We start from the raw sequence: 57671 nt of genomic DNA on the forward strand, positions 1-57671 counted from the left end.
GAGCGCCTGCGCGATGCGCTGCTCCGGATCGCGGAGAATCGCTTCGCTGGACTGCGCGGTGAGGAGATCCACCGCGTCGCCGCGGCGTTCAAGCACGCGCCGCACCAGTTCCTCACCGGCGTCGAGCTCGACACGCACGGCGTGACGCAGGAGCTCCGCGAGCGCGCGCTCCGCTATGGCGCTCTGGTTCCCGACTGGCTGCTCAGCCCTGACCGATACATGCTGTCGCCCGGGCTCCACTTCCTCTGCGAGCACGCGGCCGGTCAGGCTCCCTAAACCTGAGGAGACCGCGTGCGCCTGTTCGCCGGCGATCATTTCCCGCGCCTCGCCGTTCAGAGCGGTGATCTGCCTCGGCCGTGGGTGATGCCGCCCGGGCTCCCGCGCGCGCACCGTGACCGTCTCGCGGGGCTGCTCGCGCAGGCGCTGCGCCCGCTCGAGCCGGAATTGAGGCTGATTCAGCTCCGCTGGGCGGAGCGGCATGCCCTGCTCTCCGGCCGGATCAACCTTCCGAACCCGGTGCTCGTCTGGTGGCGCGTCGACGCAGTGCCCGTGGTTGACCCACAAGCGGTTGTCATCGACGGGAGCAAGATGACGCCGGGGCTCGCGCTGTACGATTTCGATCAGGAGATCAGCCTGCCCGCGGAGGCGTGGCTCGGGCCGCTGAAGATCGGGGTGCTCCATCGTATCCTGGATCGGTTGCTCGACGAGCGGCCGGTGAGGGCATACGAGGAGATCGCCGATGCGGTCCGGGAGATTTCGACAAAGCTGATCAGTCCGATCGACCTCATCGATGCGGAGGAGGCCATGGTCGAGGTCGAGGCGCAGGGCGAGGGGCTCGACGCGGCGAAGGCGGAGGCGATCGGACGCGTCGTCGCCGGGCGATTCGCGGTTGGGCCAGCGGAGACCGCCGTGCGCGCCCTCGTTGCGGTCGGCAGGGGCGAGCCGCTCGGCGCTGAGGGACACGAGGCGCTGCGCAAGGCGGGATTCGCGGACATGGGAGGGGTGCTGCCGATCCTCGACCTAATGCGCGACGAGGAGGTCCTCCGGCGGGCGCTGCTGCACGTCGCCGCGCTGCGGCGGATCGAGGGCTCGATTGCGGAGCTGGCCCCCGGGCTGTTTCCCGAAGCGGAGGGGCGGGCGGTGCCGACACAAGCTGGCAGGGAAATGGTGTCTACGCAGGTGTCGAGCCCCATCGAGGCGCGCCCGTCCAGCCTGCCCGAGCCCCGGAGCATGGCTGTCCGCACGGCGCTGAAGCTCATCGAGGATGGTGACGCCGAGTCGAGCGCTCGGCTCTTGCTCCGATCTCGCCAGCAACGTGACGACAGCGCCTGGTCGAACGATGATCTGCACATCGCGGGGCTGACCCTGTATGAGCTGGCGACGGTCGAGAACGAGCGGCGCGGGGAGAACAGGGATGCCGCGACCATCGAGCGGATCTCGGTGCTCTACGAAACGGCAGGCGATTGGCTGGAGCGCTCCGGCGCTGCGCCCGAGATGGTCGTAATGGCTTTCGTCAGCGCGGGGTTCGCGTGCGCGACGGTCGAACGGTGGGATGGCGCCGCGACGCTGTTCGAGCGCGGACGCAGGCTGGCGGCGGTTGCCGGAGATTGGGTGGGCCTCGCCGTCTGTATGAGCCGCTTGTCCCACCTGAAGCTCTGGACGGGGCGCGTGCAGGAGGCGATCGAGGACGCCGAAGAGTCCGTGCGGCTCTTTCACCGCCTCGGCCTGCGGAGCGAGGAAGGTTCCGCGTTGAGGGCGCTCGGAGATGCCAGAGTCAAGATCCATCAGCTCGATCAAGCACGGGCCGCATACGAGCGGGCGCTCGCCGCTGTCGACGACGCCGGGGACCCGATCGGGCGCGCTGTCACGCTCCTCTCCCGTGGGCGATTGTTGCAGCTCGAAGGCAACGTTAAGAATGCTCGCCAGGATTTCGAGGAAGCCCTGTCGCTCGCCAGAGAGCATAAGAGCCGGTTCTACGAGGCTGTTGCGCACGAAGCGCTCGGGGAGCTGTCGCTGCGCCGGAGCGAGCCGCGCCGGGCACGGGAAGCTTACGAAGAGGCCGCCCCGATCTATCACTACCTCGCCGACGGAGCCGGGGAGGCGAGGGCAATCGAGGGGCTCGGCGATGCGTGCGCATCGATGAATGACGTAGCGCGTGCGCGAGACGCTTACCAGGCGGCGCTGGAGCTTGCGCGTGAGCTGAGAAATCCTTCATGGGAAGCAGCCCTGCTCTTCAAATGCGCAGGGGTGCGCCGACAGGGCGGCGATCATGAGGGGGCTTTGCGAGAGTACGAAGAAGCCGCGCATCTTTACGAGCAAGTGGGGGATTACTCTGCCTCAGGGCGCGCGCTGATGGCGATCGGCAATATCAAGGTAGACTCTCGCGACTGGTCCAATGTTGCGGCCTGGTACGAGCTGGCCGTCACCCGCTTCCGGGAGGCGGGCGATCGCGCAGGTTTGAGCGACGCGCTCCATTCCCTCGGTTCGGTGTTGTTCTTCGGGAATCAGACGGAGAAATCACGGAAAGTGCTCCTTGAGACCGTCGACGTGGCGCAGGCCGACGGTAACGAGCAGCTCGTCGCTGAGGTGAAGCGTCTCCTCGACCACATGGCCAAGGACACCGGGGCACGACCCGATGGCGCTCGGAACTGACCCTGCAACAGCACGAGCTTGTTCGAGCGAGTTCGACCGGTGGCTCGGGCCGCGAGTAGGTCGTCAGGCAGCGGCGGCACCCGGCTAGGAGAGCCTCTCGACACCTCCCGTCCTCGATGCAGGCCCCGCGCGGCGCGGGCGCCTCAGATCGCGCAGCTTCTCCAGCTCGAAGAACCCCGCGAACGCCACGCCGAGCAGCGGGTACGGGAACAGGATCGCCATCGTGAGCAGCACGCCGAGGTGGAAGAGCCACGCGGCGCCGCAGAAGACGACAGCGACGCGCCGGCTGAACAGGGCGAGCGGCGCGCCGAGCTCCATGGCCAGGCTGGCGAGCGCGAGCGGCGGGAACAGGAATCCGTAGCGGACGAGCGCGCCGCCGAGCGGGGAGTGCGTGTCGCCGAGCGCGATCTTCCGGACGTTGTCGTAAGCGATGTAGTTGCGGAGGATATCGCTCGTCGCCCAGTCGAGGCCGCTGTTCCGGAGCTTCGTGACCCCGGCGATGAAATACGACATCACCGTGATCGCGCAGAATAGCCGGATCGGCCAGCCATAGCGGCCGTCCGGCGCCGGCGCGGGGGCACGCTCCGACGACGCGCGCGCCGCGCGCGCGTCGAGCGAGTATGCGTCCGCCGCGGCCCCCAGGCCGAGCGCGATGACGTGGAGCGCGAGGAGGTTCTCGGTGTGGAACACCATGCCCCAGGAGCTCCGGTAGCTCAGCACCCAGAGCAGGAGCGCGCCGAAGACGGGCCCGGCGACGCGGAACCGGTAGCCCGCCACGAACGCCGCGCCGGCGGCGATGGCCGCGCCAAGGAGGCTCTGTACCGCCCAGAGGGGGAGCGGCGCGGACAGCACCGCGACCACGCCGACGGGCCTGAAGCTCTCCGGGGGCAGGTGGCTCACGCGCTGGAAGTGCACAGCGCGGACGCAGAGGTACACGAGGGCGAAGCCGCCCACGAGCAGCCGCAACAGCGCGAGCCGCTCGGCGGGCGCCTCCGCGAAGAAGGCGCGGTCGAACCGCGCAAAAAGCCGCCTCATCGCGCGCCCACCTTGCACGTCGCGTGGAGCTTGGCGTCGATCGGGGCCTCCTGCCCCTCGAAGAACGCGACGGCATCGAAGGTGTCGGTCCGGATCTCGACCGCGACGACATCCGCGTAGCCGTCCTGCGCCGCGACGCGCGACGCGATGCCGCGGCAGAGCGCGCGGGCCGCGCGGGCGCCCTGGCGGATGCTCTGCGCCAGCGTGGCCTTGGCCTGCAGCACCTCCTCGCTGCCCACGAGGCGCGGCGGGATCGGCCGCCGCCCGCCCCGGGAGTCCACGCCGACGGCGCGCTCCACGGCGGTCCGCGCGTCGTGGCGGCCCCACGAGAACATCGGGTAGGTCGACAGCGGAAAGCTGTCGACCGGAGGGCGGCGGAACAGCGGGGCGAGCATGAGGAGCAGGAAGGCGGCGGTCACGCCGTACGCGTACGCCCGGCGCTCGCCGAAGCGAGCGGCCCCGCGCGGGCTCGATCCACCGCCGGCCCCGGCGCCCACGGCGCCGCCCTGCGGGCTCGGTCCACCACCGGCGCCAGCGCTGGCGACGGCCTCTCCCTCGCCGCCCGCGCTCACAGACGCCCCGCCGCCGGCGCGCTCCGCCCTGGCACGAGCCCGAGCATCCGGCCCCCGTGGCCGAGCGCGGCCCAGGCGTGCTGCACGTAATCGATGCGGATCCGGGGAGACGCCATGCTCTCGCTGAAGCCCCCCTCGATGATCACGTCGCGGCTGCACGCGAAGCAGGTCGCGGGCGACCACTGCTGCTGAACGAGGAACCCGAGCACCCGCCGCATCAACGCCTGATCGGACGCGAGGTCCTCCCCGCGCGCCTCCTTGACCGCCATCGCCGCGGCCAGCGCCTCGCCGAACCCCGCCGTCGCCGTGTTGTGCGGCGGCAGCACGTTGCCGAACCCGTACCCGCCCACGAGATCGGGCGCCACCTTGCTGTCCTCGTCGAGCACGAGCCGCGACTTGAACGCCACGTAGTCGAGGCAGAACCGCTCGTAGTCGTCGCGGCGGTGGTGCCCGAGCGCCGCGCGCGCCGCGAGGCAGTGCCAGTTCTCCTCCATGTACACGAAATCACTGGCGAAATGGTCCCAGTAGCGGTTCGCGTAGTAGTCCATGGCGCGATCGACGGCGGCGCGCACGGCGGTCGCGGGCGGGTACTCGGGGCTCGGCTCGCGGGCGGCGAGCGCCTCGAGCAGCGCCAGCGCGAGCACCGACTGGCCTCCTTCGTAGAGCTGCGTCGGGCCGAGGACGGGCGCGACGCGCGCGAGGTCGAGCTGCGGCGCGAAGCCGCCGTCGTCCCGCTGCGTGGCGAGCACCATGCGGGCGAGCCGCCCGATGAGCGCGTCGTGCGCTCCGTGCGCGTCGCGGCACGAGAGGAACGTGACAAGGCTCAGCGCCGTGGGGTTGAGGCCCGCGATCGTCCCGGGGCTGTCCTTGGGGTAGAAGAGCGCGCCGACGGAGTCGCCTTCGCCGGCCCTGCGCTCGAGCTTCGCGAGCAGGCCGAGCGAGCGCTGCACCACCTTCGCGAGCTCCGGCGACGCAGGCTCGCCCTCGGCGCCGACCCCGAGCTCGCACAGGGCGAGCGTCGTGCCGGCCTGCCGCGCGATCGAGAACCCGTCGAACGAGGCGCGCCCGGTGAACGGGTCCACGATGTAGCGGAACATGCCGTCCTTCCGCTGCGCCCCGAGGATGTAGCGCTGGGCCGCGGCCGCCGCCTGCTGCGCTGTCGCCTCGGTGAGCGGGACCGACGGCTCTCCGATCCGCGACAGGAGGTGGAGCGCGCCCTCGGCGTCGACGGCGTAGCTGAGCGTCTCGATCCGCACGAGGCCGTCCCGGAGCGCGGCGCCGCCGGCGGTGGGGCCGCCGGGCGGCTCGGGCTCGCCGAGGGCGCGGCGCAGGACCGCGAGATCCACGCCGAAGCGGAAGTCGGGGACGCCGGCCAGCGGCGCGTTCGTGTTGAACGCGTCGAGCGCGATGAGCTGCCACGGCATGAGGCACCGCTCCGCGAGGCAGAGGCCGTCGAGCCCGGGGCGCAGCGACAGCCCGTCGAGGCCCGGGCCGGGGGAGGCGAGCGGCTGCGTGGCCGAGACGACGTCGATCTTGAGCGGGCCACGCAGGGCCCCGGCGAGCGCGCCGCGCAGCGCCGCCGCGGCGTCCTCGCCGGGGGCGGGCTGGAGGCAGCGGGTCGCGACGGCGGCGCGCTCGGGGTCGCGGCCGCCGGTGAGGTGGGTGACGACGAGGGTGGGGCGGTCGGGCTCCGGGGGCGCGGCGCACGCGGCCGGCGCCGTGGTCATGAGCGAGGGCGCCTTGGCCGGCGGCGGCGGGAGCGCGTCGAAGGAAGAGAGGGCCTCGCGCAGCGCCGCCCCGGTGCGCGACGGCGCGCCGCCCGGCACGGGCACGACGTCGGCCTTGGCGACGCGGTGACGGAAGAGCAGCGAGAGGGCGGCCAGGACGACCAGCGCGGCGAGCGCGGCGAGCGTGCGCGAGGGCCGGCGCTTCGCGCGGAGCAGGCGGAGGCCGCCGGTCGAGGCGACGCCCCAGCACGCGAACGGCAGCGTGAGCAGCGCGACGACCGCCCAGACCGCGAGCAGCGCCGCCGCGATGCCTGTGCCGAGGCCGCGGTTCAGCGAGGCGACGTAGACGGCGGAGGAGAGGAGCCCGAAGCTCAGGAAGGCGAGGTAGCCGAGCGAGCAGAACGACGTCGCGCGGAAGGCGCGGGGCGCGAGCGGGTGCGGGAGGAGCGAGAGGACGGCGGTCGCGGCGTGGAGCAGCGCGAGCGCGGCGGTGACCACGGCGAAGAGCGTCCACGGCCGGAAGGGGAGGGAGAGCGCGGCCCAGGCGAAGACGGGGGCGTGCAGGGCGCTGAGCAGCCCGACGGCCCAGCGGCGCCCGTACGGGCGCGCGGAGGCGGCGCCGCGGCTGGCGAGCGTGGGGGATTCGGCCGGGGGGGCGCTGTCCTGGAGCGGCCCCGAGGGCGGGGGGGGATCGGTGTCGGGCGCCTGCATGGTGCGGCGACGCTTAACACGGCGCCTGGCGCGCACGATCGCCGCCGTCGCCTGACCGCGGTTCGGGGGGCGAGCGGCCTCAAGGCGCTCGACACCGGCGTCGTTGGTCTGGAGCGGCGGAGGCGCGACAAGACTCCGTCCGACTCAATTGTTGACGCAGCTGATCAGGTCGCCGGCGTCCGCGCAGATCGAGGACATCTCTGTTCCTCCGTTCCTGCAGGAGAGCCAGGCCACGTCGGCGAGGTGGTGGAGGCCGAACGCCCTGCCCGTGCCGGCGTCGATGATCGGCGACCCGCTCGAGCCCCCTTCGCTGTCGCACGAGTAGCCGATCTGCGATCCAGAGAGCGTGCCGGAGTAGGTCTGATCGATCGCGTCGATCTGGCAGCGGAGGGTATGCGCGTCATCCCTCCAGAAGCCGATCTCTTTCGGGCGCCCGCCCGGGTGCTGGATGAAGTTGATGAGGTCGCCGACGCTGGGCGCCTTCGTCGTCGGGGTGAGCACGCCCCAGGTCGTCTGAGGGTCGCCCGATAGCTGGATCAGCGTGTAATCGAGGCCACCTCTGGAACGGGTGCGGGTTCGGCTGTTCGTCTTGAGGAGGGTGCTGCCACCGAAGCGCTGATAGGTTGCCATGGTCGAGCGAAGGCAGTCCATATGCTGGTAACCGAAGCGGGCCTCGAGGCTGGTCGCCTCTGTCTGGGTGCTGATGCAATGGTTGTTGGTGATGAGCGTGTTGCGGTTTTTCCCGGCGATCAGCCAACCCGTGCACAGGTACATGCCCCCGTCTCTCACGAAGCTCAGCCGCGCCACGGGTCTCTGCTGGTCGTTGAGGTCGTGGCACGCGATGGCTTCGCGGCCCTCCGTGGCACACACGATATCCGGCGTGCCTCCGCCGGGCCTCCTCTCGAGGGAGATGCCGCCCGGCATCATTTCGCCCGATGTCACAGGAACCGGGGCGATCGCGAGCGTCCCGTGGCCGATGTCCGGGATCGAGAACCCGTGGCCACCGCCGGTGCTGCTGTGCAGCTCGACGATCGCCGTCTCACCGTCAATGGCGAACGCCCAGACGTCGCCGTCCCCGTTCGGGCCGCGGTCCTCGTACCGGAACGACTGCGCGCCGTCCGGGCTCGAGACGGTGACATAATCACCCTTCGCGAGAGAGAAGTCGTTGAAGTGCACGCGCACGAACGTGGCGCCCGGCGAGGTGATCGCCTGCTTCCAGCCACCGGCGTACGGGTGGGACGTCTCGGCCGCATACGCGATGACGTCACCCGCCCGGAGCGGCTCGGGCGCCGTCTCGAGCTCCTCTGGATCGTCGGTTCCGCCTGCGCCGGGAGCGTCCACGTTCCCGGCACACCCCGTGAGCGCGAGGAGCGACCCAGCGACCAGCATCTTTCTGTTCATTACAACCCCCCTTCGTCCCGGCTCGCCACATGGAAGCGGCGCAAGCGGACGAATCGCATAGGATAGGATAGGGTGACGAGCCTGGCAAACACGCCTTCTCGCCGAGCGCCGGGGGCGTCGAGGTGCGGCTCTGGTGCTAGGCCTCGAAGATGTCGCGCACGCGGCCGAGCTCCGCCGGCTCCACGAGCACGTCGAGCCTGTCGCCGGCCTCGAGGATCGTCTGGCCTCGGGGCACGACGGTCCCGCCCTCGCGGTGAGTCGCGTGAACAGGTCCGGCATGCGCAGGATGCCCACGGCCGCGAGCAGCATGAAGATGCGCGAGGCGGCGTCCCGCGCGCGTGGCTCGCGAACGAGGCCCGCGACGGCCGTGGCAACGCCATGACCTACGCGTATTGCCTCGCCGAGGCCGAGGACAGCCATACCGCCGAATACGCGGTGGACGAGATTTGCTACACGAGCTTCGAGGGCACACCGTCGCTCGAGCCTTTGCGGGCGGTGCGCTTCGTGTACGGGACCAAGGACGCGGCCGCGGTTCGCACGGGCGACTCGGGCGGCATGGCGCTCCCGGCTGGGCCGCGGATTTCTCGGCTTCTCTTCCTTCAGCTCTCCGCGTCGGACGTCATCGAGCGGACCGTCACCCTCCGGCGTCAGGAGGTCACGGTGATGCCTTCGAAGAAAGTTTCCGAGTCCCGCTAGCTGGCCACCCGCCGCGGGATGGTAGCCGGGGGGCCGATACGCCCCCCGGAGGCCCGGACAGACGAGCTCCGCGGAGGGTTACTCCTGCTCGATGAGGCCGCAGCCGATGCGACCGCCCGCGTTGGGGTCTGCCGCGGCGTGCACGACGATCGCGTACTTCGTCACGTCGGTGTCCGCGTCGTCGCCGACGGTCCAGACGTCGGTCCCGCGCTTGACCGTGTGCGTGGCCTTGCCGGTCGCATCGCACGTGAAGCTGCCGAGTCCTTCGCCGTTGGGCACCCAGTGGGCGCCCGCATCATTACCGTTGCTGCCGCAGCTCTTGTTCTCGTGGATGTGAGCGGAGTGCTCGCCTTCAGGGCAGCCTGACAGCGTGATGGTGAGCGTCACCTCCTCTCCGGTCTGCGCGAAAGCCGCGGTCCCGGTCAGGCCGCTCGAGTTCAGCGCCTGGATCTCCGCCTCGGCCCGCAGGGACGCGCCGCCGCCGTTTCCGCCGTCACCGCCGCCGTTTCCGCCGTCACCGCCGCCGTTTCCGCCGTCACCGCCGCCGTTTCCGCCGTCACCGCCGCCGTTTCCGCCGTCACCGCCGCCGCTCCCCGACGCGGATGTGCTCGTCGAGGCGTCGCCCCCGCCCGAGCCGGCCGTGGACGACGTGCTGCTGGTGCCAGCGGACGATTCCCCGTCATCCCCGCACGCGGCCAAGAGAGTGCTGGCCCCAAGGGCGAGCAACGAGAGCTTCAACCACCGTGACATAAGTCTCCTTTTCTCGGCGTGACCCGAACAGGCAGGCAGTTGCCCCCCGGACGCGATCAAGCCATCGAGGGCACGAGTATGTCCGAACACGGCGAGCGTCCAAGCAGTTCCGTCACAAAAATCATGCATCGGTCGCCTATCCGGCGACGAAATTCCGACGATCGTAGAAAGATGTGGCCCTGCTGCCCTGCTTCGGCGCTCCGGCGCGCGCGGTGGGGGCTATCCAGCCCTGAGCGCTCGCGTGGAGGAGGCTGTCCTGGCAGCGAGACGATCGTAGTCTCGACCGAGCCAAGCGAGAAAGTCCTGGTTCCGGGGAGGGCCGTCTGGCCAGCCTGCACGGATGCGATCGGCGAGCTCGAGATCCCAGCTCCCGAGGCCCTCGCGGATGAGCGAGAGGCGCGCGTCCCAGGGGCCCTTGCGGTTCCAGAGATTGAGCGTGAGGACACGGAGCCGGTTCATCAGGGATCGAGCTAGCACTACTGCGGGAGGTTGCCCCGGATCGGCAGAAAAACCGCCAAGACGCGGAGGCCGCCAAGAGGAGAGGGCAACGTCCGCCGCGACATCTTTCCCTCCTATTTCACCGGTTTCTTGGCGTCCTTGGCGTCTTGGCGGTTCGTTCCCCAGCCCGACTTCCCGCAGTAGTGCTAGGCCTCGAAGATCTCGCGGACGCGGCCGAGCTCCGCCGGCTCCACGAGCACGTCGAGCCTGTCGCCGGGCTCGAGGATCGTCTGGCCTCGAGGCACGACCGTCCCGCCCTCGCGGTGAACGGCGCGAATGAGCACGCCGGCAGGCAGCCCGAGCTCGGCGATGCGCTTGCCGACGACGGTGGCCCCGGGCGCGAGCTCGAACGTGCGGGTCCTCGGCTCCCTGCCGGCGAGGGTGTGGGTCGCCGGATCGTAATGCGCCGCGAGCTCGTTCACCACGGTCTCCGGCGAGAGGGGCGTGCTCGTCGTGTAACCGGCGCGAGCGAGCAAGTGCGTCGCCACGGGCATCGTCAGCGCCACGAACGCGATGATGACGATGGCCCGGGTGGTGACGGCCGGGTCGTAAAAATGGAGGGCGGAGGCCGAGATGATGCACGTCATCCCGAACACCGAGGCCTTCGATGTCACCTGGAGGCGCGTGAACAGGTCCGGCATGCGCAGGATGCCCACGGCCGCGAGCAGCATGAAGATGCATCCGACGATGAGGAGCGCGCCCTCGACGAGCTCGAGGATCACGACGTCTCCCCCTGCCGCTCGAGGTAGTAAGCGAACGCGATGGTGCCGAGGAAAAAGATGAGCGACAGCACCATGACCGCATCGAGGAGGACGCCGTGATCGGTCACCATCGCGTAGAGGGCGATGCCGCCGCTGCCGACCGTCGCCATGAGGTCCATGGCGACAACGCGGTCGGGGAGGCTCGGCCCGAGCAGGAGGCGGATGAACGCGACGACGAACGCCACCGTGACGACGGCGATCGCGACGAGCAAGAGCGGGGTCATCGGAAGAGCTCCTTCACGCGGCGCTCGAGGTCGCTCTTGATGGTCGCGCGCAGCGCGTCGGCGCTGTCCACGAACATCGCATGGACGAAGAGGACCGTGCGGTCGCCCGAGACGTCGAGGCCAAAGGTGCCTGGCGTCAGGGCGAGCAGGATCGTCAGCACGGTGATCTCGAGATCGGTCGTCAGATCCAGGGGGACCGCGACGATGCCGGGGCGGCTCTTTCGCCTGATCGAAATGACGTCGCGGGCGACCCTGAGGTTCGCCCGCACCATCTCTTTCGCAAAGAAGAGCATGAACGACAGCACCCCTGGCAGCTTCTCGAAATAGGTCGTTGGGCCGATCAGGCGCCGGAGCCAGAGGAGCAAGAGGTACCCGAGGAGGAAGCCGAAGACGAGGCCCCCTGCGGTGGCGCGGCCTGTCAGGCCCACCCAGACGATCGCCAGGAACAGATTGAGGACGAGGGCTCTCATGGGCGACCCTCCCCCAGCACGGCGCGCACGTACTCGGTCGGATCGGCGAGCTGCGCGGCGGCCCGCCGGACGACGGCGAGGAGCGGCTCGGGCGCCATTCCGAGCGTGACGCCCAGCGCGGTCAAGAGGACGACCGGCACGTACAGGAGCGCGCGACGCCGCGTCCCGCTCTCGCGCGGGGCGAGGTCGGCCTCGGCGGGCGCGGGCTTCCAGAAGGCCTCATTCCATATCTTCGTCATCGAAATGAGGGTGACGAGGCCGACGGCGAGGCTCGTGGCGACGACGGCCGCTGCCCCCCGCGAGCCGACCTCGAGCCCCGATCGCACCAGGATGAGCTTGGCCCAGAACCCCGACAGGGGCGGTATGCCGGCGAGGGAGAGGGCCGTGACGAGGAAGCAGGCGGAGAGCCCGGGGCTCCGCGCGAGGAGCCCGCCCTGAAGGTCGAGGGAAGCGTCTTTCCCGTCGGATCGCATGATCCCGCTGATGAGAAAGAGGTTCGACTTGATGATGGCGTGGTGCAGGACGAAGAAGATCGCCCCCGAGAGGGACGACAGCGTGAACAGGCCGAGGCCCATGACCATGTAGCCGACCTGGCTCACGCTATGAAACGCGAGGATGCGCCGGACCTCCCGGTGGGACACCGCGCCGAGCACGCCGACGGCCATGGTGAAGGCCGCGATCCCGAGGAGGAGCGCGTGGGTGGCCTCCCCGTCGCTCACGAAAAGGAGGGTGAAGCTGCGCACGAGGGCGTAGACACCCACCTTCGTCAAGAGCCCCGCGAACAGCGCGGTGACCGTCACGGGGGGCGTGTGATACGAGTCCGGCAGCCAGAAGAAGAGGGGGAAGACAGCGGCCTTGATGCCGAACGCGACGAGGAAGATCATCGCGAGGGTGAACCGGATCGGCGGCGCGAGGCCCGGCAGCTTGAGCGAGAGATCGGCCATGTTGAGGGCGTGCACGGATCCGTAGAGGATGCCGAGGCCGGTGAGGAAGAGGGCGCTCGAGATCAGGTTCATCGCGACGTACTTGATCGCGCCTTGCATCTGCGGCCGCTCGTTGCCGAGCACCAGGAGGACGAAGGACGCGATCAGCGTCACCTCGAACCAGACGTACAGATTGAAGAGGTCGCCTGTGACGAAGACCCCGTTCGTCCCCATGAGGAGCACGTGCATGAGCGGGTAGAACCCGTGCGCCCGCCGTCCGCGGTCGATGTCCGACAGGGAGTAGATCGACGTGACGACCGCGATGACGCCCGCGAGCAGGACCATCAGCGCGGAGAAGAGGTCGACAACGAAGGTGATGCCGTACGGCGCGGGCCAGCCTCCGAGCTGGGTCGATTGAATGCCTCCCCGGTGCACGGCGCGGAGCAAGGCGAACCCGACGGTGAGCTGAAGGACGCTCCCGGCGAGCCCGAGCGCGCGCTGCCTCCCCACGCGCCGGAAGGAGAGGAGCGAGAGGGCCGCCGTGGCCAGGGGGACGAGGACGGGCAGGACGAGGAGCACCTTCATGGGCGGGTCGATTCGAGAGAGTCGATGTCGTCGCTGCCCATCGTCCGATGAACGCGATGAAGGAGCACGACGGCGAACGCGACGACAGCGAAGCTGATGACGATCGCCGTCAGGATCAGCGCCTGGGCCACGGGATCGGCCGGCGGCGCGTGGAAGGCCCCCTCTCCCCTGGGGATCAGGGGGGGACGGCCGCGGACGACGCCGGCTGCCGTGAGGATGAGGAGGTTCGTCCCGTGCCCGAGCAGCACCAGGCCGAAGGCGAGCTTCACGATGCTGCGCCGGAGCATGAGAAACAGCCCCGACGCATAGAGCCCACCGACGACGATCGCGAGGAGGACCGTCATGAGCTCATCTCCGCGGCCATCAGGAGGATCATGAGCACCATGCCCATCACGGCGGCATACACGCCGACGTCGAACAGCACCGGCGTCCCGACCGCGACGTCGCCGAGCCCCGGCACGGGGACGGTCGCCCACACGCCTTGCAGGAAGGAGCCGCCGGCCACGAGCCCGATGACGCCGGAGAGAAGGCTCGTCGCGAGCCCGAGCCCCATGAGCGTCTGGGGCGCGACGCGGAGCAGCCGCCGCGTCGAGGGGACGTCGTGAGCGAGGATGTGGAGCGAGAACGCCGCTGCGATGATGAGCCCGCCGAGGAACCCGCCCCCGGGCTCGTTGTGACCGCGGAGGAGCGCGTAGATCGAGACGATGATCAGGAGCACCATCAGGACCGGCGTGGCGGCGCGCAGGACGACGGAGGGCATGCTCAGGCACCCTTCCGCGTGCGCGTCGCGAGCAGGGCATAGACCCCGATCCCGGCCACGCAGAGGACGGTGGACTCCCCCAGCGTGTCCATCGCCCGGAAATCCACGAGGATCACGTTGACGATGTCCCGGCCGTGGGCCTCCGGGTATCCCTTCGCCACGAAGAACTCGCGCAGGATCGGCTCCGGGGAGAGCGTCGACGACATGAGGATCAACAGGGTCACCGTGGCCCCGAAGATCACGGAGACGATCGCGTCCGGGATCCACACGCGCGCGGGGGATCGGGGCACGAAGCGCGGCAGGTGGTGCAGGACGAGGACGAAGATGACGACCGTCAGCACCTCGACCATGATCTGCGTCAGCGCGAGATCGAGCGCGCTGAAGATCACGTAGACGAGCATGACGCAGAGGCCGATCGCGCCGAGCGCGGCGACGACGGCGAGGCGCGATTGCGTGCGCGTCGCCATGGCCGCGGACGCGAGGATCACGCCCGCGAGCACGAGCTCCGGGAGCTCCACCGTGAGCGACGGGATCGTGAAAGGGAGGCTCCGGAGCAGAGGCGTCCCGACGAGCACGACCGTCGTCAGGGCCGTGACGAGCAGATAACGGCGCAGATGCCCCGTCTGGAGCCGCGCTGTCAGCCACTCCGCGAACCGGAGGAGCCCCGCGAAGGCAGCGTCGTACACGCGCGCAGGGCCCCAGGCCCCGAGGCGCGCGGCAGCGTCGAGGAGGCGCTTTTCGCGGCCGGAGAGAGCACGGAAGAGCCCGAGGCCGGCGAGGAGGGTCGCGACGCTGAGCCCGAGAACGGGGGTCAGGCCGTGCCACAGGTGCAATTCGAGCGGCGCGGGCCGGCCGAGGATCGCTGTCGCCGCCGCGCTCGGAAGGCCGCCGAGGAGCGCCGGCGCCACCCCGAGGACGAGGCTCGCCGCCGCGAGCGTGGCAGGCCCGAGCCACAAGGACAGCGGCGCTTCGTGGGGGAGCGCGGGCGCCGCCGGAGGACCCCCGAAGAAGGGGCGATGGCCGACGATCAGGCTCACCACGACCAGGAGGGCGCTCGACAGGACCGCGGCCCCGGCGAGGACCGCCGTCATCGAGGGCGGCCCGAGGACGGCCTCGTAGAAGAGCTCTTTCGACAGGAAACCGAGGAGGGGCGGCGCCCCCGCGCTCGAGATCGCCGCCAGCACGGCCGCGGTCGCGGTGATCGGCATGAGCCGCGCGAGGCCTCGCAAGCGGGTGACGTCGCGGGTCCCGGTCTCGTGGTCCAGGGTCCCCGCGGTCATGAAGAGCGCGCCCTTGTACAGCGAATGCGCGACCAGATAGACCACCGCCGCGGAGACGGCCGCCCGGGTCCCGATGCCGAGGAGCATCGTGAGGAGGCCGAGCACGCTCACGGTCGAATAGGCGAGGATCCGCTTGAGGTCCTTCTGCGTGACCGCGAGCGCCGCGCCCGCCACCATCGTGGCGGCGCCGAAGCCCGTCACGACGAGGTGCCATTGTCGCGTCGCGCCCAGCGTTGGGTGCAGGCGCGCGAGCAGATAGACGCCGGCCTTCACCATCGTGGCCGAATGCAGGTAGGCGCTGACCGGCGTTGGCGCCTCCATCGCCCGAGGGAGCCAGAAATGAAAGGGCACCTGCGCTGACTTCGTGAAAGCCCCCGCGAGGACGAGGAGCAGGATCGGCAGGTAGAGGGGGCCTTCGCGGACGACGTCCCCCGAGAACCGCGAGATCTGCGTCTCTCCCGTGACCACGACGAGGAGGACGAGGCCCGCGAGCATGGCGAGCCCGCCGCCGCCCGTCACGAGGAGCGCCGTCAAGGCGGCTTTGCGCGCCTCCGGCCGCTCGTGGTCCCACCCGATGAGCAGATACGAGCTCACGCTCGTGAGCTCCCAGCACACGAAGAGGAGAATGACGTCGTCGGCGAGCACGAGGCCCGCCATGGATCCCGTGAACAGGAGCAGGTAGGCGTAAAACCGCCCGAGCCGCGGGTGCGAGCGCAGGTATTCGCTCGCGTACACGAAGATCAGCGCGCCGATGCCGCAGATGAGCCCGAGGAACACGAGCGAGAGCCCATCCAGCTTCACCGCGAGCTCCACGCCGAGCGACGGGATCCACGGCAACGACGCGTGATGGGCCTCCCCCTCGGCGAAGGGCCCCGGGACGAGCTGCGCCGCGACCACGAGCACCGCGAGCGGGAGCGCCGCGAAGAGCCAGCCGGCCGGGCGCCCGAGCCCGCGGTAGAGGGCCGGCGCCAGCAGCGCTCCGACGAACACGCTCAGGACAGCCCACAGCATCGCGGCAGGTTCCCCTTCGATGCCGGCGAGGGGCGGAGGCGTTCGAGCCTACGGCCCGCCGAGCGAGCTCGACGCGCTGATTGCCCTCGTTCCCGCGGCGCTGGCGAGCGCGATCGGGCGCGGCCCGGCGAGCGCGCTGTGCCGAGCAGCCCGCCTCATAGCGGCCGTGCGCTCGACGGCTGTGCCGCGATGCGCGGCGGGCGCAGAGCATCGGATGCGGCATGGATGCGCAGCGCGCCAGGGTGAGGCCCGCCGTCCGCCGCCCGCTCGCGGCGCTGCTCCTCGCAGCGCCGCTCCTCCTGGCGAGCTGCGGCCGGGCGCCCGCCGCCCGCCGGGTGGAGCCGCGCGTGCGGGCCGTTCTGGAGACGCACGGCGTGGCCGCCCTCCCGGCGCCCCCGCCCGCGGATTCGGTCCCGCTGCTGCTCGTCGCCGACGCCGCGGCGAGCGCGCTCGCGCCCGCGAAGCGCCCGCCTGGAGCGGCGCTGCCGGCGCCGGAAGCCGTCGTGTCGGCGGCCGTGCCGTTCGCGCCGGGCGCGCTGCGCGACGTCCGGTTCATCCGCCTGCGCGACGCGCGGGGCGCGGCGGTCCCGCTCCGCGCGAAGCCGCTCGCGGTCTGGCCCAGGGGCCGCTCGATCCGCAGCGCGCTCCTCGTCTTCCGCGCCGCGCTCGCGCCCGGAGAACGAGCGATCTACACGCTGGATTTCGGCGCCCCTTCGCCATCGTCACCCTCGCAGCGCGCTGACCGCCCACTCACCCAGGCCCCCCCGGCCCCTTGGCTCACCCAGGTCCCGCAGCCCTTCGAGGTCCCTCCGGCGGCCGTGCTCGACGAGGCGCTCCTTCCGAACCCGGACGGGCCGATCGCGGCGGTGCTGCCGCCGTCGTGGTACGCGGCGAGCCTGGTGTCCGGGCCGCAGCTCCCGGCCATGGACGATCGCCGCTTCCCCGGCTTCGAGGCCGGCATCGAGGGCGCGCTCGCCCGCATGACGCCCGCCTACGACGCGTACGGCGTCACCTGCTCGGCCCCGTACCGCACGTACTACGACGGCCCGCACGCGCTCTACCAGCGCTTCCTCCGCAACGGCGACGCCGCGCGCTACCGGCGCGCGCGCGCCGAGGCCGTCTGGTACCGGCAGCACGAGCTCAGGTTCTCGCCCGATCGCCGCCTCGCGGTCCACGTCTGCGAGCGCGAAGACTGGAGCCCGGCGGCGCCCCTCTCCTGGCCAGTCCTCCGGCGCATGCTCGGCCAGGGGATGGTCGACGACTACCTGCTCACGGGCGATCCGGCGGCCAGGGAGGCGGTCCTCGCCATGGGCGAGGCCCTCCGGCAGAACCAGGCCGCGCTCACGGGCGGAAGGGAAGACGTGCTGCGCGTGACCGAGCGCAACATGGCCTGGGTGATGATGACCCTGTCGAGCTACTACGCGCTCGACCCGCGGCCGGAGCTCCTGTCGACGCTGCGCGGGCTCGCGGATCGCACGGTCGCGTGGCAGCGGCAGGGCGCGTCGGGCGCGTTCGAGCACGACCTGACCCGCGCCGACCCGTCGGAGTGCGAGCGCGGCCCGCGCGGCGGCTCGCCGTTCATGACCGCGCTGCTCGTCGACGCGCTCATGGACTACCACGCGCTCACCGGCGATCCGCGCGTCCGCGAGGTGGTCGCGCGCGCGGCAGGCTGGCTCGCCGAGCGCGCCATCACCTCGGACGGGCGCGCGTTCCGGTACCTGTGGGGCTGCGAGACCGACGCGTACGACGACAGCGGGACCGCCGACCTCAACCTGCTGATCGTGCCCGTGTTCGGCGCCGCCTACGCGCTGACGCGCGAGCCGCGGTGGATCGAGGTGGGCGACGCGCTGGCCGACGTCGGCGTGAAGGAGATGCTGGTCAAGGAGCCCAAGCACTGGAACCAGGCGATGCGCGCGTTCGGGCGCTACCTCGGGTACCGGGCGGCGCTCCCCGTCGCGGCGAGCGAAGGGCAGCGAGCCGCCGGGCGCTAATAATGGCCGTTCCTGCGCCCGGGTGCGCCGCCGTTGCGGGCGCTGTTGCCGTTGACGTGCAGGCCCGCCACGCCGTCGCCGGCCTGCCGGAGCGCATAGCCGATGCCGCTCTGGAGCGTCCCCTTGGTCACCACGGCGCCGAGATCGACGCCCAGATCGATGAGCGTCTGTGCCAGCTCGGCGCGGATGCCGGTGATCACCGTCTTCGACCCGAGCAGCCGCAGCGCGGTCGCCGTGCTCATCAGCGTGCTCGCGACCGCCGAGTCGAGCACCGTCACCCCGGTGACGTCGATGATGACGACCTTCGCCCGGTTCGTCTGGACGCCGTTCAGCGCCGCCTCGAGCGCCTGCTGCGCTCGCGCGGAGTCGATCGTCCCGATGAGCGGCATCACCATGATGTGATCGGTGATCGGGATGAGCGGCGTCGAGAGCTCCGCGAGCCGGGCGCTCTGCGCGTCGATGACCTCCGCCTGCAGCGCGGAGCGCTCCTCCTCGGCCCGGGCGCGCTCCACGAGCTCCCGCTGCAGGCGCTCGTTCGTCTGGCGGAGCTCCTCCGTCTGGCGCGCCACCTCGGTCTCCAGCCGCTCGTTCGAGCGGCGGAGCTCGGACGTCATGTCCGCCAGGTGCCCGTAGAGAAGGGCGTTCTTCACGGCCACCGCCGCCTGGGAGGCCAGGAGCCCGAGCGTCTCCAGCTGGGTCGCGAGCAGCGGCTCCGGCGCCGCGTCGCCCTCGATGTAGAGGACGCCGATCAGCTCGCCCTGGCACATCATGGCCAGGCAGAGGATCGACCTCGGCCCCTTCCCGGCGAGATACCGCGCGTCCTCCGGGCGAGCGTCGCGGCCCGTGTCCCAGACGAAGACCGATTGACGGGTCCTCGCGACCTCCTCCACGAGCGACACAGCGAGATCGGCGCCCGGGTCCACCGGCGTCGAGAGCCCGAGCACCACCGTGTCCGGATCGCTCGTGATCGACGCCTCGATCACCAGCCCGGACTCGCGCGAGAGCACGAGGACGCACTTCAGCGCGCCGGCGTGCTCCAGCGTGAGCCGCATCAGCCGGTCGAGCACGTCGTCGAGGACGATCTCGCCCGAGACCGCCTGCGCCGCGCGGATGACCGTCGCCATCTGCGCCTGCGCCTGCGTGAGCCCCTCGAGCGCGCGCTCCAGCGCGACCGTGCGCTCTCCAACGCGCCTCTCCAGCTCCTGCGTGAGCCGCTGCAAGGCCGCCTCCGCCGCGATCCGCTCGTCCACCTGCGCGGCGAGGTGCATCGTCAGCCTCCTGAGCTTTGTGTGCACCCGGACGCGCGCGAGCAGCTCCTCGTCCAGGAACGGCTTGGCGAGGTAATCGACGGCCCCGAGGTTCAGGCCCTTCACCCGGTCCGCAGACAGGTCCGTGCTCGCCGTCATGAAGATGACGGGGATCGCGGCCGTTGCCGGGTCTCCCTTCAGCCGGCGGCACGTCTCGAACCCATCCATCCCATCCATCTTCACGTCGAGCAGGATGAGATCCGGCAATCCCTCCCTCGCGAGCCGGAGGGCGCGCGTGCCGTCCACCGCCACCGCGACCTCGAAGCCTGAGCCCGTCAGGGTATCGGACAAGAGACCGAGGTTCCTCGGGTTGTCGTCCACGATGAGTATCGTCCCGGCTTCACTGGCATCCATCGTTCTACCCTCCAAGGGGCGCGCGCTCCCATTGCCACGACCAAGGCGCGCGCCGTCCAAGCAACGTCAATCGCGTAGGTGCATCTTGATGAAATCTTCAACGGCTTCCATCTTGAAATCCTGCATCAGGCGGCGCAGGTGCCTGCAGAACGGCGCGAGCTTCGGATCGGCGCGATCGAGCCTGTCGAGGTGCTTCTGGAGCTGGTGGAAGAGCCCCCTGTGCGCGAGATCGAAGAGGAGCCGCAGATCCTCGGCGGCGGGGGCGGTCACCGGGAGATCTGCGCCGCCGGCGAGCTCGGGGGAGCTCGGGTCGCGGTGGGCGCCGGCGGGCGCCTCGCCCGGCGCCTCGCCCGGCGCGTCAGGACCGCCCTGCTGCTCGTAGATCCACGAGAGCCCGAGGTGCCGCTGGATCTTGTCGTAGAGCTCCTCCAGCTGCAGCGGCTTCGGGAGGAAATCGTCGGCGCCCGCGGCCAGGCTCTTGTCCTGATCGGAGAGGAAGACGCTCGCGGACGACGCGAAGATCTTCAATCCTGCTCGATCCGGCGCCTTCCGGAGCAGCCGGATCATCTCCCAGCCGTCGAGCTCCGGCATCGCGAGGTCTGTGATCACCAGGTCGAACGCGCGCTCCGACGCCGCCGCGAGGCCCTCCTTGCCGTCCGTGGCCTCGGACGTCTCGAACCCGACGGACTGCAGCATCTTCACGAGCACCGCGCGGTTCTCGGGCTTGTCGTCGACGACGAGGACGTGGCGCCGCCTGCCCTCGTAGTCGACGACCGCCGACGCGGGCCGGAGCGCCGTGGGCTGGGTTCGCCGGGGCGACTCGGCGAGGATCACGTCCATCCAGAACACGCTCCCCTTGCCGGGCTCGCTCCTCACCTCGATGGAGCTGCCGAGCAGCTTCATGATGCGCTGGCTGATCGCGAGCCCGAGCCCCGTCCCGTCGACGCGGCGCTTGCCGTCGCTGGCTTGCTTGAACGGGAGGAAGATCTGGTCGATCTGATCCGGGCTGATGCCCGTCCCGGTGTCCTCGATCTCGAAGCGCACCCGGTGCGTCCTGCGCGGCGCGCTCTGGATCGCGGCGGAGTCCGGCGCCGAGCCGTGCGGCGGGCGCGGCCCGTCGCCCAGCCGCTTGATCGTGAAGGAGACGCGGCCCTTCTCGGTGAACTTCACGGCGTTGCCGAGCAGGTTGATCAGCACCTGCCGCAGCCGCCGCTCGTCGGCGACAACGTCGGCGGGGAGCTCGGGATCGGGCGTATACACCAGCGCGATCCCCTTCTCCTCGGCGCGGATGCGGCAGATCTCGGCCGTCGATCGCAGGAACGAGGGGAGGTGGAAGTCGTTCGCGTGGGTCTCCATCGCCTGCGCCTCGATCTTCGCCAGATCGAGGACGTCGTTGATCAGCGTGAGCAGGTGGGCGCCGGAGCGATGGATGACGTCGATCCCGCGCAGGTCCTGCTCGCTCAGCCCCCGCGAGCGCCGGAGGATCTGCGCGTAGCCGAGGATGCCGTTGAGCGGCGTCCTGAGCTCGTGGCTCATGTTGGCGAGGAAGTCGCTCTTCGCCTTGTTGGCGGCGTCCGCGGCGACCTTCGCCTCCTTCAGCTCGGCCGTGCGCTGCTCGACGCGGTGCTCGAGCTCCTCGAACGACCCCTGGATCTGGCGCGCCATCTGGTTGAACGACTCCGCCAGCGTGCCCATCTCGTCGTGGGATCGCACCTCGACCGCTGTGTCGAGCTTCCCGCTCGCCAGCTGCGACGCCGCCTGGGCGAGGCGGGTGATCGGCCTCGTCAGGACCTGCGCCATCAGGACGGCGACCGCCGTGACGATCGCGGCGATCAGCGAGGCGAGCAGCAGCGCGTCGCGCGTCGTCTTCTCCTCGATGGGCTCGAGGAACGCCGCCTCCGGCCGCACGAAGGCCACGGTCCACGGCGGCTTCTTCATGCCGTCGAAGGCGCTCACGCGCGCGAGGGCCACCGCGCTCATGGGGGCGTCCCGCGCGGCCATGCGGGCCTGCAGGAAGCGGCTCGCCGTCGAGGTCGGGTCCTGCTCGCGCTCGAACCGGCGCAGCCCCTCGTCGAAGGCCTGCACGTCGGTCGACAGCTCCGCGGCCGGCCTGTCCGGCAGCCGCCGCTCCGCCTTGAGCCGGCCTTCGAGCTCCGGGGCGAGCGGCACCAGCGACTTGAACACGAGCTCCGGGGAGCGGCCGTGCGCCAGTCGGACGTGGTGCTCGTCGAGCAGGATCGCGAACGCGTCCGACGCCTCCAGGAGGCGCGTCTGGGAGAGGATGATCCGCTGGACGGCCGACAGGTTGTAAGTGCACCGGAGCACGCCGATCGTCTTCTTCTTGTTCAGCGCGTCGCGGACGGGGCTGCTGAAGACGAGCTGGGGCACCTCGCCGGCGAACACGACCGACGACGCGTACGGCAGGCCCGTCTCCATCGCGCTGACGAAGTAGTCCCTCCTGGATTCGTCCCTCTCCGCGGGCGCCTGCACCGTGTCGAGGACGTTGTGCCCGCGCTCGTCGAGCAGCGCATAGGAGAGGATGTTGATCGTGTCCTTCCGGATGAGGCCGTGCAGCGTCCTCGACGCGAACGCATGCGCCTCGCTCCCGCTCCTCCGGGCCTCGTCGTCGAGGCTCAGGTAGCTGGTGAGCCCGGGCAGGCGGGCCTCGACGCGGACCGCGTCCAGGTTGCTCTCGATGAAGTCGTCGACGCTTGTCGCGGCCTGCGACGCGGCCGCGGCGAGCGCCTGGTTGGCGCTCTCGGTCAACACCATCTCGTTCGTCCGCTTGTTCAGGAGCGTGAGGATCGAGAGCGGCGCGAGCGCGACCGTCAAGAGCGCCACGATCAGCTTCATGCGGAGGGTGATGAGCGGGGCCTGCTGCTGCATTGCGCGACTCATGGCGTTCGTCGAACCTCCGTGGCGATGCTCTCCAGGTGCTCCGCGGGCCGCGGCGGTCACTCGCGGCTCGTGGCGGGCGGCAGGAAGGACGAATCGAAGATGTTGTTGATGTCCGGGCGGCGCCCCAGCTGCCCGTCCTGGACGAGAAAATCGATGTGCTTGTCGACGAGGGGGGCCAGCGACGTGGGGTCGTTGTTCGGGGCGAACCGCCGTCGGACCTCCTCCAGCGAGAAGAGCTCGTATCCGTCCGTGCTGATGTCCGAGGCCGGGATCTTGAGCGCCTTCGCGATGATCTCGTTGCCTTCCTGCGGGTGGGCCTTCCAGAACTCGACGGCCTGGAACCACGCCCGGATGAAGGCGCGGACGTCGTCCGGGCGGTCGCGCAGCACCGCGCCGCGGAACATCGTGAAGTCGGCGAAGAGCCCGGGCGTCTCCTTGCTCGAGAAGATCGCCTTGGCGCCGGCCTTCCCTGCTTGCGTCGCGTAGGGCTCCCAGGTGTGCGCGGCCTGGATGGTGTTGTTCGACAGGAACGGGATGACATCCGTCTCGCTCGCGTTGACCAGCGTCACGTCGTCGATGGCGAGGCCGCTCCTCTCGAGCATCTCGCTGACCAGCATCTCGCCCAGCGCGCCGGTCTTGGCCGCGATCTTCTTCCCCTTGAGATCGGAGATCGTCTGGATCTCCGGCCGCGCCATGATGACGTCGGCGCCCGCTGTCTGGCCCAGGTAGAGGACGACCCGCACATCCGGCTCCTTCGCGAGGATGCGCACGACGACCTCCATGGTCCACGGCAAGCCGTCGACCTTGCCCGCGGTGAAATCGGAGATCATGCCGTAGAGATCCGGGTTGAAGACGAGCTCGACGTTCACCCCTTGCTGGTCGAAAAAGCCCTTCTCCTCGGCGATCGACACCGGGAAGAACCCGACCCAGTAGCCGTGGCTGAAGCGGAGCGGCGGCCGCGCCTCCTTGCCCCGGTCGCCGGGCGAAGGATCCGGCTGGCACGCCGAGGCGAGGACGGACAGCACGGCGACCGTGAGCCAGGCGATCGTGCGCCGCACAGCCGATGTCTTCATGGTCTCTCGGGGCTCCTTCCCGGGGCGTGTCGTGCGGGCAGCGCGCGCCGCGCGGCGGGGCGACAGCGCGGAATGCGCGCCGATCGCCGCGCGCCGCGCTCCCGGCGCCGAGACGACGGCCCGACTGCGAGGCCCCCCTGCATGTTGCGCAGCCTACCATGAACCGCCGCGGCGCCGCGATGCTCTGCGACCGGATCACGGCGATCCGGGGGCCCGGCTCGAGGTCGCCGGCGCCGTCTGCCCGACTGGACTGCCTCGCACGGTCGCGACACCTCGGTAGGTAGCTCGGCGCAGGTGTGCCGAAGGCATCGATTGCTGAAGCAAAACCATTGCGATATTGCAATGCGAGCCGGCCACGACTACCTTTCAACTCAACCTTCGCGCCTTATCGTCTGCTTGCCATTCGAAATCAGTTGAGGAGAACCCCACTCATCGGAGGTGACTCATGGCCTCGTACTTTGTCCTGCGCGATGTCCTCTCCCGCCTCGTCGCGGCGTCGGCGCTGCTCGTCGCCCTCGCGGCCGGCCGATCCGCCGAGGCGGCGTCGTCTTTCACCCTCTTCGAGAGCGGCCATGTGCGTCCGCTCGCGCTCTCGCCCGACGGAAAGCTGCTATTCGCCGTGAACACACCCGACAACCACCTCGAGGTGTATCGGGTCAAGGATCAGGGCATCGAGCACCGCGCCTCCATCCCCGTCGGCCTCGAGCCGGTGGCCGTGGCGGCTCGGAGCGATACCGAGGTCTGGGTCGTCAACCACCTCTCGGACAGCGTGAGCATCGTCGAGCTGACCCAGGGGGCGCGCTCGGGCCGGGTCGTGCGGACGCTGCTCGTGGGCGACGAGCCGCGGGATATCGTGTTCGCGGGTCCTGGAAGGCGCCGCGCGTTCATCACGACGGCGCACCGCGGACAGAACATCCCGTTCGATCCCCAGCTCACGACCCCCGGCGTGGGCCGGGCGGACGTATGGGTCTTCGACGCCGATCGCCTCGGGTCGACGCTCGCCGGCGCGCCCCTCACGATCGTCACGCTGTTCAGCGATACCCCGCGGGCGCTCGCGGTGACGCCGGACGGCAGCAAGGTGTATGCGGCGGCCTTCCACTCCGGGAACCGCACGACTTCGCTCCACGAGGGCATCATCCCGAACGGCGGAGAGGCGGCGGGGGGCGTGCCCGGGCCGGCCACCAACGCGGAGGGGATCCCGCACCCGGAGACGGGGCTCATCGTCAAGTTCAATGGTTCCCACTGGGTCGACGAGCTGAACCGCGTCTGGGACGGCTCCGTCCGGCTCTCGCTGCCCGACAAGGACGTGTTCGTCATCGACGCGAACGCGAGCCCGCCGAGGCAGCTGCCCGGCGCCGCGGGGTTCTACACCGGCGTCGGCACCATCCTCTACAACATGGTGGTCAACCCGGTCAGCGGGAAGGTGTACGTCTCGAACACCGAGGCGGGGAACGAGAAGCGCTTCGAGGGGCCCGGGATCTTCGCCGGTCATTCGATACGAGGCCACCTGCACGAGAGCAGGATCACCGTCCTCGGCCCGGCGGGCGGCGTCACGCCGAGGCACCTCAACAAACACATCGATTACGGCGCGTGCTGCGCCCCGGTCCCGAACGCCGAGAACCAGAAGAGCCTCGCCCTCCCGCAGCAGATGGCCGTCACGAGCGACGGCAAGACGCTGTACGTGGCGACGATAGGCTCGTCCAAGATCGGGGTGTTCAGCACCGCCGCCCTGGAGAACGACACCTTCGTGCCGAGCGTCTCCAGGCAGATCCCGGTGCCCGGCGGCGGCCCGACGGGGCTCCTGCTCGACGAGGCGCGGCGGCGCCTGTACACGATCACGCGCTTCGACAACGCGATCTCGATCCTCAGCACGACGACCAGGTCCGAGATCGCGCACGTGCCGATGCACAACCCGGAGCCGCCGAGCGTCGTCGCCGGCCGCCGGTTCCTCTACGACGCGTCGTTCGAGTCGAGCCACGGCGACTCGTCGTGCGCGAGCTGCCATGTCTACGGCGATTTCGACAGCCTGGCCTGGGATCTCGGCAATCCGGACGGGGTGGTCGCCGACATCCCGGGGCCGTTCGAGTCACACCCCCTCGATTTCGGGATACCCGACACGCATCACCCGATGAAGGGGCCGATGACGACGCAGAGCCTCCGCGGGATGGCGAACCACGGGCCCATGCACTGGCGCGGCGATCGCACCGGGGGCGACAACGAGCCGAGCGCGCACCCGGACAGCGGGACGTTCGACGAGGTGACGGCGTTCCTGGAGTTCCAGGCCGCGTTCCCGGATCTCCTGGGGAGGAGCGAGCTCATCCCGGAGGCAGACATGCAGGCGTTCGCCGATTTCATCCTGCAGGTCACCTATCCGCCCAACCCGAACCGGGCGCTGGACAACTCGCTGACGCCGGCGCAGCAGGCCGGGCGCAGCTTCTTCTTCAACAACGTGTCCGACTTCAGCGAGGAGGGCACCTGCGTCTCGTGCCATGTGCTCGACCGCCACGGGAACGAGGAGTTCGGCGTCGATGCGCCGGGCTTCTTCGGCGGCGATGGCCGGTACACGTTCGACCTGGAGACCGAGGCCTTCAAGTCGCCGCACTTCCGCAATCTGTACCAGAAGGTCGGCATGTTCGGGATGGCGGACAACGATCTCTTCCCGGGCAGCGACGCGCACCTGGGCGACCAGGTCCGCGGCTTCGGCTTCAACAACGAAGGGGGCGTCCCGACGCTCTTCCGCTTCGTGAGCTCGGCGACCCCCGACATGGGGTTCAACCAGTCGCCGCTCACCCCGGGCGGGTTCCCGCCGGGGCCGGAGGGGGAGGTGATGCGGCGCGAGGTGGAGCAGTTCCTGCTCGCGTTCGACAGCAACCTGGCGCCGATCGTCGGTCAGCAGGTGACGCTCACCCGCCACAACGCGGCCGCGGTCGGGCCGAGGATCGATCTGCTCCGCGCGCGGGCCGATGCAGGGGAGTGCGATCTGGTGGTCAAGGGATCGCACGACAAGGAGGCAGCGGGGTTCCTCTACGTCGGCGCGGGCCTGTTCGTCGGCGACCGGCTCTGCGACGCGCCGATCCGCGACGCGGCGCTGCGGCACCGGGCCTCGCGCAACCGGGGCGAGCTCACGTACACGTGCGTGCCGCCGGGCTCGGGGGAGCGGATCGGGCTGGATCGCGACGGCGATGGATTCCGCGACGGCGACGAGGAAGACGAGGGCAGCGACCCGGCAGACCCGTCGAGCACGCCCTGAGGGTCTCGCCGCGCCCCTCGCTCGCGCGACCGCCCACATGACGGAAGCGCTGCTCGTCGCTCGGCGCGGCCCGGCGACGAGCAGCGCGAGGGGCGGCGTTACCCCGCCGGCCGGAGCCGGAACGCGCCGCAGTCGGGGTGTTCGATGCGTCCGGCGAAGAGCGAGCCGTCGAACGCGAGGTCGCCCTTCATGCCCACGGTGACGTAGTTGGGCGGGCGCTCGAGCCAGGCGCCGGGCGAGAACGATGCCGTCCGCGTCTCGGCGTCGTAGCGGCCGCTCATGAGGTATTTGCCGGCGGCGCCGGACTCGGCATGATGAAAGCCGAAAACGGCCTTGATCCTGTCGCCCTTGACCTCCAGGATCCGGAACGTCATCTCGGTCGTCCCCTGCGGGCAGTCGTAATCGCCGATCCAGGTGCGCGTCCGCGCGAACGGGTTGTCGCCGGGGAACTCCTCCGGCACCCAGCCGTCGGCCGCCGCTATCGCCGCCGCCGGGGGCGGATCCTGGAGGACGATGTAGACCGTCTCGGCGGCGGGCGGCGGCTCCGGCGCGCGCGGCTCGGCCAGCGTGGGCGCGGGGCCGCACGCGGCCAGCAGGAGGGCCGCGCATGCGGCGCAGCGCAGGGCCGAGCGCCGTCGGGGGGCGGGGGCGTTCGCGGTACCCATGCGCGGGAGGGTACCATGGAGAGGGCCGAGCGCGGAGCGTGCTTCAGCGGCGGCAGCCGATGCGCTCGGTCGCGACGACGACGTCGTCGTAGAGGATGGTGTGTGTGTCGGAGACGGTCATGCCGAGCTCTTCCATCTCCGTCCGCCGGCGAGCATCGGAGTCGCGCTCGTAATAGGCGTCGAGCATGAACTTCTTGAAGCGCACGTCATCGCTCGATCGGAAGTCGAAGCCACCGAACGGCTCGGGCGCCGTGCACGCGCTGAAGTCGCACCCTCCCGTGTGGAACTGGGCGCGGAGCCAGGTGCCGTCGGGGTAGCCGGGGCGGTAGTCGCCGATCGCCACGCCGTCGATCCAGAACGCGAGCGCGCCGTCGCTCCGGCCGACCGTGTTGGCGCGTGCGTGCATCTCGACGCAGAACCATCGATCGCGCGGGAACGACGCTTGATCCGGCGGCTGAAAGACATTCCCGTAGTAGTACGTCGTGCCTTGATCGCCGGCGCAGCCAGGGGTGGCGGTCCCGTCGTTGCAGCGCCCGGAGCGCATCTTGTACCAGTAGGCGTAGAAGTTGAAGACGTCGTCGGTTGTCGTATCGAAGTCGAACCAGAATCCGTCGTCTCCGGACGGCACCGTGTTCGCGAGGCCGCTGCTGTCCCAGCTCTCGGTGCCCGCCGCCATGCGCACCCAGTGGTGCGGGTTTGGGGCCAGCTCGGGGAAGCGCACATGGAAGCGCCAGTAGAGCGCGTCGACGCGCTCATGGGTGATCCACGTGGACGACGAGATGTACGTCTCCTCCGCCAGATCGGCGGTCGTCACGGTCGAGCGGAGGTAGCCCTGCCCGGCGTGCGCGGTCGCCGCGTCGGCCTCGATGTGCAGATAGCGCGTGTCGGCGGTGGGCCCGTCCCAGCGCCCCCAGCCTTGCTCGAAGTCGTCGTGGAAGAGCACGGCGGGGTCACCGGCGAGGCCCACGTCGTCCGGGTAGCGCTCGCTCAGCGTGCCGGACGGCGACGTGTCGCCGCCGCCCCCGCCGCCATCGCTGGTTCCGCCGCCCCCGCCGCCGTCGTTCGGTCCGCCGCCGGCGGGGTGCGGCGAGGGCACGTCAGGCCCTGAGCCGCCGTCGCCGCCGGAGCCCGGCGTGGAGTCGCAGGCGGCGAGCAACAGCGCGATCACCAGGGGAAATTGCAGAGGATTCTTCATCCTTCCACGCTATCCGCAGCTCCGCCGCCTGCGCGAGCGCTCGAGGAAAAAATGCGGAAGACCCGGTGGCGGGCGGTGTAGGTCCGCTGTCCGGCGAGCCGCGCCCGGGATCAGGCCGCCCCTGCTGCGATCGGAGAAACTCCGGATCTTGCAGGCCTGCTTTCGCACGGAAAGCGCTTGACAGAACGAGGACGGGTTGGTTGACCTCCCGCCAGGAATCGCGACCATGAAGTCAGCGCCAGCCGGGCTGTCGGACTGAAGGCGACCGCCCAGGCCGGCGCCGCGGCAACATGCTCCGTCTTCGCGACGGCGAAGCGCTGTGATTGAAGCGAGGTGCGTCGATGCCCGTGCCTGGACTGCTCGATCGAATTCCGCTCTGGTTGCTCCTGGGGATCATGATCGTGGTCCTGGTGCTCGCCGTCGAGGGCGGCTATCGGCTGGGAGGGTACCGGCTGCGCCGGTCCGAGGGGGAGGCCGGGGCCCACGTGCTCGCCCTGGTCACAACCACGATGGGCCTGCTGGCGCTCGTCCTGGCGTTCACGTTCGGCTTTGCGGCGACCCGCTTCGAGGCGAGGAAACATATGGTCGTCGACGAGGCCAACGCCATCAAGACGACCTATCTGCGCGCCGGCCTGCTCCCCGGCGACCGCGGCGCGAAGGTCCGCGCGCTGCTGCGTGACTACGTGGCGTCGCGTCTGGAGGGGGTGAGGCCCGACAACGTCGACCACGCGGTGCGGCGCTCGGAGGAGCTGCACCGGGAGCTCTGGAGAGAGGCGGAGACCGCCGGACGAGACCACCCCAGCTCGCCCGTCGTGGCGCTCTTCATCGAGTCGCTGAACCGGACGATCGAGCTCCACACGACGCGCGTCAACGTGGCCATCCGGAGCGGCATTCCAGGGGTCCTGTGGGCGGCGCTCTTCGCGGTCGCGATCCTGAACTTGATGGCCGTCGGTTATCACGCCGCTCTGGTCAAGACGCGCCGCTCCCCCACGGTCGCGACGCTGGTCATGAGCCTCTCGGTCGTCATGCTGCTGACCGCCGACCTCGATCGCCCGCAGGAGGGGGCTCTGCAGGTGAGCCAGCAGGCGATGATCGATCTGCGGCGAACGATGGGCGATTGAGCATCCCTCGTGCGTCTGGCGGACGTGCGAGGTTCTGAACGGCGCGTCCCGCACGGCCGCGGGACGTTGAACACCGAGGGAGGGACGGAAGACGGAATGGCCACAGTCGAAGGATCATCCACGGTCACGGGGGAGTGGGCGATGCCGCACCTCTCCGCCGAGGAGCATGCGGCTCGTGGCAAGGCGGAGCGCGCGGAGATCCCACGTGCGGCGCACGCGGCGTGGGAGGCGCTGCCCAACCGGCCCGAGCCGATCGCGCTTCTTGAGGAGCAAGCGAAGACCCGCGTCCCAGAGCTCGTGCCGATCCGCTACGGCCGGATGCTGGTCTCCCCGTTCACGTTTTACCGGGGCGCAGCGTGCGTGATGGCCTCCGATCTGGCCGCCGCGGCGCGCTCGGGCCTGAGGGTGCAGCTCTGCGGCGACGCGCACCTCTCGAACTTCGGGGTGTTCGGATCCCCCGAGCGCCGCATGGTGTTCGACATCAACGACTTCGACGAGACGCTCCCGGGACCGTGGGACTGGGACGTCAAGCGGCTGGCCGCCAGCATGGAGCTCGCCGGGCGCGACAACGGCTTCTCGAAGGCGGCGCGGTCCGACATCGTCCTGACGACGGTCCGCGCGTACCGCGAGGCGATGCGGAGCTTCGCGGCGCTCCGCAACCTCGACGTCTGGTACGCGAGCCTCGACATCCAGCAGATCCTCGACCGGTTCCGCTCGCAGGTGGGCCGCGAGCGCCTGAACGTCACCGAGCGCAACGTCGCGAAGGCGCGGACGAAGGACAGCCTTCAGGCTTACGAGAAGCTGACGCGCGAGGTGGGCGGCCGGCGGCGAATCATCAGCGATCCTCCTTTGATCGTCCCGATGGAGGATTTCGTGAAGGGGGTGGACCGCGAGCAGCTCGAGCAGCAGGTGCGCGAGATCCTGCGCGGCTATCGAAGCACGCTTCAGCCCGATCGGCGGCACGTGCTGGAGGGGTACAACTTCGCGGACATGGCCCACAAGGTCGTCGGGGTCGGGAGCGTCGGCGCGCGCGCCTGGATCATCCTGCTGTTCGGCCGTGACGAGGAGGACCCGCTCTTCCTGCAGGCGAAGGAGGCGCAAGCGTCGGTCCTCGAGCGGTTCCTCGGCAAGAGCGCGTACCCGAACAGCGGCCAGCGCGTTGTGGCGGGCCAGCGGCTGATGCAGGCCGCGAGCGACATCTTCCTCGGCTGGCAGCGCGTGAAGGGCGCCGACGGGATCGAGCGCGACTTCTACGTGCGCCAGCTGCGCGACTGGAAGTTCTCGGTGGACATCGCCGCGCTGGATCGGGTCCTCCTGACGACGTACGGCGGCCTCTGCGGCTGGACTCTGGCGCGCGCACACGCGCGCTCGGGCGATCGGATCGCGATCGCGGCCTACCTTGGGAAGGCGGACACGTTCGACAAGGCGGTCGCCGCGTTCGCGATCGCCTACGCCGATCAGACGGAGCGCGACCACCAGGCGCTGGCGGCCGCGGTGAAGAGCGGACGCATCCAGGCCGAGACCGGGCTCTGAGCGGCGGGCGCACCTCCGGAAGAGCAGACGAGCGGACCCGGGCCAGCGCGCGGGCGCGCCACCGCAAATTCGCCCTTCGGAAGCGCCGTAAAAGCCGAGAGGTGGTGGTGGCACGCTGATCTCGTCGTCAGGCGACGGATTGACGTTCGATGTGGGCAATCGCCTCTCTGGTCCGGTGAATCAACGCGAGCGTGAGCCGCTCCAGCTCCGTATCGGTCCCGATCAGCCGGTTGAAGTGCATGTGAGCGAGAGGCGCCAGCAAGCGCTCCATAGGTAGGAGGAGCTGCGATCGACTCCGGAGGCCTCCGAGCGCTGCGGCGAGCGACCCCAATTCCTCGTGAGTGCCATCCATGACGCTCCGGATTCCAGGCGGCAATGTGGTGGCCGCCACGGCGCCGCGAGGGTCCAGATACGACCGGAGCGTTGCTTGGCGCTTTCGATACTGAGGGCCGGAGCTCTGCTTGTCGCCTTGCTGCTTGTGCAGCCACCGGATCACATCCGCCTTTTGCAGCGATAGCCCGAAGAGCAAGTTGTCGGTCGTGGCGACCACCAGATCCCGCAGCTCGACCTCGCGGTGCTTCTGCAGGAGGGCGAGGTACTCCACGACGGATGAGGAGTCGACGCCGAAGATTTGCTCGGCGATGACGATGGCCTCCGCCCCGCCGTACCGTTCGACCTCCCGGTCGTACGTGTCGAAGGCGAAGCGCAGGCAGCGCCCGTGCTCCACGAGCGCGGTCGCCCAGCCGCAGAGCTCGGCGAACAGCGAGGCGCGCAGCTCGGGCTGGATGCAGCGAAAGCGAAGTCGCAGGTGAGGGTCGGGGTCGGTGTAGCGAACGAAGAACCACTGGCCGGCGAGCCCGTCCCCGAGAACCCGGTGCATCAGCTCCCGGACAGGACCGACGAGCAGGTCGTTCTGCAGATCGGGACCGCAGTACAGCTTGAGATACACCCACTCGCTGCCAGGCGGAAACACGCGATCTCCCCAGCCCACGACCCGTGACGGGGGCCTCGCTGGCGTGGCCACGCCGATCCGATCGCCGGTCGCGGGGCACCGCCGGGGAGGCCGCGGCTGGACCAGGGACACGCTGAGCTCCGTGGTGAACGAACCGGCAGGCCCCGCGACCCACAGCTCGTCAAAGGCAGGGAGGACCTCCTGGAGGATCAGGCGCGCCCCGTCCGTGAGGCGGGCGATCTCTCTCCGCAGCTCAGCAGCTTGCTCCGCATCGTCCAGGTCGAGGAGCAAGCGATTGTCCACGCGCGTCAGGTAGACGTGCCGAGGCACCGCCCAGGTCCGCCGCCAGCGATCGAGCTCCGCGGCGAACTCCGCAGGGCTCGCCTCTGGGAAGAAGTGTCCCCGGCAGGAGATATCAATCTTCCACTGGGCCGGCCGCAGGACCACCCTGCCGGATCGCACCCGAGGCAGGTAGGGAAACGATTCTGCCTTCCCCCAGCTGAACCGCGCGAGCAGAGGCGTGCCGTCGTCGCCGACGTCCGAGAGGAACCGGCACACGTCGGGGCCCTGGACAGCATTGAGCATGTGCCCACTGGAGACGCGGATCTCCCTGTCTGCACTCGGCCATCTCAGATAAAACCGGTCGTCCTTCACACCGACGACGAGCTCCCGCAGCGGGATGCTCTCCGCAGCGGTCAGGCCCGGATGCAACCCGACCGGGATCTCGTGGCCGCGGATCCCGGGACGGACGCTCACGTTCGCCGTGCGGGGCCGCTGCGGGAGATACACCAGCTCAGCCCACAGAAGGTCTGACCGCGGCGGCTCCTCCTCGGCGGCGATCCGGCGCAGCATGCCCACCCCTTCCTCGCCAAGACCCTCCGCGAACCGCCCAGCTACCCTCCCACCGCCCTGCGCCCCCACGTTCGGCCCGACCACCAGCATGAACTCTCCGCGATCCAGCGCCTGCGACGAGCGGGCAGCGACGAACACCGCCAGATCGAGGGAGCGCGAAGTCCGCTCGGGATCGAGCTCCGCGGCCTGAAGGCGTGCCAGGAGCGCTTCATCGAGCTCGACGCAGGGACACAACGTACGCTGCGCTGCCGCGGCGATCTCCATCAGCACCCCCTCTCGCTGGGCGATCGCGGGGATCGGCTCGGGGAGAGCGCGCGTCGTGGAGTAGCCGCCGAGGCCCACGTTGCGGTCCAGCAGATCGAGCAGCGGAACCTCCCGACCGACGCCGTAGCGCGCCAGAAAAGCCTGCCGGTAGGCCGCCAGCGCTGGCGGGCCCTCGGGATACGGCGTGAGCCGGAGCAGCAGCTCTGCGGCGCGGCAGGCCTCGTCACCGACCGCTCGGTTGATCCGCGTCCTGTCCGGGGAGAGGAACAGGTCGACCTGGAAAGGTGGTTCCACGTCTTTGCGCGGGACGAGCCGCTCTGCCCGATTGAGCAATCGCTGATAGGCTGGGATTGCCTCCTCGGGAGAGAGCGTCGCCCAGACGCTCGCCTCCTCGAGAAGGAGGCCGAGCTCTTCCAGCACCGGGCGCGCCGCGTCGATCCCAGCGAGCCGGTCGAAGAGGTGCTGGGCCGGGTTGCTCCCGGTCAGCGGGGGACGGAGCTCGGAGAGAAGGAACGTCTGCTCCAAGAGGCTCGTCAGCAGGTGGTTCACCTTCTCCGGCGTGGCGCGGGGAGCGTCGAGCAACCGGTCGCGAAGGTGGCTGTACGCAACCGGGCGCTGCGCCATCTCCAGCGCCTGATGGACGGCCCCTGTCGCCCGTATCGAGACCTCCGGGGCCTGGCCCGGCTCCGACAGGCTCGCGCGCTCCGAAAGGACAAAGCGCCCTGCGCGGAGATAGGCGGAGGGGTTGAGGACCACCCGCAGCCCGTCACGCACCTCGGGGAGACGCTCCAGGGTGGAAATGAGGTGAACGAGCCAGGCCATGTCGGGGCGAATCCGTCTTCGCGCGTTCCCCGACAGCGTGAAGTCCGTCTCCTGGTCCAGGTGCGCGACGCACACGCCAGCGAACATTCCATAAGGTGTGGGCCGGCTCGACATGCGGATCAGGAAACGCAGCAGCTTGGCCTGGACCCGCTCGTCGCGCCGGCCGCTCGCGCTGTCGCGTTCCAGGGCCTCGGACATGGACCGGCTGGCCACCAACAACGCAAGGCGGACAGAGGGATCATCGAGGGCGGCACGCATGTCGCTGGTCGAGCGCGCGGCGTCTTCGGCTCCGGCCGGCGTCTGGCGCGAGAGTCCGCGATAGAACTCCAGAGGAAGAAGCGGGGCGCGGAGCAGGGCGATCTCCAGTGCGATAAAGAGAGGTTTCTTCGATTTGCTCTGTTGACTCGCTGCCCCGGAGACCAGCTTGGAGTGATTACGGAACATGAGATGACCCCGCGTCAGGAGAGTAGCAGGAACCGATCCCAGGTCGGCTCGGAGGGCGTGGTGGCCGCGAGCATCGCCAGGCACACCCCCGGCGCCCCGTCCAGGAGCCCGGGGTTGTCCACGCGCACCCCATTGGGCTCGATGCTCCTGAATCCGAGGATTGACGCGGGCTCATAGGCATCCACCAGCTGCGCGAGCTGCGCGCGCATGGCCTGCTCGAACACGGGGAGGCCGGTGTCCATGAAAAAGCGCAGGGTGACCTGGAGTCGACCGGCGACACCATGGCAGAACGTCGGCGATGGAACGTGCCGCTCGTCCACGGGCCGCGTGACCGCCGAACGCATGGCGTCGATGGCAATCTGACAGAGGTCGGGCTTCGCGAGTGCCTGCCCGGCCATGTAGAGGGCCCTGCAGACGCCCGGGCTCCCGTAGCACCACGCGCTCTTGCACGGGAGAGGCTGTACCTCCCCGCCGCGCGAATCCCCTGGCCCGGGCAACGGGTAAAAGGCGGGCCACATCGCCCCGTGCTGGTCGTCCAGCCGGCGGACCAGGAGCCAGTCGACGATCCTCTCAATGCCCTCATCCATGCCCGGCACCGAGATTGCGCGCAGCTTCGCGAGGGACATCAGCCCCAGAGGGCCGGGGATGCCATGCGCCAGCCCGCAGTTCAGGTTTCCGTTGGGGAAGTCCCTTGCCTGGTCCTCGCCGAGGAGCAGGTGCCGGGGGGTCCTCCAGCGTGGCAGCCCCTCATCCTCGGCTGTGAGCGAGACGAGGCAGCGGAGGATGTGTTCCAGGGTTCTCCGGGGCCCTTCCTGCTCGGACCGACAGAGGAGGTAGACGCCCGCCCCGGTGACGCCGCTGATCAGATCGAAGAGTTGAACCGGGCACCCCCCGGACATCGCGTCGAGCGCGTCTGCCGCCGCCTCGATCCTCGAGCACAGGACCTCGTCAAGCGTGGTGGAAAGCCTCCGGTATCTCCGTCCCCCGCGCGAGAGGTACCAGGCCGCGAAGGCGACCCCGCCGAGCTGGCCATACAGAGACATGCCGAGCCCAGGTGTCTCCTCGACGGAGCGGGCGGCGGCCTCCAGGTGCCACCGGGCCTCGACATCCCAGCCCTGACCGGGGTAGCAACTTTCCATGTACTCGAACAACACGGCGAGCCCCGCGCCACCCTGACTGAGCGAGTGGGGTCGCCACTCCGCGAGCGCCGGATAGAAGCTCTGTTGCACGGCGATCGTCGCTGCTCGTTCGAGGATGTTGCGGTCTTTCAGGCGCCGAGCGACCTCCAGCGCAATGGCCTGCGCCGATCTGGCGTCATCGTGCATCGAGGTGTAGCTCCGGAGGGTCATTGGTGGGATTCCGCCGACGGGTGGGGTCGGTCGCGGCGACTAACAGTTATTGATGCAGGTGCATGTCCCCGGACACGAACGCTCGGCGCACGTCCCGCAGGAACATGTAAGCACCGAGGTGTCCTCGATCACCTCGGTGCCCCGAACGTTGATGCGGATATCCACGTCGAAGTCGTCGTCCTCAAGAACCTGGCTCGTCCCTCGCGTCGATCCATTTTGAATGATCATGATGCCGCGCTCCTTTGTACGGGTCCGCCTACTCCCCAAATATAGTGTGCTACCACGCACCAGCAAGCGCACCCTACAGATCTGGCCTGTCCAAGATCTACACCTGCCCCCCCTCCGGTCGAAAATCGATCGCTATGGATGCGATGGAATCGAAGGGAACAAGGGCTGCAAGTGCAACCTCATGGTTCCATCTGTCCTGTTGTTGGCTTCTCGTGAGGTGTGGCATCGAAGTTGCTCCAGTGTCGCGTCTGGAGGCATGCGAGTGCATGCGCTTCTCAGCCCGTCTGCCGAGGAGAAATTCTCCCTCAGTGAGCTCCAGTGAAGTCCGAAACGCGCGGTCCGAAGTGTGAGAATTGCATGGAGACTGTTCCGACAGAAGGCGCCACGGGTGAGATGTCAACGATCGACTATCTGCTCGTGAATGTCCCGCTGACGGATCCGACGGCCCCGTACCACTCGATCCCGTATCTCGTCGGGGCGGCGAACGCGGCTGGCTTCCTCGGCCATCGCTGCTTGGACGCGAACCTCGAGGCGCTCTACTTTCTGGCGCACCCGGACCAGGTCGCGAAGCTCCTCCGTGCCTGCGCTTCCGTTCGCGAGGAGATCGAGCGCCGCCCGCGCCGGACCCGCTACGACGAGCTCCGGTACCGCTTCGCGCTCGCGGCCGTCGGGCTCGAGCCCGATGCCGCCCAGCGCGCCATCGAAGTGATGCGCGACCCCGTTCGCTTCTACGACTACCCGCTCTACCAGAGGTCAACGGCCGTAATTCGGCGCCTCCTCGACGCGCTCTCGGTGAACGGGTTCCCCGGGCAATTCAACGGCCTCCGCGTCGATCGCAGCGGTATCGTCAACCTCTCCCGTCTCTCCGACCTCGCCGATCCGCGGATCATCGAGCGGTTTGTGGCGCCGTTCCGGCCTTACCTCGAGGGCCCGTTCGTGGCGTCGCTCAAGGAGCGCGAATTTTCGCTGGTGGGCCTCTCGGTCAACTATAGTTCTCAGCTCCCCTTCGCGATCTGGATGGCGCGAGAGGTCCGCCGCGTGCTGCCCTCATGCATGATCTGTGTCGGCGGCACCGAGATCAGCGACGTGCTGAAGTATGCGTCGCGGCGCGACGCGATCTGGCGCCTGTTCCCCACCTGCGACGCGGTCGTCGGTGGCGAGGGCGAGACGGCGCTCGTCGATTTGCTCGCCGCGGCGGAGGCGGGCGCGCGCGCACCCGCGGGGCGCCCCGGTATCCTCGTGCCGAGGACCCGCGGCGCGCTCGCGATGGCCGAAGCGCCGCGCGCGCGGTACGAGGACCTCCGCGCGCTGGCTGCGCCCCGCTACGACGTCTGGGACCTCGGGCGGTACTGGTCCCCGGAGCCCGTCGTGCTTTATTCTCCGACACGTGGATGTTACTGGAACCGCTGCACGTTCTGTGATTACGGGCTCAACACGGACTCGCCGACATCGCCGTCTCGAGAGCGTCCGATCGATGAAGCGCTCGACGAGCTCGAGGGGATCAGCCGGCTTTCACGCATTGTTTATTTTGCCGTCGACGCGATCTCTCCTGCGTACCTCCGGAAGCTCTGCGAGGGGATCTGTCAGCGCAAGATTCCCATCCGGTGGGGCGCAGAGCTCCGGATAGAGCGCTTGTTCCGGAGAGGACTCGGCGTCGATCTACGGAGCTCGGGCTGCATCGCCATCTCCTTCGGGTACGAGTCGGGCTCGCAGAGCGTGCTCGACCGCATCGACAAGGGAGTCTCTGTGGCCGAGGTGCCGGCGGTGCTCCGGCAGCTCTCCTCCTCCGGCATCGGCTGCCAGCTCATGGGGTTCATCGGCTTCCCGGGCGAGACAAAGGACGAGGCGCGGATGACGTTCTCGCTCTTGCTCGAGAACCGAGATGTCTGGACGCTCGCGGGCATCGGCGACTACGTGCTCACCTCGGGCTCGATCGTCGGAAAGGAGCCGTCCCGCTTCGGGATCCGGCAGGTCGCGGCGTACGACGGCGAGGACATCGCGCGCGTGCTCTGCTGGCGCGATGGGGACGGGCGGCTGCGCTATCCTGGCGACCTGCGTGACGCGGAGCTGCATGCGCTGGCCGCGCAGGTCGTCTCCATCGCTGGTGAGCGACCCTTCGTGGGCGGTATCGACAGCGCCCACAGCCTCCTCTACTTCAATCGGTTCGGCCCGCGCCTCGTCCCAGCTGGCGTCGGTGACGCAGGCGCCGCGCGGACGGCCAGCAGGGTGATGTACGACACGCCGCTCGCGGCTGTCGACCATTTCATCTCCAGGGCAACCCTGCACGCGCTACACGCCGCCGCGCGGAGAGGCGGCCGCTCGTTCGGGTGCGAGGAGATCGAGCGCTGGCTCGCTGAGCCGAGCGACGGCGCTGAACACGAGGTCGGCCGAGCTCGCCACTGGATCGAGATATTCTCGGACGGCCAGGTCCATGAGCCCTCCGAGAGCGAGCTCGTCGCTTGCTCTCATGGTGGTTCGTGATCGCTGGCGGGCGCTACTCAGCCGTCGCGCATCCGCGGATTGCCCAAAGCCCCCCTCGCGCCCCGGAGCTCGCGCGGAGGGCACCCGAACCAGCGCCGGAACGCGTGGCTGAACGCGGTCGTGTCCGAGAAGCCGAGCCGTAGCGCCGTCTCGGTCACGCTGCTCCTCGCCAGCAGGTCGGCCGCGCGGTCGCGGCGCACCTCCTCGACCAGCTTCCGGAAGCTCGTCCGCTCGACCTCCAGGCGCCGGCGCAGCGTCCGCTCCGTCGTGCCGAGGGAGCGGGCCACGTCGTCCAGCGTCGGGATCCCGCCCTCGGCGCTCGCGAGCGCGCGGACGAGCTGGTGCCGCACGCCGTCCGCGATCGACGGCGGGGTGAGGTGCTCGCAGAGGGCACCCACGCTGCGACACAGGTACTCCCATAACCTCTGGTTCGCGCCCACAGGCACCATGTCGAGGACCTCGCGGCGGAACACCATCCCGTCCCAGGGCGCGTCGAACCGCACGGGGCAACGGAAGAACTCCACGTGCGCAGTCCGGCGCGGCGGCGCCGCGTGGCGGAAGCTCACCTCCAGCGGCGTGAGGTCGTCGCCCGCCATCTGCCGCAGGCAGCCGAGGTTCTGCGCCAGCGCTGTCTCGTTGGAGAGGCGGTGCCCCAGCGTGAGCGGCCGCAGGCGATGCCACCGCACCTCGGCGCGCTTCCCGCTCTCGACCGCCTCCCATCGGCCCGAGTCGGTCAGGAGCGCGCTGTACCGCGCCGCGGTGTCGAACGCATGGCGGATGGAGGGCGCGCTCATGATGGCGAAGCCGAGCACGTGCAGGTCCTCCACCGTCGCCCGCTGCGCGACGCGGATCGGCAGCGACGGGTCGTCCAGCGTTTGGCCCAGATAGGTCCACAGATCGAGGAGTCGGTCGATCTCGATGCGCCGGTCGGGATCGGCGGCGAGCGACGGCAGGCGCGCGGCCCGCTCCATCGCGCCCAGCCGGATGCCGTCGCGGAGCCCGAGGTCGACGACCAGCCTGGCCACGGACGTCATCACGGTGGGCAGCGGGCGGTGCATGCGCCCGGGATCATGCAGGATCCGCACCGGCGGTCGCTCGCCGGTGTTCGCCGCGGCGCGAGCTCGCGGCGGGGCGAGCGCGCTCTGACGCGCCGATCAGGGCGCAGGCGCCGCGGGCGTCAAGGGCTGGTGAAGCCGAGCAGTCCGTGGCCGACGACGATGGTCGTGATGTTCGGAGGCAGGGAAGCGGCGTTCGTGGGGCCTGCCCATCCTTCGCGCATCAGCGCCGTCCGGATGCGCGAGATCGGGGAGATCTGGTGGGCCTCCTGGAGCAGCTTCATGGCCTCGGCCGGGATGGTCAGCGTGCCATCACCTCCCAGCGCGACGCATTGAATCTCGACCTGCTTGCGCGCGGGCGGGGGCATCGCGAACGGCGACGCGCCCTCGACGTCGCCGTCCGTGCTGGTGAGGCGCACGAGCGTGGCCTGCGCCGGCCCGCAGCTGCCTCCCGGGCCGCCGCAGCCGAGCGTCAATGGGCTGCCGTCGAGCGGCACCGCGACGAGGGCGGCCGCCGACGCCGTGTCGGGCGTGAACGCCTCGCCGGCCACGATCGGGGCGCTGTCGGGGAAGTCGAAGGCCATCTCGCCGCCGGGCGAGATGCCCACGACGACCTCGTCGCCGCCCTCGATCGGGTCGACGGGGTTGTTCGGAACGGGCCCCGCCCCGGCGAGCACGGTGTACTCGGCCGCGAAGGCCTCCTCCGCCGCGCCCTGGTTGACCACGATCGCCGTCGTGCTCGACTCCACGGCGACGATGGGGAATGCGCCCTGATTCTTTGCGTTCGCCGCGCCGGTGACGCGCAGGTAACGGCCGACATCCGCTGCGGAGAAGGTCGCGCCCTCGATCGTGTAGGTCGCGGTCCCCTTCTGCCCCGGAGCGACGCTCGCCTGTCCTGTCCCCGTCGACGTCGGGCACACATAACCCGAGCCAGCAAAGCGGCACGCGAGGGGCCCGCCTTCGAGGCCGGCAATCGTGATCACCCCCTGATCCGTCAGCGCCGGCGGCGGATTGTCCTGTGTGTCGTAGACCCACGCCTTGCACCCTTCGATCTCCCCGGGCATCTGCTCGTAAGCGGGAGGCCTGGAGGGGGTGAACAGGACTTGCACCGTGAGGCCGTGGCCCGCCTGCGGCGCGCCTTGAATCGATACATCCTGGATCGAGATGATCCCGTTGTGCGTCGCGACCGGGCAGCGGACCGAGCCGCCCTCACCGGCGCTCGATGAGCTGCCTTCACCGGAGCTCGACGAGCCGCCCTCGCCGGAGGCCGACGAGCCGCCGTGCCCTGCGCTCGTCGAGCTGCTGCCGGCGCCATCATCATCCGACATGGGGCAGCCCCCTGCGACCGCGAGGGTGGTGGTGAGCGCGAGGGCCATTGAGCCCCTCCTTGAATATCGCGAGAGTTCCATTCGACCGATCATGGCTTTGAGCCTCCACGCGTCCGGCGAGGCGCGACGCGCGCCTCCGCGGCTGGACATGAGGCAGATGTAGCGAGCGGCCTGATGGGCTGCTTGGTCGCGCCGGCCAGGGAGTTGGTCGAATCGGCCAACGAATCGGCCCGCGACGCCCTCCGGCTCTCGACGGCGACTTTGCGAGAGGCCCGCCGCGGTGCCCTCTCTCGACGTCCTCGAGGGGGCCAGCGCGTCCGGCGTCCGGAACGCGGACAGGACGAGGACGCCCGCGGAGCGATACGCGATGACGAGCGCCGCCTCGTCGCTCCGAACGCATTGTCTTCAGGTGCTGCGGATTCTCATGCCGGCGAAAGAAAGATCGCTTTTTGATGTCGTTCAGCGAATCCGCGCGGCCCGCTCGCTCCGTTTTCTCTGGTGCAGCGCCCCGTTGCGCCGGTGAACGGCCAATTGGATATCCGATGCGTCTGGGGCCGTGGTATGCGTCCTTGGCAGGAGACACCCACTTGCAAGCTGGTCTGTTGAAGGAGATCGCCGCGGCGCTCGCCGCCGTCGAGCCGGAAGGCACGTTCGCAACGGAGCTCGGGTGCAGCGGCGAGGATCTGCACATCGAGGTCGAGGGGGTCGGCCCCATCCGCTTCCCGATCTCCGCCGCCACCGCGCGAAAGCTGTGCTCCGTCGCCCGTCCGGCCCCGTTCGGCCGGCGCGACAAGACCTTGCTCGATACGAGCGTGCGCGACAGCTGGGAGATCGGCCTGCGCCAGCTCAAGATCGACACGCAGCGGTGGCGGCGCACCCTCGCTCCGAAGCTGGCGCTCGTCCGTCAGCGCCTCGGGCTGCCCGAGGGCGGTGAGCTCCACGCCGAGCTCGACAAGATGCTCGTGTACGGGCCCGGCCAGTTCTTCGCGCCGCACCAGGACTCGGAGCGCGCCGACGACATGGTGGGGACCCTCGTGGTGGAGCTGCCGTCCAGGCACGAGGGCGGATCCATCGTCGTCGAGCACGACGGGAAGAAGAAGGTCTTTCGCGGGGCCGCGCAGGGTCCGAAAGATCTATCGCTGCTCGCCTTCTACGCGGATTGTCGCCACGAGGTGAGGCCGGTGGACGCAGGCTACCGGATTTCCCTCACCTACCACCTCCTCTACCGCGGGGTGGCGGAGGCTCGCGCGCCGCTCTGCCGCGCCGCGGTCGAGCGCATCGAGGCGGGCATCAAAGCCTACCTTTCGACGCCGATCTCGCTGCCGTACGCGCAGTCTCCCTCACGGCGGCCGGACCGCTTGATCTACCTCCTGGACCACGAGTACACGCAGAAGAGCCTCGGATGGGGCCATCTCAAGAATGCGGATCGGCTGCGCGCCTCGGCGCTGCAAGAGGTCGCCGAGCGCCTCGATTGCGAGGTGTACCTCGCCCTCGCCGACGTGCACGAGAGCTGGTCGTGCGAGGGCGCCTGGGATGACTACGGTGATCGCTGGCGCGGCGATCGCGGTCACGACGGCGATCTCGAGGATGCCAGCGACGCGGACGAGCACGACCTCATCGATCTCCTCGATACGGATGTCGTGCTTCGCCACTGGGTCGGCCCGGATGGGCGGAGCGCGCCGGGCATCGCGACCATGCGGGCGGGCGACGATGTCTGCTTCACGAGGGCCTCGACCGAGATGACGCCGTTCAAGTCCGAGCACGAGGGGTACATGGGCAACTACGGCAACACCGTGGACCGCTGGTATCATCGGGCCGCCGTCGTGATGTGGCCGCGGGATCTGGCCTTCGAGGTGCGCGCGAAGCTCTCGCCGTCATGGGCCGTCGACGAGCTCGCCTCCCACGTCGAGGCGGGCAGGGCGGACGAGGCCCGCGACAAGGCGAAGAGGCTCCTCTCCTCCTGGCATCCGGCCGCGTCGGACGAGCTGAGCGAGGCGTCCTTCAAGCGGCTGGTCGAGGTATCGGCGGCGCTCGGCGACGCCGATCTGGCCCTCGGGCTCGTCTCGCCCTCGGGACCGCATCGGTTGAGTCCCGGCGTGGTGCCCGCCTTCGTGGCCCTCGTCGAACGCTACGGCTTCTCGTGGTCGAAGCGGGTCTTCTCCGCGTGGGCCGAGCGCGCGCTCTACAATACTCCGCCCTGGCTCTCGTTGCTCCCCCGCCTCGGCGAGGCGCTCCGGGCCGGCGGAGAGCACGGCAAGGCGCTCGCCGCGTGGCTCCTCGCGCGCGAGGTGGCCTCGCTCGTAGAAGGCTGCAAGGGCGCGCTCCTGTTGCCGGAAGCCCTCCGGGAGGCCCGCGCCGATCGACTGCTCGACGATCTGCTCTCGTTGCTGGAGACCGCCGCCGCGATCCGGGCGCCCTCCATTCGCGACGACCTCATCGCCTCCCTCACGGCGCCCGAGTCGGCGCTGCCGCTCATGACCGCCTGCGCGCTGTTGAAGAGGTGCCGGGAAGGGCGCAAGCCCGCCGCGGTGCAGGCCCTCGGGCTGCAGGCGCTGGTCCGCCGCGTCGAGGCCTTGCTCGAACGAGCCGTCGCGGCGAACGCGCGCAGCGCGGACGACTGGTCGATCGAGCCCCCGCCCGGGTGCTCCTGTGCGCTGTGCAAGGTGCTCGCGGCGTTCCTGGTCGATCGGGCCCAGGTCCAGCTCGCGTGGCCTCTGGCCAAGGAACGGAGGCGGCACATCCACGGAGTGATCGATGATCACGGCCTGCCCGTCACCCACACCACGCTTCGCCGCGGAAGCCCCCAGACGCTCGTCTTGACGAAAGAGAAGACTCTCTTCGAGCGCGAAGCAGCGCTGCGGGCGCAACAGAAGGCGCTGCTTACCTGGCTCAAGAAGGAGCGCAGCGCGTTCGGTTAACCGATCGCGCCTGCAATGACGGCGGCACGCGACCCCATCGACGACCCGACGCAGCACACGCCCGTGGATGACGCGCAACCCGCGCGGCAGCCGCTCGGAATGCCGCCCGTGGCATATTGACCGCGTCTGCCCGACTGGGTACGACTGGGTTCGTGCCCGGTGAACCTGATCAACGAACGCTATCCGCCACCGGTGGACAGCGTTATCTGGACAAATCAGGCAACGGCAGCTTTTTGTTTCTGATCGCGGACAGCCATCGGCCGCTTGCGTCGTCGGCGCGCATCGCCCTCGATGACGTGGAGGAGGTCGTTATCGGCCGCGGCAATGCCCGGAGGCTGGAGGTCGCGGACAGCGGCTCACGCCGGCGCGTCGAGATCCGGCTCGACGACCCGTGGCTCTCGTCGAGGCACGCGCGGATCATGCGGGTGCTCGGCCGGTGGTGCTTCGAGGATTGCGGCTCCAAGAACGGCAGCATCCTCAATGGGGCGCCGAGGAAGCACGCCGAGCTCGCGGAGGGCGACGTGCTCGAGCTGGGCCGCACGTTCTTCCTCTACCGCGCGGCGATTCCCCGCGGCGCCGAGCAGGTCATTCTGCTGGAAGCGTCGAGCCTCGCCGCGCACGTCCCCGGGCTGCTCTCCCTCATCCCGTCGCAGCTCGAGATGTTCGAGCGGCTCAGGGTGGTGGCGGCCTCCACCATCCCCGTGCTGATCCAGGGCGAAACGGGCACCGGCAAGGAAATCATGGCGCGCGCCATCCATTCGCTCTCGGGCAGGCCGGGCGCGTTCGTGGCGATCAACTGCGGCGCGCTGCCGCGGGATCTCGTCGAAGGCGAGCTCTTCGGGCACAGGAAGGGCGCCTTCTCCGGGGCCACCGAGGATCGCCCCGGGCTCGTGCGCAGCGCCGATCGCGGGACGCTCTTCCTCGACGAGATCGGCGACCTGCCCCTGTCCGCCCAGGTGGCCTTGCTCCGCGTGCTCCAGGAGCGCGAGGTGCGCCCGGTGGGCGGCACGCGCTCGATCTCCGTGGACCTTCGCGTCGTGGCGGCCACCCACCGGCCGATCGAGCGCATGGCGGCGTCTGGCGACTTTCGCTCCGACCTGCTCGCGCGGCTCTCCGGTCACGCGGTCGAGCTCTCGCCGCTCCGGGCGCGCCGGGAGGACCTCGGCCTCATCCTCGGCGCGATCCTCCGGCGCGCCGATGGAGAGCGCGCCGAGCACATCCAGCTGCACCCTCGCGCGGCGCGCGCCCTCGTCACGTACGGCTGGCCGCTCAACGTGCGCGAGCTCGAGCAGTGCATCACGACCGCGGCGGTGCTGGCGCAGCGGGGTACGATCGAGCTCGATCACCTGAACAGCGCGCTGAGGCGCAACGCCGTAGGCGCCGCGGAGCAGGGGGACGATCCTACCCGGCCCGAGGAGCTCAAGGCGCTCCTGCGCGCGCACAGCGGCAACATCGCCGGCGTGGCGCGCGCCATGGGCAAAGCCAGGATGCAGATCCATCGCTGGTTGAAGCGCTACGAGATCGACCCCGATGAGTTTCGCCACTGAGGTGCTGCGCCGCGGCCGCGGGGTGAGGCGGGCATGACGCCGGACACGGTCGTCGCGGCTCGCTACCGCGTCCTGCGCCGCCTGGCCGCGGGCGCGATGGGCGCTGTCTACGAGGTGATCGACCTCCAGACGGAGCGCCGGAGGGCGCTCAAGGTGATGCACCCTCACACGGTCGAGCGCGCCGACCTGAGGGAGCGATTCGCGCTGGAGGCCCGCGTGTCCGGCCAGGTCGACAGCCCCGCGCTCGTCGACGTCGTCGACGCGGGCGTCGATGACGCGACGGGGACTCCGTACCTCGTGATGGAGCTGCTCCGGGGGGAGACCTTGAGCGAGCGGCTCGTGCGCGTGGGCGGCCACGCGCCGGAGGAGGTGCTCGCCTATCTCGGTCAAGCCGCGCCGGCCATCGACAAGATGCACCAGCTCGGCATCGTCCACCGCGACCTGAAGCCGAGCAACCTGTTCCTGGAGCAGCGGGAGAACGACGCCCCGCGCATCAAGATCCTCGATTTCGGCGTGGCGAAGGTGCTGCGCGAGGGCGCGACCCGCGGCTCGACCGGCGCGGCCGGGACGCCGATCTACATGGCGCCGGAGCAGTTCCAGAGCGGCAGGATCACCCGGTCCGCCGATATCTACGCGCTCGGCATGATCGCGTTCACGCTCCTCGTCGGCAGGCCCTACTGGGAGGACGAAGTGGCCATTGGCGACAGCCCCGTCGCCTTCGCGCTCGTCGCGCTGCAGGGCCCCAAGGAGCGTGCGTGCGAGCGCGCCGCGCGGTACGGCGTGACGTTGCCGCCCGCGTTCGACGCATGGTTCGCGCGCGCGACGGCGCTCGCGCCGGACCAGCGCTTCCCGACCGCGGGCGCCGCCGTGGGGGCGCTCGCGCGAGCGCTCGGCGTGCCTGGCGACGAGCTGCCAGCACAGCAGGCCGCCGGGGCCGAGGCCCGCGAGGGGACGCCACCTGTCGACGAGCAGCCGACGCGGACCGACACGTTCCAATCCGACGGGCATCGGGGCGGAAGCGAGGGCGTGGGACGCACGGACTCGGTGGCCGCCGGGGCAGGGGGGCCCGGCCCCGCGCCGCCTCGCTCCGAGCCCGAGAGCGACGCGCCGAACCCGACCTCCCCTCGGCAGCCGCGGGCCATCGTGCACCTGTCGCGCCGGTGGCGCTGGATCGCAGCCTCGAGCCTCACGCTGGCCGCCATGGGCCTGGGCGCCGTCCGGTGGGCGTTCCCTCACCGGCCAGCGCCTGCTCCTCCACCCACCGTCATGCGATCTCCGCTGGAGCCCGACAGCGCGGTGCTCGCGTGTCCGATCCTGGAGGCCTCCGGGGTCGAGGAGCCGGCCGGCTGGCTGGGAGCGGCCGCGGCGGCGACGTTGTGCGAGCGGGCTCGGGTCCTCCTCGGAGGCCGCGCGGCGCGCACGCTGGTCCCTGCGGAGCTGCTCTCCCTCCCGCGGCCGCACGCGGACGCGGTTCCGATCGATCCCTATGCCGGGCCGGAGGCTCGCGCGCAATCGCTGGACGCGGCGCGCAGGAGGGGAGCGGCCTATGTGGACGGGGCGATCGTCCTGGAGCCGTCCCGAGCCTTTCAGCTCACGGTCACGCTGCGCGCCGCCGACGGCAGGGAGCTCGCGTCCTCGGTCGGCAGGGCGAGCGCGCTCTATGAAGCCGTGAGAAACGCCATGGAGCCCTGGGTCGATGCGGGGGTGTTGCCAAAGGCCTCACGCCTCGACGACGCCGTGGCCGATTTCTCGAGGGCGCGCACGGTCGACGGGGCGCTGGATCTGCTCGACCTGACGCTGGCCATGACCCACAACGCCGGCGGGCTCCGACAGGAGTGCGCCCGGTTCGAGGCGCGCGGCGGCGGGCTCGCGGAGATGGGGCCAGGAGAGCGCTTTCGCTGCGCCTACACGCTCGGCGAGCCCGCACCTGACATCGCGCTCCCACCGGCCAGCGCCGGCGCCTCACCGGGTGAGCTCGCCGCGCGCGCCCGCGTCGATCTCATGATGCGGCGAACCGTCGACCCGACGGCTGTGGCGGAGCTCCAGCGCCTCCACGATCGCGAGGCGTCGGCCTGGGGACGCTCGACCCTCGCAGCGACGATATCCTGTCTGCTGCCGTCGCCCGATGAGAAGCGCGCTACCGCGATGACGACGCTCGCCAAGGACATGGCGTTCAGCGCGGTGCAGGCCGAGCCGAAGAACCCGATAGGGGAGTGGTGCGCGCCCTGGTTGCAGCTGGCAACAGTGACCCACGGAACCGCGAGCGCGAAGAGCGCCCTGCAGGGGATGCGGGTATGGATGCCGTGGGAGGCGTATGGATGGCTGTGGGAGGATTCCGATCCCGGCGCGGTCGAACGCCCGGCGCAGGATGCTCGCCAGCGCGCTCTCCGGTTCGCGCGGCGTGCCTATGTCCTCTCCCCCCTGGACATGAACGTGGCCGACACCCTGGTCGATCGGCTGCTCCAGGAGGGAGCGCGCCAGGAGGCGCGCGGGATAACGCTCGCGGTGGCCCAGGGAAGCCAGCTGCTCCACAAGGTCGGGAGCGAGCTGCTGCTCATCCGCGTCGAGGCAAGCGAGGCCAGCATCGGCGCCGCGCTCGAGCGGGCGAGGCGCGCGATGGCCATTTCCCCTGGCGATTCCGGGTTTGTTCGCGTGCAGCGCCTCCAGATCGCCTGGCGCGCGCTGGAGCTCGCGCTCGTCCTCGGGCGCGAGCGCGAGATCGCCGACCTCATCGTCGCCCGCTTCCTCGACCCGGAGCCACCCCTCCTCGAGGGCACGCACATCAGCGTCCCGCTCCGCATGGGCGCCGTCTGCGCCCGCGCCAGTCGGGCGGTATCGCGGCGTTGCTTCGAGCGGCTTCGCAAGCTCCGGGTCAGGTTCCCGGAAGGCGAGCTGCCGAACACGGAGAGCTACATCACGGGCGCCGAGCGTCATGCCAGCGGAGACCAGCGGGGCGCCGCGCTGGCCTGGCGCCCGCTGCTGCAGGAGCCCGAGCCGTTCGTCGAGGTGCTCGGCGACGCCATGGTCGCGACCTATGAGCGCGAGGGGGAGCGCGAGCTGGTCGACCGGCTGGAGCGGGCGATCCCGGACGACAGCGAGGCCCTGAACGGCGCGAGCCTGAAGACGGTGCGCGAGGCGGAGCGCGCGGCGAGGCGCGGGGACAAGCAGAGGGCCCGCGAGCTGGCCCAGCAGGTGATCAAGGCCTGGTCGGCCGTGGACGCCCCCGTCCCGGCGGTCGAGTCGATGAGGCGGCTCGTGGCGAGGCTACCTGAGTGAGCGGTCGATCAACCAGGGTTTGAACGAAGAGCACCCCGAATCGCTCCTGAGATCGCATGGATGGTTCAAGTAGACCGTGACGGGGTATTTCCACTGCGCGCCCGCCTCATCGCACGGCGTGTAGATGGATCGCCTGGCACCGGCAGTCCGAGCGCAAGCGCCCGGATTCCCGTTGAAAGGAGAGCATGGCTTCGGCTCATGGACGAAGCACTGCGCCGCCGCGTCGGACGCGGGGAGGGCGCAGAGCCTGTCGGCGAGGTTCGCCGCCCCTTGATTCCAGTCCTCGCCATAACACGCGTACTGCTTGTCGAAGAGCACCCCGTCGGGCCGAGCCCCCCCGGGGTTCGAATCGAAGATGTTCCCGTAGAACCCGCCCTCGCGGTACCTGAACAGCTCCACCTCCGTCGCCGGATACCTCACGCCCTCGTTCTCACCCACCGCGCTCTCGAACTTCACGTCGACCGCAAGATTTCGCTCCGATAGCATCACGCTGAAGTACCCGACCTGTTCGGGGGTGGAGGTCGCCTCGTCAACGATGCCCGCGCCAGCAGGACCATTCGTGGGACACAAGAAATCGACCGTGTCGCCCGGACCGTCGAGCGCGTCGCTCTTGATGTGCTTGATGTACCTGCTCCGAGGATCTGCCGCAGCGTAGTCCACATGGTTGCATCCATGGATGCCCGCGCATACGCGCACAAACACCGGAGACGAGCTGACGTGGGCCGAGTTGAGCTTGAGCGTGACCTTCCTCGGCCCGCTGTCGCCTGACCTCTGCGCCAGGCATTGTCCGACGTAACGCGCCGTCCACCCGCAGTCGCTCGTCGCCTGACGCGGTCCGCCGGGAGGGGTGCACGCGGCGAAGCTCTCGATCTTCGTGGCCTCGCCTGTGCTGGTGTTCCTCTCCCGAGACCTGGTCTCGGCGGGGACCTTGTCATGGAGCGCGACGAGATCCCCCGGGCCGCGCATGGATACAACGACCACCTTGTTGAGCGCGTTCACCCGGGCGAGCACGCCGGCGGAGACCGCTTGCAGGCATTCGGGCGACGGAAGGTTGTGGAACCAGTCTCCCAGCTGCCCCCCGCCGGCGCATGCCCCGATCTGCCCGCTCCACTCGTAGCGCTTGTTCCCCACGCGGGCTGACACCTTTTGGCCTTCCTTCAGGGCAAACGAGACGATGTAGTGCATCAGCTGAACGGCACGCGGCTCCAGCGTCGGGTCCTGCGTGCTGAAAGGCCTGACATCGTCGAGCTTCAGGCTGTTCAGCTTGCTCACCTTGAGGCGCTCGAGCAATTCACTGTTCGCGCGGAGCGCCTCCGCGCTGATGCCGTTCTTGGGCATGCCGTTGTGAGGCAGCTGCCCCGGGGGAGCGACTGGCTCTGTTGGCCCGCCTGTGGACGCCGGCGTCACAGGCCCGCTGGGATTCACCGTGACGATGCATCCGCCGCACCCCAGGAAAGAACCCACGCCGATGCAGGCTAGCGCCATGTACAAACGGCTTATGGCCACAGGCATTCTCCTTCTCCTGAACTCGAGTCGCGAGGTGAGCGCCCCTCGCGGGCGCGCATCCTGGCATGGACGCGCAGCGGTTGGCCAGCAGGCCCCCTCGATGCTGAATGGTTTTTGCCGCCACCGAGGCATCTTTCGTGCCACGGTGCACGCTGCGCGCCGTTGCCCACCAGCGTGGCTGGATGCCTGGTTATGACCGCGGGCTGCACGTTCGCCGTCTCATCGAGGCAGCGCCGAGCGCCGAGCGCCGGCGCGGTGAGCCCGGCTTGGCGCGCACATCGCCCGCGATAGACCGGGGTGTTACGCCGGTGATACACCGTGTTGCGCTGCGGAAAACCGCGCCGCGCACGTGTCCCCGTAACAGGTCGGGCACCCCGCTGTTGCACCGCGCGGCGCCGAGCCAGGGAGGCGTTACAGGAGGGTGACGGTACCGATCGCCGGGCCGGCGGTCCGTTTCGGCGTGAAGCCACGGACGATGCGCCGCCATGAAACGGCACGTCCAGCCCTCCGGCATCACCCCGCCGAGGCGCGGGCGTCCGCGTTTGGCATGCGTTTGAAGGGCGAGCTCTTGCCACACGCTGCCGTCCGTCCGGTTGGCACCGGAGCTGCAATACCGGCAAGCGTCTGCCCGACCGGGCGGTCAGGCGCCCGGATAGCCATCACTCGGCCCGGGATCCGTGGCCAGGGGCGGGGGACACGTCCAGCTCTGCGTGAGGATTGCAGACGTCTGGATCTTCTCGTCACGCGCGGGAGCCTTTCGCGCCGCGCGCACAAACGACCAGCGATGGAGAATTCCATGAAGAATCGATCGATAGGCGCGGCGTTGACCTGCGCCCTGCTGTTGACCGCCTGCGGCACCGAGCCGGAAGAGCCGGAGCTCGTCGGATCGAACAGCGATTCGCTCATCGTGGCGCCCTCCAGGCGGGCGCCCAAGGTCGATCAATTGCATCTGCGGCTCACGTCGGATGGTGTCGGGGTGCTCTCGCTCGAGTTCGCGCCGAGCGACCGCAAGCGTGTGCTCGAGGAGAACAAAGGCGCGGCGTTCGAGATGAGCCTCGATGCGCGCGAGAAGGCGGTCACCTTCAACGACTCGGGAATAAAGCCGGATCTCAAGGCCGGAGACGGCCTGTTCTCCGCCGCGGTCCCCATCGACCTGGAACGGCTCAGCCAGATCAACAGCGAGATCTCGAAGCTCAAGACCCGCACGCTCCAGACGTTCGAGCCGGGGTCGCGCTTCGCCGCCAAGCCCATCGAGATCGCGCAGACCAACGCGATCGACATCGAGGCGCTGAAGAAGGGCGCGACCATCCGTCTGCCCAACCTCGCGGAGCTCGGCCCCCTGCGCACGCTCGGCGGCGTGACCACGGCCGCCATCAACCCGCAAAAGTCGCTGCTGATCCGTTCACTGCCGGTGATCGAGGACCCGGCGCGCACCATGAACCCGTGCGACTCCAGCGCCGCGAACGCCCCGCTCAAGAAGTGGACCTTCGGCTACCTGATGGAACAGATGGCCATCGGGTCCGGGCTCACCGCGAGCCAGTTCGTCGAGCAGTGGCTGGCTTCCTGGCGCACCCAGCAGATCGTCAACGCGAGCTCGGGCAGCCTCGTCCTCGATGCGACGAGCGCGGCCGCCGCGGCGAACGTGGACAGCATGATCATCAACCCCTGGCGCCAGAGGAGCGGCGGGGGCGCGTTGAACCTCAGCATCGCGCCGTTTCGGCTGCAGGCCATTCTTTATCGCCCCGACCTCGCGCAGAGCTCGCCCTACCTCGGCGGGGCTGCCGGCAACAACGGAGGCGAGCTCCGCTTCGTGTTCGGCCTGATGGAGGTCCGCGACGGCAATCGGGACGGCGACGCCAGAGACGGCGTGGACACCTGCCAGTCGATCGAGGCCGCCGCGATCTTCGAGTACGGGGTGCCCATCACGAGCTGCGGCGACATCAAGGACTGGGCGAACAAGTGGGTCAACCTGAGCGCCTTGCTCCCCGGTGACCCCGCCTACGGCACGGCGCTCGAGGCGCTGACCGAGCAGGTGGTGAGGAGCGGCGCCGCGCCGGGCAACCCCAACCAGAACGCGCTCAACCAGCTGCGCACGAACGAGATCGATCTCACGGGGATCTGGCAGATGCGCGAGTTCGTGATCCGCCCCGGGAGTGGACCTCTGCAACAGACCACGACCAAGAACAACCCCCGCAAGCACCAGGCGAACTTCACGTCGGTTCCGGGCACGACCCCGGCGCCGATCGATCTGAACGGCAGCGATACGCTGCTCACGGAGATCCTGGCCTCCATGAGCCCCGGCTACACGATGCCCGAAGCTCGCGGGGGCGTGCCCATCATGGGCGGCGCGTCGACCTACAACGCCGGGACCTTCTGGGATCACCCGGACCTGGAGACGCCGGCGGAGCTCGAAGCGCGCTTTCGGTTCTCGTCCAACACCTGCAGCGGCTGCCATACGGGCGAGACGGACACGCTCTTCTACCACATCCGCCCCGCGGGGCCCGGCGGCGTTCCCAGCATCTCGGCCTTCCTGCAAGGCCCGTTGACGGTGACGGACAATCGCGGGATCAGCCATTCGTTCGCGGAGATGGACAACCGCAAGCAGGCTCTCGCGAGCCTCGCGAACCAGTCGTGTTCGTTCCGCATTGGAATCCCGCCCTTCCAGGTGTTGCGGCTGCCGCTGCTGAGCGTGCACTGAACCGCGATGAGCGCGGGGCCCGCGGCGACCGAACGCGCCGCCCGGGCCCCGCGCCAGGCCCCGCACCAGCCCGACAGGTCGAACCGGCCGGCGTCGCTTGACGACCGGCGTTCCTGGTTTATAGTGAGCCCCGCTGCTGCGGTGTGCGATCCCCTCGTTCGCGCACCGGGTCCAAATCGGGGGAGAGTGAGCCGCGGCCCCGTCGCGTGATCGCGCCGGCCGCGTGCGTCTTCGTGGATTGGACAGCAGCATGGTTGGCAAATTGCATCTCGATGCGGTGGTGCGTCGCCTGGATGGCGCGACGGCCCGCATCGACAATCCGTTTGGGATCCCGATCACCCTCGTGGCCAGGGAGGATGTCGTCGTCGAGGCCGACGGCATCGAGGAGCTCCTCCGGTTCGCCTCGCTTGAAGGCACGCTCCGCGATCTTCAGACATGGGAAAAGGCCGGCAGGATTGCCCCGTTCTGGGGCGGCACGGCCGGCGAGATCCGCTCCATCGTGCTCACGCCCGACTTTCACAAGGGCGCGGGCATCCCCGTGGGCACCGTCGTGGATGCCCGCGGGTTCGTGGTGCCGCAGGCCGTCGGCAACGACGTCTGTTGCGGCATGCGCCTGCTCGCGACGGACGTGGACCGGGACGAGCTCGCGCCGCACATCGGCGCCCTGAAGCAGCGGCTCCGCGCGATCTTCTTCCAGGGGCAGCGCGATATCCCCATGTCGCCTCGCCAGCGCGCGGCGATGCTCCGTGACGGCCTGTCCGGGCTGCACGAGACGGCGGCGGACAACGCCCGCACCGGCCTGTGGGCTCACTACGATCCTCGCGCCCAGCGCGCGGATCTCGATCGCGTGCACTTCCACGGCGGGCTCCCCGCGCGTGGGACGTTCGCGTTCGACGCGTACATCCAGGCGTCGGGCCGGGCGGACGGGCGTGACATCCAGATCGGCACGGTCGGCGGCGGCAACCATTTCGTCGAGATCCAGGCCGTCGACGAGCTGGTGGACGGCGCGACGGCGCGCTCGTTCGGGCTCTCGAAGAACGCCGTCACGATCATGGCCCACGCGGGCTCCGTCGGGCTCGGACACGCGGTCGGCGGCTATTTCAACGAGCGCGCCCGCGCGCTGTACCCGGCGGGGGTGCCCCATCCGGCGCACGGCTTCTATGTGCTGCCGGCGGTGGGCCCCCACGCCCGCGAGGCCTCCGTCTACCTCGACGCGATGCGGAACGCCGCGAACTTCGCGTTCGCGAACCGCCTCTTCCTGGGCCTCATGGTGGTGCGCGCGATGCGGGAGGTCGTTGGCCGCGAGGTCGCGAGCACGCTCGTGTACGACGCGCCGCACAACCTCATCTGGGAGCCCGACGGGGCCGAGCCGCGCTACCTGCACCGCAAGGGCGCGACGCCCGCCGGGGGACCCGACGGCGAGGGCGGAGCGTTCTCGTACACCGGTGACCCGGTGATCATCCCCGGCTCGATGGGCGACTCGAGCTGGGTGCTGGCGGGCGCAGGGCACGCGGGGCTGCTAGCGAGCGCGTGCCACGGCGCGGGCCGCAGCCTCACGCGCGGCCGCTCCGCGCACGCGGACGAGGACGTCTACCGGCGCGCGGTCGAGAAGCTGCACGTCGTGACGCCGCTCGACCCCGACGCGCCCCAGGTGCGGCGGCGGCGCGACATCCTCGCGAAGTACCACCAGCGGATGAAGGAGGAGGCGCCCTATGCCTACAAGCCCATCACGCCGGTGGTGCGCTCCGTCGAGGAGGCGGGGATCGCGCGGCGCGTGGCGCGGCTCTGGCCGCTCGTCACGGTCAAGGGATAGGAGCACGACCCGGACGAGCGCTCCTCCCGCGAGCGGCCCTCGCGAGACGTTCGATCGCCTCGCCGAGATCCTCCCCGCGCTGGCTTCCGGTTGATGCGCTACGCCGAGCGCCTCATGAGGCCCCGCACGCTGGTGTGCGGAGGCGCGGCAATGCTTCCAGCTACCACTCTGCGAGCACGCCGGCGCTGACGACGTTGGCGTCCTGCGTCTCACCGCGATGCCAGGTGTGCTTCAGATTCATGCCGTCGATCGAGAACACCACAGGGGTCATATAGTACGCGATCTTGCCGCCGATCCCGCGCACCTCCTTGATCACGCTGATCTTGACCGGGTTCGATGCGGCCTTGTCCCAATCCGTCTCCGTCACGTTGGTGGAGCCATAGGAGACTGCGACCTCGAAATCTCCCGCGCGGTAGTTCGCGGCTGCCAGGTAGCCGTGGTGCGTGCGCAGCTCGCCGATGCTGTCGATGGCCGTGTTGCCGAGCGCCCACGCGGTGCCGAGGCCCTGGCCGAGCCAACCCGTGGCGCCGATGCCGAAGCCGGCGTAGCGACCCCAAGCGCCGACGCCGGCGCCCCACACGTTGCGCACCGCGTCCGCCGGAATGCCGGGATCCTGCGTGGCGGGGTCGGACGGTGACGCCGTGGTGCGGCCGACCATCTGCGTCAAGCCGTTGACCCAGGCGTTGACCTCGTCCTTCACGACGGGCTTGTCGTTCAACACCTTGCGAAAGGTGAGCTCGCCCTCGAAGCGCGGCGCGACGGTGCGATTCCAGGAGCTGTCGATCATGGCCGGGTCGAGCGCCGCCAACGAGAGCTGCACGCCGGCGAGCTCCGGCGTGGCGTAGCCGAGCTGCGCGTGACGCGACGGAAACATCGAGCCCACGCCGGTGTGGCCGCAGGTGGCCGCCCCTGACGAGTCCACGTTGCACGGATGACCCACGCCGTGCTGGTGGATCAGAGCCCAGTTCATCCTCATGCCGCCGCGATTGAACAAGCCGAGGCGGCGACCGCCCCACGCTGCGCCCCAGCTGCCGGACAGGTCCACATACTGCTCGCGGAAGTCCACCGAGGCCGCATCGTTGAACTGGCGCACGTTGTTGGTCTGGGCGTTCTGAATGCCGGCCCACAACGCCAGCTTGATGGTGAGCTTCACGTCCGGCAAAACTTGCTTGTAGATGTTGAACGCCAGGATCGTGCTGGCGAAGCCGCCACGGATGCGGAACGTATTCAGATCCGTGTCGGTGACGGTGTTGCCGACGGCGCCGGCGGGCGTCGGGTTGCCGCGGATGGCGATCTGCGGTCCTACCAAGATGTACCGATCGGTCGAGGCAGGGTCATCGGGGTCGACCTTGTTGCCCAGGTTGTCCGCGTTGATCGTCTCACCACCGATCCAGTTGAGGTAGGCGTCGACGCGGCCGTTGGTCGAGACCTCCCAGTCGTCCACCTTCTCCTTCTTGAGCAGGAAGATCTCGGCTCGCGCCGGCGACGAGGACAGCAGTGCGGCCAGGGCGCCCGCGCAGACCACGAGGGCTCCCACGACTCTCTTTGAACGAAGCACGTTTGCCGACCTCCTCTGCCTGGATCTCGAACGAAGGCCGGCCTGGACCGCAAGCCGGCGACGCATGCAGCAGAACGAATAGTTCATACAAACAAATTTTGAAATAGAAATTCTAAAAGTCCTACCGCACGGTGCTCGGAGCGACGGCGATGCGCTCGGCCAGTTCCCGGAGGCTCCCCTCGCCGTCGGCGTGAGCCTCGACGATTCGCTGGCGCAGGTCGCGGCCATAGGCGGGGCGAGCGCATCAAACCGTGCAAACATGCAGCGTCACTGCAGTCTAACCAGCGTGATCCGCAACAAAGATCAGTAGTATTGTCGGATAGTTAGAGGTCCTGATGCGCTCGTCCTGAGGCTGTAGGGCCCTGCGTGCCACCCAAAGCACATCCTGTGTCACGAGCTCTGTGTGGCGAGCTCGGGCGTTCCAGGCTCGCCTGCGGGCCGCTCTGGAACCGAATTCTATCGGTTGACAAAATGGAACAAATATTCTACGAAGGGGGTTCCTGAGCCGGAGCTGCTGGCGAGAGCAAATCAGAGCGCGTGGAGGCGAAGATCCTGCGATCGGCGCCCTGGTAGGAGTCCATCATGGCAACGAAGATCGGGTTCATCGGCGTGGGTTTGATGGGGCACGGCATGGCCAAGAACCTCCTGGCCAAAGGCTTCCCCGTCACCGTGATGGCCCACAGGAATCGCAAGCCGATCGAGGACCTGCTCGCGCAAGGCGCGAGCGAAGCCAAGACGCCGCGCGCCATCGCCGAAGCCTCCGACGTCGTCATCCTGTGCGTGACCGGCGCCCCGCAAATCGAACAGGTCGTGTACGGAGACAACGGAATCCTGGGCGCCGTCAAGAAAGGCATGATCTTACTCGACTGCTCCACGGGCGAGCCGGCCATGAGCGAGCGCGTCGCGAAGGACCTGGCGGCGCTCGGCGCGTCCTACGCCGACGCACCGCTGGCGCGCAGCCCCAAGGACGCCGAGGCGGGCAGGCTGAACACCATGGTCGGCGCCGACGAGCAGACGTTCGGTGAGGTGCGGCCGGTGCTGGAAGCGTTCTGTGAGAACGTCTTCTACATGGGCGGCGTCGGCGCCGGCGCCCGCACCAAGCTCATCTACAATCTCATCACGATGGGGCACGCGGCG

The 57671-nt window shown here is 69.7% G+C and carries 37 protein-coding genes and 1 pseudogene (2 of these 38 running past the window's edge); 14 read left to right on the plus strand and 24 right to left on the minus strand.

Annotated features, from left to right (window positions below; genetic code table 11):
* On the plus strand, window positions 1-276 hold the 3' end of the coding sequence (locus WMF45_RS10685; RefSeq protein ID WP_437716808.1) for an AAA family ATPase. It extends 1002 nt beyond the left edge of the window; the window shows 276 of its 1278 coding nt (coding positions 1003-1278); its start codon lies beyond the left edge, outside the window; it ends in the stop codon at window positions 274-276.
* A gap of 15 nt (window positions 277-291) precedes the next feature.
* Window positions 292-2652 (plus strand): hypothetical protein, encoded by a 2361-nt coding sequence (locus WMF45_RS10690; protein ID WP_437716809.1) that lies wholly within the window; start codon window positions 292-294, stop codon window positions 2650-2652.
* A gap of 84 nt (window positions 2653-2736) precedes the next feature.
* Here WMF45_RS10690 and WMF45_RS10695 read toward each other — a convergent pair whose 3' ends face one another.
* The 4 genes from WMF45_RS10695 to WMF45_RS10710 all read right to left on the minus strand — a co-directional run bounded on the left by WMF45_RS10695 (window position 2737) and on the right by WMF45_RS10710 (window position 8098).
* Window positions 2737-3687, minus strand: coding sequence for an HTTM domain-containing protein (locus tag WMF45_RS10695; protein ID WP_437716810.1), 951 nt, complete (start codon window positions 3685-3687; stop codon window positions 2737-2739).
* Complete coding sequence (locus tag WMF45_RS10700; RefSeq protein WP_437716811.1) at window positions 3684-4259, minus strand: hypothetical protein; 576 nt, start codon at window positions 4257-4259, stop codon at window positions 3684-3686. Before WMF45_RS10700 ends, WMF45_RS10695 begins: the two co-directional genes overlap by 4 nt.
* Window positions 4256-6697, minus strand: coding sequence for a hypothetical protein (locus WMF45_RS10705; RefSeq protein ID WP_437716812.1), 2442 nt, complete (start codon window positions 6695-6697; stop codon window positions 4256-4258). The genes WMF45_RS10700 and WMF45_RS10705 overlap by 4 nt, the downstream gene beginning before the upstream one ends.
* A 144-nt stretch (window positions 6698-6841) precedes the next feature.
* Window positions 6842-8098, minus strand: a complete 1257-nt coding sequence (locus WMF45_RS10710) for a trypsin-like serine peptidase (protein WP_437716813.1) — start codon at window positions 8096-8098, stop codon at window positions 6842-6844.
* Window positions 8099-8413: 315 nt separating this feature from the next.
* Here WMF45_RS10710 and WMF45_RS10715 point away from each other — a divergent pair.
* A pseudogene (locus WMF45_RS10715) lies at window positions 8414-8794 on the plus strand (hypothetical protein); the annotation flags it as partial.
* A 78-nt stretch (window positions 8795-8872) separates the two neighbouring features.
* Here WMF45_RS10715 and WMF45_RS10720 read toward each other — a convergent pair.
* The 9 genes from WMF45_RS10720 to WMF45_RS10760 form a co-directional block, all read right to left on the minus strand.
* Window positions 8873-9544, minus strand: coding sequence for a superoxide dismutase family protein (locus WMF45_RS10720; RefSeq protein WP_437716814.1), 672 nt, complete (start codon window positions 9542-9544; stop codon window positions 8873-8875).
* A gap of 219 nt (window positions 9545-9763) precedes the next feature.
* Complete coding sequence (locus tag WMF45_RS10725) at window positions 9764-10003, minus strand: hypothetical protein (protein WP_437716815.1); 240 nt, start codon at window positions 10001-10003, stop codon at window positions 9764-9766.
* 185 nt (window positions 10004-10188) lie between these two features.
* Window positions 10189-10764 carry a monovalent cation/H(+) antiporter subunit G gene (gene mnhG / locus WMF45_RS10730; protein WP_437716816.1) on the minus strand — a complete coding sequence of 192 codons (576 nt, stop codon included), beginning with the start codon at window positions 10762-10764 and terminating at the stop codon, window positions 10189-10191.
* Window positions 10761-11027, minus strand: a complete 267-nt coding sequence (locus WMF45_RS10735) for a monovalent cation/H+ antiporter complex subunit F (RefSeq protein WP_437551645.1) — start codon at window positions 11025-11027, stop codon at window positions 10761-10763. Before WMF45_RS10735 ends, mnhG begins: the two co-directional genes overlap by 4 nt.
* Window positions 11024-11497 (minus strand): Na+/H+ antiporter subunit E, encoded by a 474-nt coding sequence (locus WMF45_RS10740; RefSeq protein WP_437716817.1) that lies wholly within the window; start codon window positions 11495-11497, stop codon window positions 11024-11026. Before WMF45_RS10740 ends, WMF45_RS10735 begins: the two co-directional genes overlap by 4 nt.
* Complete coding sequence (locus WMF45_RS10745; protein WP_437716818.1) at window positions 11494-13005, minus strand: proton-conducting transporter transmembrane domain-containing protein; 1512 nt, start codon at window positions 13003-13005, stop codon at window positions 11494-11496. Before WMF45_RS10745 ends, WMF45_RS10740 begins: the two co-directional genes overlap by 4 nt.
* Window positions 13002-13349: a Na+/H+ antiporter subunit C gene (locus WMF45_RS10750; protein WP_437716819.1), complete on the minus strand. Its 348-nt coding sequence runs from the start codon at window positions 13347-13349 to the stop codon at window positions 13002-13004. The genes WMF45_RS10745 and WMF45_RS10750 overlap by 4 nt, the downstream gene beginning before the upstream one ends.
* The gene (locus tag WMF45_RS10755) at window positions 13346-13765 is read right to left on the minus strand and encodes a Na+/H+ antiporter subunit B (protein ID WP_437716820.1); all 420 of its coding nucleotides are present in this window, start codon (window positions 13763-13765) and stop codon (window positions 13346-13348) included. The genes WMF45_RS10750 and WMF45_RS10755 overlap by 4 nt, the downstream gene beginning before the upstream one ends.
* A 2-nt stretch (window positions 13766-13767) precedes the next feature.
* The gene (locus WMF45_RS10760; RefSeq protein ID WP_437716821.1) at window positions 13768-16056 is read right to left on the minus strand and encodes a putative monovalent cation/H+ antiporter subunit A; all 2289 of its coding nucleotides are present in this window, start codon (window positions 16054-16056) and stop codon (window positions 13768-13770) included.
* A 221-nt stretch (window positions 16057-16277) separates the two neighbouring features.
* On the opposite strand from WMF45_RS10760, the gene WMF45_RS10765 reads away from it, so the two are divergent.
* The gene (locus WMF45_RS10765; RefSeq protein ID WP_437716822.1) at window positions 16278-18047 is read left to right on the plus strand and encodes a hypothetical protein; all 1770 of its coding nucleotides are present in this window, start codon (window positions 16278-16280) and stop codon (window positions 18045-18047) included.
* Here the strand turns inward: WMF45_RS10765 and WMF45_RS10770 are convergent.
* The 3 genes from WMF45_RS10770 to WMF45_RS10780 form a co-directional block, all read right to left on the minus strand.
* Window positions 18044-19708 carry a response regulator gene (locus WMF45_RS10770; RefSeq protein ID WP_437716823.1) on the minus strand — a complete coding sequence of 555 codons (1665 nt, stop codon included), beginning with the start codon at window positions 19706-19708 and terminating at the stop codon, window positions 18044-18046. The genes WMF45_RS10765 and WMF45_RS10770 overlap by 4 nt on opposite strands.
* Window positions 19709-19774: 66 nt before the next feature.
* Complete coding sequence (locus tag WMF45_RS10775; protein WP_437716824.1) at window positions 19775-22606, minus strand: ATP-binding protein; 2832 nt, start codon at window positions 22604-22606, stop codon at window positions 19775-19777.
* A 56-nt stretch (window positions 22607-22662) separates the two neighbouring features.
* Window positions 22663-23679 carry an ABC transporter substrate-binding protein gene (locus tag WMF45_RS10780; RefSeq protein ID WP_437716825.1) on the minus strand — a complete coding sequence of 339 codons (1017 nt, stop codon included), beginning with the start codon at window positions 23677-23679 and terminating at the stop codon, window positions 22663-22665.
* Between the two features lie 445 nt (window positions 23680-24124).
* Here WMF45_RS10780 and WMF45_RS10785 point away from each other — a divergent pair, with 445 nt between their 5' ends.
* Window positions 24125-26929, plus strand: a complete 2805-nt coding sequence (locus WMF45_RS10785) for a hypothetical protein (protein WP_437716826.1) — start codon at window positions 24125-24127, stop codon at window positions 26927-26929.
* A 98-nt stretch (window positions 26930-27027) separates the two neighbouring features.
* Here WMF45_RS10785 and WMF45_RS10790 read toward each other — a convergent pair whose 3' ends face one another.
* Entirely contained in the window at window positions 27028-27594 is a 567-nt protein-coding gene (locus WMF45_RS10790; protein ID WP_437716827.1) for a hypothetical protein, read from the minus strand.
* 43 nt (window positions 27595-27637) lie between these two features.
* Complete coding sequence (locus WMF45_RS10795; RefSeq protein ID WP_437716828.1) at window positions 27638-28789, minus strand: hypothetical protein; 1152 nt, start codon at window positions 28787-28789, stop codon at window positions 27638-27640.
* A gap of 341 nt (window positions 28790-29130) precedes the next feature.
* Here WMF45_RS10795 and WMF45_RS10800 point away from each other — a divergent pair, with 341 nt between their 5' ends.
* Both WMF45_RS10800 and WMF45_RS10805 read left to right on the plus strand, forming a co-directional pair.
* Window positions 29131-29910, plus strand: coding sequence for a hypothetical protein (locus WMF45_RS10800; protein WP_437716829.1), 780 nt, complete (start codon window positions 29131-29133; stop codon window positions 29908-29910).
* A gap of 96 nt (window positions 29911-30006) precedes the next feature.
* Window positions 30007-31443 carry a DUF2252 domain-containing protein gene (locus tag WMF45_RS10805; protein ID WP_437716830.1) on the plus strand — a complete coding sequence of 479 codons (1437 nt, stop codon included), beginning with the start codon at window positions 30007-30009 and terminating at the stop codon, window positions 31441-31443.
* Between the two features lie 127 nt (window positions 31444-31570).
* On the opposite strand, the gene WMF45_RS10810 is transcribed toward WMF45_RS10805, so the two are convergent.
* Complete coding sequence (locus WMF45_RS10810; protein WP_437716831.1) at window positions 31571-34777, minus strand: lantibiotic dehydratase; 3207 nt, start codon at window positions 34775-34777, stop codon at window positions 31571-31573.
* Window positions 34778-34791: 14 nt separating this feature from the next.
* Window positions 34792-36126 (minus strand): lanthionine synthetase C family protein, encoded by a 1335-nt coding sequence (locus WMF45_RS10815; RefSeq protein WP_437716832.1) that lies wholly within the window; start codon window positions 36124-36126, stop codon window positions 34792-34794.
* 621 nt (window positions 36127-36747) lie between these two features.
* Between WMF45_RS10815 and WMF45_RS10820 the strand changes: the two genes are divergently transcribed.
* Window positions 36748-38835 carry a B12-binding domain-containing radical SAM protein gene (locus WMF45_RS10820; protein WP_437716833.1) on the plus strand — a complete coding sequence of 696 codons (2088 nt, stop codon included), beginning with the start codon at window positions 36748-36750 and terminating at the stop codon, window positions 38833-38835.
* Between the two features lie 17 nt (window positions 38836-38852).
* On the opposite strand, the gene WMF45_RS10825 is transcribed toward WMF45_RS10820, so the two are convergent.
* Both WMF45_RS10825 and WMF45_RS10830 read right to left on the minus strand, forming a co-directional pair.
* The gene (locus tag WMF45_RS10825; protein ID WP_437716834.1) at window positions 38853-39893 is read right to left on the minus strand and encodes an AraC family transcriptional regulator; all 1041 of its coding nucleotides are present in this window, start codon (window positions 39891-39893) and stop codon (window positions 38853-38855) included.
* A 119-nt stretch (window positions 39894-40012) separates the two neighbouring features.
* Window positions 40013-41266, minus strand: a complete 1254-nt coding sequence (locus tag WMF45_RS10830; RefSeq protein WP_437716835.1) for a hypothetical protein — start codon at window positions 41264-41266, stop codon at window positions 40013-40015.
* Between the two features lie 539 nt (window positions 41267-41805).
* Here WMF45_RS10830 and WMF45_RS10835 point away from each other — a divergent pair.
* The 3 genes from WMF45_RS10835 (at window position 41806) to WMF45_RS10845 (ending at window position 48959) form a co-directional block, all read left to right on the plus strand.
* Window positions 41806-44136 carry a 2OG-Fe(II) oxygenase gene (locus tag WMF45_RS10835; RefSeq protein ID WP_437716836.1) on the plus strand — a complete coding sequence of 777 codons (2331 nt, stop codon included), beginning with the start codon at window positions 41806-41808 and terminating at the stop codon, window positions 44134-44136.
* 152 nt (window positions 44137-44288) lie between these two features.
* Window positions 44289-45683, plus strand: a complete 1395-nt coding sequence (locus WMF45_RS10840; protein ID WP_437716837.1) for a sigma 54-interacting transcriptional regulator — start codon at window positions 44289-44291, stop codon at window positions 45681-45683.
* 33 nt (window positions 45684-45716) lie between these two features.
* The gene (locus tag WMF45_RS10845) at window positions 45717-48959 is read left to right on the plus strand and encodes a serine/threonine-protein kinase (protein WP_437716838.1); all 3243 of its coding nucleotides are present in this window, start codon (window positions 45717-45719) and stop codon (window positions 48957-48959) included.
* Here the strand turns inward: WMF45_RS10845 and WMF45_RS10850 are convergent.
* Window positions 48948-50297, minus strand: a complete 1350-nt coding sequence (locus tag WMF45_RS10850) for a hypothetical protein (protein WP_437716839.1) — start codon at window positions 50295-50297, stop codon at window positions 48948-48950. The genes WMF45_RS10845 and WMF45_RS10850 overlap by 12 nt on opposite strands.
* A gap of 964 nt (window positions 50298-51261) precedes the next feature.
* Here WMF45_RS10850 and WMF45_RS10855 point away from each other — a divergent pair.
* Both WMF45_RS10855 and WMF45_RS10860 read left to right on the plus strand, forming a co-directional pair.
* A complete protein-coding gene (locus WMF45_RS10855; protein WP_437716840.1) occupies window positions 51262-53163 on the plus strand; it encodes a hypothetical protein in 1902 nt (633 codons plus the stop codon).
* A gap of 250 nt (window positions 53164-53413) precedes the next feature.
* On the plus strand, window positions 53414-54976 hold the full coding sequence (locus WMF45_RS10860) for an RtcB family protein (RefSeq protein WP_437716841.1): 1563 nt from the start codon (window positions 53414-53416) through the stop codon (window positions 54974-54976).
* 160 nt (window positions 54977-55136) lie between these two features.
* On the opposite strand, the gene WMF45_RS10865 is transcribed toward WMF45_RS10860, so the two are convergent.
* The gene (locus WMF45_RS10865) at window positions 55137-56513 is read right to left on the minus strand and encodes a porin (RefSeq protein WP_437716842.1); all 1377 of its coding nucleotides are present in this window, start codon (window positions 56511-56513) and stop codon (window positions 55137-55139) included.
* 603 nt (window positions 56514-57116) lie between these two features.
* Here WMF45_RS10865 and WMF45_RS10870 point away from each other — a divergent pair.
* Window positions 57117-57671 carry the 5' portion of an NAD(P)-dependent oxidoreductase gene (locus WMF45_RS10870; protein WP_437716843.1) on the plus strand. 345 nt of this gene lie beyond the right edge of the window, so 555 of the gene's 900 nt are visible here — the first part of the coding sequence; the start codon lies at window positions 57117-57119; the stop codon falls past the right edge of the window.

It is taken from the genome of Sorangium sp. So ce448, assembly GCF_051520915.1.
GTDB lineage: Bacteria > Myxococcota_A > Polyangia > Polyangiales > Polyangiaceae > Sorangium > Sorangium cellulosum_B.

What these genes read in the sequence shown, in the direction of transcription:
- WMF45_RS10695 (WP_437716810.1), bottom strand. Translation starts at nt 3,687, where the DNA reads ATGAGGCGGCTTTTTGCGCGGTTCGACCGCGCCTTCTTCGCGGAGGCG.
- WMF45_RS10705 (WP_437716812.1), bottom strand. Translation starts at nt 6,697, where the DNA reads ATGCAGGCGCCCGACACCGATCCCCCCCCGCCCTCGGGGCCGCTCCAG.
- WMF45_RS10710 (WP_437716813.1), bottom strand. Translation starts at nt 8,098, where the DNA reads ATGAACAGAAAGATGCTGGTCGCTGGGTCGCTCCTCGCGCTCACGGGG.
- WMF45_RS10720 (WP_437716814.1), bottom strand. Translation starts at nt 9,544, where the DNA reads ATGTCACGGTGGTTGAAGCTCTCGTTGCTCGCCCTTGGGGCCAGCACT.
- WMF45_RS10725 (WP_437716815.1), bottom strand. Translation starts at nt 10,003, where the DNA reads ATGAACCGGCTCCGTGTCCTCACGCTCAATCTCTGGAACCGCAAGGGC.
- WMF45_RS10735 (WP_437551645.1), bottom strand. Translation starts at nt 11,027, where the DNA reads ATGACCCCGCTCTTGCTCGTCGCGATCGCCGTCGTCACGGTGGCGTTC.
- WMF45_RS10740 (WP_437716817.1), bottom strand. Translation starts at nt 11,497, where the DNA reads ATGAGAGCCCTCGTCCTCAATCTGTTCCTGGCGATCGTCTGGGTGGGC.
- WMF45_RS10745 (WP_437716818.1), bottom strand. Translation starts at nt 13,005, where the DNA reads ATGAAGGTGCTCCTCGTCCTGCCCGTCCTCGTCCCCCTGGCCACGGCG.
- WMF45_RS10750 (WP_437716819.1), bottom strand. Translation starts at nt 13,349, where the DNA reads ATGACGGTCCTCCTCGCGATCGTCGTCGGTGGGCTCTATGCGTCGGGG.
- WMF45_RS10755 (WP_437716820.1), bottom strand. Translation starts at nt 13,765, where the DNA reads ATGCCCTCCGTCGTCCTGCGCGCCGCCACGCCGGTCCTGATGGTGCTC.
- WMF45_RS10760 (WP_437716821.1), bottom strand. Translation starts at nt 16,056, where the DNA reads ATGCTGTGGGCTGTCCTGAGCGTGTTCGTCGGAGCGCTGCTGGCGCCG.
- WMF45_RS10765 (WP_437716822.1), top strand. Translation starts at nt 16,278, where the DNA reads ATGGATGCGCAGCGCGCCAGGGTGAGGCCCGCCGTCCGCCGCCCGCTC.
- WMF45_RS10770 (WP_437716823.1), bottom strand. Translation starts at nt 19,708, where the DNA reads ATGGATGCCAGTGAAGCCGGGACGATACTCATCGTGGACGACAACCCG.
- WMF45_RS10775 (WP_437716824.1), bottom strand. Translation starts at nt 22,606, where the DNA reads ATGAGTCGCGCAATGCAGCAGCAGGCCCCGCTCATCACCCTCCGCATG.
- WMF45_RS10780 (WP_437716825.1), bottom strand. Translation starts at nt 23,679, where the DNA reads ATGAAGACATCGGCTGTGCGGCGCACGATCGCCTGGCTCACGGTCGCC.
- WMF45_RS10785 (WP_437716826.1), top strand. Translation starts at nt 24,125, where the DNA reads ATGGCCTCGTACTTTGTCCTGCGCGATGTCCTCTCCCGCCTCGTCGCG.
- WMF45_RS10790 (WP_437716827.1), bottom strand. Translation starts at nt 27,594, where the DNA reads ATGGGTACCGCGAACGCCCCCGCCCCCCGACGGCGCTCGGCCCTGCGC.
- WMF45_RS10795 (WP_437716828.1), bottom strand. Translation starts at nt 28,789, where the DNA reads ATGAAGAATCCTCTGCAATTTCCCCTGGTGATCGCGCTGTTGCTCGCC.
- WMF45_RS10800 (WP_437716829.1), top strand. Translation starts at nt 29,131, where the DNA reads ATGCCCGTGCCTGGACTGCTCGATCGAATTCCGCTCTGGTTGCTCCTG.
- WMF45_RS10805 (WP_437716830.1), top strand. Translation starts at nt 30,007, where the DNA reads ATGGCCACAGTCGAAGGATCATCCACGGTCACGGGGGAGTGGGCGATG.
- WMF45_RS10810 (WP_437716831.1), bottom strand. Translation starts at nt 34,777, where the DNA reads ATGTTCCGTAATCACTCCAAGCTGGTCTCCGGGGCAGCGAGTCAACAG.
- WMF45_RS10815 (WP_437716832.1), bottom strand. Translation starts at nt 36,126, where the DNA reads ATGACCCTCCGGAGCTACACCTCGATGCACGATGACGCCAGATCGGCG.
- WMF45_RS10820 (WP_437716833.1), top strand. Translation starts at nt 36,748, where the DNA reads ATGTCAACGATCGACTATCTGCTCGTGAATGTCCCGCTGACGGATCCG.
- WMF45_RS10825 (WP_437716834.1), bottom strand. Translation starts at nt 39,893, where the DNA reads ATGCACCGCCCGCTGCCCACCGTGATGACGTCCGTGGCCAGGCTGGTC.
- WMF45_RS10830 (WP_437716835.1), bottom strand. Translation starts at nt 41,266, where the DNA reads ATGGCCCTCGCGCTCACCACCACCCTCGCGGTCGCAGGGGGCTGCCCC.
- WMF45_RS10845 (WP_437716838.1), top strand. Translation starts at nt 45,717, where the DNA reads ATGACGCCGGACACGGTCGTCGCGGCTCGCTACCGCGTCCTGCGCCGC.
- WMF45_RS10850 (WP_437716839.1), bottom strand. Translation starts at nt 50,297, where the DNA reads ATGCCCAAGAACGGCATCAGCGCGGAGGCGCTCCGCGCGAACAGTGAA.
- WMF45_RS10855 (WP_437716840.1), top strand. Translation starts at nt 51,262, where the DNA reads ATGAAGAATCGATCGATAGGCGCGGCGTTGACCTGCGCCCTGCTGTTG.
- WMF45_RS10860 (WP_437716841.1), top strand. Translation starts at nt 53,414, where the DNA reads ATGGTTGGCAAATTGCATCTCGATGCGGTGGTGCGTCGCCTGGATGGC.